This is a genomic window from Streptomyces sp. L500 (assembly GCF_054551825.1).
This window is the reverse complement of record NZ_JBTOLC010000042.1, coordinates 1-49,530: the sequence shown is the minus strand read 5'-3', so window position 1 is coordinate 49,530 and position 49,530 is coordinate 1. Positions and strand designations below refer to the sequence as shown.

Sequence of the window (49,530 nt, the reverse complement as noted above, 5' to 3'; positions counted from 1 at the left end):
CGACCCCGCCCAGGAGCTCGCCACGGCGACCCGGCTGCGCCGCGACCACCCCGCCGACCTGGTGTCGGCGGCCCTGGGGCAGGCCCGGCTGCGGCAGCGCGCGGTCGCCAAGTTCGGCGCCGAGGACGCGTACCGCATGTTCTTCACCCCGAACGGCGTCGAGCAGGCCACGCGTGCGACCGTCGCCGCCTACAGAGCCCAGCGTTTCTCCGCCCTCGGCGTGCGCCGACTCGCTGATCTGTGCTGTGGCATCGGCGGCGACGCGATCGCGCTGGCACGCGCCGGCATCGAGGTGCTGGCCGTCGACCGCGACCCCCTGACCTGCGAGGTCGCCCGCGCCAACGCGGCCGCCCTGGGCCTGGCCGAGCTGATCGAGGTGCGCTGCGCGGATGTCACCGAGATCGACACCTCGTCCTACGACGCCGTGTTCGTCGACCCGGCGCGGCGTGGCGGCCGGGGCCGGATCTTCGACCCGGAGGCGTACTCGCCCCCGCTGTCCTGGGCGGTCGAGGCGGCCCGCAGGGCCCCGCACGCCGCGCTGAAGATCGCCCCCGGGGTGCCGCACGAGGCGATCCCCGAGGACGCGGAGGCCGAGTGGATCTCGGACGGCGGCGATGTGAAGGAGGCCGTGCTGTGGTTCGGCACGGACCCCGCCGCGCGGCGGGCGACCCTGCTGCCGGGCGGCGCGTCCCTGGTGGGCCGCGGCCTGCCGGACCCGGCCGTGCGGCCCGTGGGCCGCTACCTCTACGAACCGGACGGCGCGGTCATCCGCGCCCACCTGGTGGCGGAGGCCGCGGCGGAGCTGGGCGACGGCGGGCTGATCGACGAGACGATCGCGTATGTGACGAGCGACGAGCTGCGGGATTCCGCCTACGCGGCGGCGTACGAGATCACGGACGTGCTGCCGTTCAACCTGAAGAAGCTCAAGGCGATCGTCCGGGAGCGCGGGATCGGCGTCGCCGTCATCAAGAAGCGGGGCTCGGCGGTGGAGCCGGAGGAGCTCCGCAAGAAGCTCAAGCTCGCGGGTGCGAACTCCTGCGTGATCGTGCTGACGCGCGTGGCGGGCGCGCCGGCCATGCTGCTGGGGCAGCCGGCCCGGGCGTGACCCGGACCGGCGGGGCCGCCCGTCAGTCGTAGAGGTTCTGCTTGCTCAGCTCGTGCACGTGGTCGTGGTCATGCGCGTGGCCGTGACCGTGCCCATGGCCGTGCTCGTGGTCATGGTCGTGGTCGCCCGGCACGTGCGTCTCCGTGACCGGCAGCGAGGAGTCCGCCGACAGGTCCCAGGAGGACGCCGCGCGGCCACGGGCCACCATCTCCGCGCCCAGCGCCGCCACCATCGCGCCGTTGTCGGTGCACAGCTTCGGGCGCGGCACGCGCAGGGTGATGCCCGCGTCCTCGCAGCGACGCTGGGCCATGGCGCGCAGGCGGGTGTTGGCGGCGACGCCGCCGCCGATCATCAGGTGGTCCACGCCGTGGTCCTTGCAGGCGCGAACGGCCTTGCGGGTCAGGACGTCGACGACCGCCTCCTGGAAGGAGGCGGCGACGTCCGCGACCGGGACGTTCTCGCCGGCCGCGCGCTTGGCCTCGATCCAGCGGGCCACGGCGGTCTTCAGGCCGGAGAAGGAGAAGTCGTATATCGGGTCGCGGGGGCCGGTCAGGCCGCGCGGGAAGCGGATGGCGTCGGGGTCGCCCTCGCGGGCGTAGCGGTCGATGACCGGGCCGCCGGGGAAGCCGAGGTTCAGCACCCGGGCGATCTTGTCGAAGGCCTCGCCGGCCGCGTCGTCGATCGTCGAGCCGAGCGGCCGGACGTCCGAGGTGATGTCGGGCGCCAGCAGCAGGGACGAGTGGCCGCCGCTCACCAGCAGGGCCATCGTGGGCTCGGGCAGGGCGCCGTGCTCCAGCTGGTCCACGCAGATGTGCGAGGCGAGGTGGTTGACGCCGTAGAGGGGCTTGCCCAGCGCGTAGGCGTACGCCTTCGCCGCGGAGACGCCGACGAGCAGGGCGCCCGCGAGGCCGGGGCCGGCGGTGACCGCGATGCCGTCGAGGTCCTTCGCGCTCACGCCCGCCTCCTTCAGGGCGCGCTGGATGGTCGGGACCATGGCCTCCAGGTGGGCCCGGCTGGCGACCTCCGGGACGACGCCGCCGAAGCGGGCGTGCTCGTCGACGCTGGACGCGACCGCGTCGGCGAGCAGCGTGTGGCCGCGGACGATACCGACGCCGGTCTCGTCGCACGAGGTCTCGATGCCGAGGACGAGGGGTTCGTCAGTCTTGCGAGCCATGGGACATTCCTTGCACTGCGGACAGGGGATCGGAGAGACGCATCACGAGCGCGTCGATGTTGCCGGGCTGGTAGTAGCCGCGGCGCACGCCCACGGGCTCGAAGCCGAAGCGTTCGTAGAGGCGCTGGGCGCGGGTGTTGTCGACGCGCACCTCGAGCAGCACCTCACGGCACTCGAAGGCGTTCGCGGTGGTGAGGAGCTCGGTCAGCAGCCGGGCGCCGAGGCCCGTGCTCCAGTACTCCTTGGCCACGGCGATGGTCTGCACGTCGCCGGTGCCGTCGACGGCGGCGAGGCCCGCGTAGCCGACGACCCTGGCCTGCTCGGCCTCGCCGACGACCTCCGCGACGACGTAGCGACGGTTGGCGTTCGCCCCGCGCGCGTGGGCGAGCTCCGACCAGAAGAGGCCCTTGGACCACGCGTCGTGGGGGAACAGGGCGCGCTCCAGCTCCAGCACGGGCGCGATGTCCCACCAGCGCATCTCACGGACGCGGATGGCGGAGGCCGCGGCGGCGGCCGCTTCGGCTGGCCCGGTCACTGCGGGGTGACCACCTTGTAGTTGGCCGGCACCTGGGCGTCGGGGCGGCGCAGGTACAGCGGCTGGTCCGGCAGGAACTCGCCGCCCGTGCGGAGCTTCTCGGCGGCCAGCGCCGCCAGCGCGGCCGCCGACTGGTGCTGCGGCAGCTCCTCACGGACGTCCGAGAAGGCGTCCCGGTAGAGCACCGCGCCCGCGCCGACGGCGGTCAGGCCCGCCAGGCGCTCGGTGAGCTCGGCGGGGCGGTCCACGGCGGGCTCGGTGATCCGGGTGCGGGCGTCCGCGTAGCGCGCCCAGTACACCTCCTTGCGGCGGGCGTCCGTCGCCACGACGAACTCGCCCGTCAGCCCGTGCTGCCCGGCCGCGTACGCGATGCCGTCGAGGGTGCACAGGCCGTGGACGGGGACGGACAGGGTGGCGGCGAAGGTGGCGGCGGTGACGATGCCGACGCGCAGGCCGGTGTACGGGCCGGGGCCCACGCCCACGACGATCCCGGTGACGGCGTCGAGCTTCGTACCCGCCTCGCGGAGCACCCGGTCGACGGCGGGCAGCAGCAGCTCCCCGTGCCGGCGGGCGTCCACCTGGGTCGACTCGGCGACGACGGACTCGCCGTCGTGGAGGGCGACGGTGACAGCGGGGGTGGCGGTATCCAGAGCGAGCAGCAGCACGTGACAAGCCTACGGCGCACCAAGGGGCGGGCGGCGCGCGCATGGGCCCCGAGCCGGGGGCGCGGCGGGGGCGCGAGCGGGTGCTACGGTCAGCCGCATGGCCGTACGCATGGCCGTACGAAGCCGCGACACGGCCGGTACGCACGGGCCGGGTACCCACGGGCCGGGACGGCGGCGCCGGGCCGGCGGCGGGACAGTGGCGACAGCACACAGCAACACAGCAGCACGCGGGACGAAAGGTGCGCAGCGTGGCACGTAGCAGCTCGGGGATCATCGTGGCCACGCTCACCGCGGCGGCCCTGGCCGGCGTCGGTTTCCTGGCCGTCCAGGCGGAGGCCGCGCCCGATCACCCCACCGCGCACGCCTCGGGCCGGGCCGCCGGCAAGGCGAAGGACGGGGAGCAGGGCAAGGACAAGGCCGCAGGCGGAGCCGGGCAGGAGCAGGGCAAGGCGCCGAACGCGGTCCCGGAGGAGTCCGGCACCGGCCTGCGCGTCGTCTACGCGCTCGCCCAGAAGCGGGTGTGGCTGGTCGGCTCGGACGGCAAGGCCACGCGGACGTTCGAGATCGCGCCCAGCACCGTGAACCCGCCGCCGGGCAGCTACGCGGTCACCTCGCGCACGCCCACGATCACCGGTTCGGACGGGACGCCCGTCGAGCACGTGGTGGTCTTCCACCGGGACGCCGCCGGGGTCGTCTTCGGCTTCAGCGCGGCCGTGGACGGCTCGTCGCCCAAGCCGGACCCGACGAAGAAGACGGGCGCGATCCGCGAGCAGCCGGCCGACGGGCGGGCGATGTGGGAGTTCGCGGTGAACAAGACGCCGGTCGTCGTCGTCCCGTAACTCGTTCAGGCGGCGTCGCGCGCGCCGTTCCCCTCGTCGTCCGCCTGCGCGGGCTCCGGCGCCTTCGGGGGCGTGGAGACGGCGTCGGCGGCGGCACAGGACGCCAGGAGGTCGCGCACCGACAGGGGGCGTTCCTCGACGGCGGGGGTGGGCTCGGGCTCGTGGGCCGACATGAATGCCTCCTGGGGCGGCTCGGGCCGGTCGGAGGCGCTACGGTCCATCTACTTAGGTAGACCTAACCGACCCTCCTGCCCTCCATGTGACCACGCCCGGTGTCGCGCGCGCAACATCTTGCCGACGGCTTGTCGGAACGAGCGCCGTTCAGCGCCCCAGCGGCGACAGGTCCACGCCCGCCCAGCGGGCGCCGACGCCGGTGACGGTCACGCTGCGTACGTCGTCGGCGTCGGCGTCGCCCTCGGCCGGGGCGTCCGCGCCCACCGCGCGCTCGATCACGACCCGCAGCCGGTCCTCGGACAGCTCCTCGACCTTGCCGTCGCCCCACTCCACGACGATCACGGACTCGGGCAGCGAGACGTCGAGGTCCAGGTCCTCCATCTCGTCCAGCCCGCCGGACAGCCGGTAGGCGTCGACGTGGACGAGGGCCGGGCCGTCGCCCAGCGGCGGGTGCACCCGGGCGATGACGAAGGTGGGGGACGTGACGGCACCGCGCACCCCGAGCCCCTCGCCCAGCCCCCGGGTCAGCGTCGTCTTGCCGGCGCCCAGCTCCCCGGAGAGCAGCACGAGATCACCGGGGCGCAGCAGCGCGGCGAGGCGGCGGCCCAACTCCCGCATGTCTTCGGCGGACTTGACGGTGAGCGGCGTCGCCTGCGGCGCGGAGATGTCTTGCGGGGTACTCATATCCGCCGATGGTAACCGCCCGCGTTGTGGGCAATCGTTCCGCAGGGCTGGGGGCACCTCCCAGCGGTAGCTGGGGGAGGGTGGGCACAACGCCGAACGACGGCGTCAGCCCCCCGCTGGACCCCGGTGCGGGTCGCTATTCGGGTGCGGCCCGGTGGGCGGTTGGTGCCCACCCGTTCCGCCCTGCGGAACGCCTGCCCACCAACCGCGCGAGGTGCCCGGACACCAGGTCCGGCACCTCCAGCATCACCAGGTGCCCCGCCCCCGGCACGATCACCAGCTCCGCGTCCGGCAGCGCCTCGCCGATGACGCGGCTGTGCTCACTCGGCGTGACCATGTCCTTCTCGCCCGCCAGGACGAGCACCGGCCGCCCCGCGAACTCCGCCAGCGCCTCCACCTTGTCGTGCTCGGCGAAGGCCGGGTAGAACTCGGCGACCACGTCCACCGGCGTCGCCTCGATCAGCCGCTCGGCGAACCGCGCCACCACGGGGTCGACGTCCCGCGACCCGAACGAGTAGCGCTTGATGATCCCGCCGATGAGCTCGGCGACGGCCCGCCGCCCCTTCTCCACCAGCTCCGTCCGGGTCAGCATCAGCCTGAACGCGCCCGGCAGGACCGTCCGCCGCAGCAGGCTCATCCCCACCGGCGGCAGCCCGTACGTCACCTCGCCCATCAGGCCGGAGGACGTGCCGATGAACGCGGCGCCGACCACCCGCTCGGCGATCAGCTCCGGGTAGTGGGCGGCCAGGGCCATCGTGGTCATGCCGCCCATCGAGTGCCCCACCAGGACCAGCGGCCCCTCGGGGGCGGCCGCGTCGACGACGGCCTTCAGATCGCGGCCGAGCAGGTCGATGCTGACCGGTTCGCCCGCCTCGCGCTGGCCCTTGCCGCGCGCGGAGCGGCCGTGGCTGCGCTGGTCCCAGAAGACGGCACGGACGCCGGCGGCGCGCAGCGCGGCGCGCTGGAAGTGCCAGGAGTCCTGGCTCAGGCAGTAGCCGTGGCTGAAGACGACCGTGAGCGGCGGCTCCGCGCGGCGCCCGAAGAAGCCCTTTCCCTTGCCGGGGGCCTCCGGTTCGTCCACCTCGTAGTGGAGCTCGGTGCCGTCCTCGGCGAGGGCCGTGCCCACGGTGCCGCGCAGCGTCCCGTAGGGGCCGGCCGAGTCGAGGGCGAGCCGCGCCTTGCGGCGCATGCCGCGTCCGACGGTGAGCCGTTCCATGGCGACCCCGACCGCGGCTCCGGCGGCGACGACCCCGACGGCCGCGCCCGCGAATCCCGCCCCTCGTCGCCAGGCGGCGCCGCCCAGGGCCTCCACGGCCCCCGCCGCCACCGTGCCCGTACTGTCGCCGCCGCCCTCGCTCATGTCAGGCCCCCGTGTCCTCGGATGTGTCATCGACGTCGTTGTCCCTGACGTCGTTGTCTCCGACATAGACGCGCGGCACACGCGCGGAGATGCGCGTGACGACCTCATAGGCGATGGTTCCGGTCGCCCGCGCCCAGTCCTCGGCGGTCGGCTCGCCCCGGTCGCCGGGGCCGAAAAGCACCGCTTCGTCGCCGGGGGCCGCGCTGTCGCCGCCCAGGTCGACCACGAACTGGTCCATCGCGACCCGTCCGGCCACCGTCCGCCACTTGCCGCCCACCAGCACCGGGCCGGTGCCGGAGCCGGAACGCGGGATGCCGTCCGCGTAGCCGACGGGGACGAGCGCGAGGGTCGTCTCACCGGGGGTCGTGTACAGGTGGCCGTACGAGACGCCGTGCCCGCCCGGCACCCGCTTCACCGAGGCGAGGGACGCGGAGAGCGTCATCACCGGCCGGATCCCCAGCTCCTCCGGGGTGCCCAGCTCGGGGCTCGGGGATATCCCGTACATCGCGACGCCGGTGCGCACGAGGTCGAAGTGGGTCTCGGGGAGGGTGAGGGTGGCCGGGGAATTGGCGATGTGCCGGACCTCGGGGGCCAGGCCCTGGCCCTCGGCGTAGGCGATGGCGTCCTTGAAGACGGTCAGCTGGGCCCGGATGGAGGGGTGGCCCGGCTCGTCGGCGCAGGCGAAGTGCGACCAGATGCCGGTGACCTTGATCAGCCCGGCCGTCTCGGCGTCGCGCGCGGCGGCGACGAGCTTCTCCCAGTCGCCAGGCTGGCAGCCGTTGCGGCCGAGACCCGTGTCGATCTTCAGCTGCACGCGGGCGACGCGGCCGGCCGCGCGGGCGGCGGCGGTGACCTCCTCCAGGGCCCACAGGCCGCTGACGGAGACGTCGATGTCGGCCTCCAGGGCCTCCCGCCACGGGTCGCCCGGCGTCCACAGCCAGCACATCAGCCGGCCCGTGTCACCGGCGGCGCGCAGGGCGAGCGCCTCGTGCGGGGTGGCCGTGCCGATCCACTCGGCTCCGGCCTGACGGGCGGCTCTGGCGCAGGGCACCGCGCCGTGACCGTAGGCGTTCGCCTTGACGACGGCCATCAGCTGCGCCCGGGGGGCGCGGGCGCGCAGAGCGCGTACGTTGGCCCGCAGGGCGGCCAGGTCGACCACGGCTCGGGCGCGCATCGGTGTCTCAGTCATCGCAGCCAGTCTCTCAGGCCGGGGCCGGAGGAGACCCCTGCCCCGCCCTTTCACCGTTTCCCGGGGGCTCCACCCCGGGCCCCGGGGGCTGGGGGGCGGAGCCCCCGGTTCCGGGAAGGGGCGGGATCGGGGAAAGAACTCCCGCCGCGGCGGCGACCGGCCACTGCCGACGTGACCGGCGGTGCCGAACCCGCCTCCGCCCGCTGTCGCACACGGCAGCACTGCGGCAGGCTGACCCTATGAGGACCGCCTACAACGTAGAGACCGTACGGGCCGCCGAGCGCGCCCTCATGACAACGCTCCCGGAAGGCGCGCTCATGCAGCGCGCGGCGGCGGGCCTCGCGGCCGCCTGCGCCGACCTCCTGGGCCGCCGCGTCTACGGCGCCCGCGTCGCCCTCCTCGTAGGCAGCGGCGACAACGGCGGCGACGCCCTCTACGCCGGCGCCCGCCTGGCCCGCCGCGGCGCGGGCGTGACGGCCGTACTGCTCACCCCGGACCGCGCCCACCCCGGCGGCCTGCGCGCGCTGCGGAACGCGGGCGGCCGCGCGGTCACGGCCCGCGAAGGCGTGGGGGCCGTCCGCCGCGCCGACCTCGTCGTCGACGGCATCGTCGGCATCGGCGGCAAGGGCGCCCTGCGCGAGCCCGCCCAGGAGCTCGTCGCGGCGGCCGAGGGCGCCCTGATCGTCGCCGTGGACCTCCCCAGCGGCGTCGACGCCGACACCGGCGAGGCCCCGGGCGCGGCGGTGCGCGCCGACGCCACCGTCACCTTCGGCACGTACAAGCCGGGCCTGCTCGTCGACCCCGCCCGCGAGCACGCGGGCGCGCTGCGCCTGGTCGACATCGGCCTCGGCCCGTGGCTGCCGTCCGAACCGGACGTCGAGGCCCTCCAGCACGCGGACGTGGCCGATCTGCTCCCCCACCCGCAAGCGGAGAGCGACAAATACCGACGCGGTGTAGTCGGCATCGTGGCCGGATCGGCTCGCTATCCGGGCGCGGCCGTCCTCGCCGTGGCGGGCGCGCTCAGCGGCGGCGCGGGCGCCGTGCGCTACGCGGGCCCGGCCACCGACGCCGTGATCGCCCGTTTCCCGGAGACGCTGGTGACAGCGGGGCCGCCCTCGAAGGCCGGCCGGGTGCAGGCATGGGTGATCGGCCCCGGCCTCGGGGACGGCTCCGAGGCGCGCCAGGCCCTGGTGGACGTCCTGTCCTCCGACGTCCCCGTACTCGTCGACGCCGACGGCCTGCGCCTGCTGGACCCCCAGGCCGTACGGGCGCGCCGGGCCGAGACCCTCCTGACCCCGCACGCGGGAGAGGCGGCCGCGCTGCTCGGCCTCTCCCGCGAGGAGGTCGAGGCGTCCCGGCTGTCGGCCGTCCGGGCGCTGGCGGACCGCTTCGGGGCGACGGCCCTGCTCAAGGGCTCGACCACGCTCGTCGCCGACGGCACCCGAGCGATCCGCGTCAACCCGACGGGCACCCCGTGGCTGGCCACCGCCGGCAGCGGCGACGTCCTGGCCGGCCTGACCGGCTCCCTGCTCGCCGCGGGCCTGGACGCCCGCGACGCGGCCTCGGCGGGGGCGTACCTCCACGGCCTCGCGGCGCGCGCGCTCGGAAGCGCGCCGATCACGTCGCTGGGCGTGGCGGAGGAGCTGCGGCGGGTGTGGCTGGACGTCACGGCCGGGTGACACGCCGGTGCGAGCGGGGCCGGACGCCGGCCTCGCCGCTCCGAAGTCAGTCGCCGGCACCACGATCGTCGGCCCCGGCGCCCCGCGGGCGTCCGAGAAACCGCTCCGCCACACTCCACCTGTCGCTCACCTCACCGCCGACCCGCACCCGTGGCCTGCCGCCCATCCGTCGGAGCGCGTGGACGTGGTCGTCCGACTTCACCACGAACTCGAGCTCCCCCTCCCCCGCGTCCTCGTACGTCAGCCGGCCGATCACCGCGTCCGCGTAGTGGTCCGTGTCGAACCGGTCCCACGCCCACGCCAGCTGGGCCCGCACCCGCAGCGACGGATGCGTCGCGTACCGCGCCAGCAGGGGGATGGCCCGGTCGTCGCCGAGCATCGTGGCCGTCACGACCACCGCGTGCGCCACCTCGTCCGGGAGGCCCTCGGGCCCGGGCAACAGGTCCAGCACGGCGCTGCCCGCCCCGGCGAGCGCCCGCGCGGCCTCCACGTCGCGCGGCGGGACGAGTTCCGCCGCCGCCCGCTCGACGCGCGTCCGCACGTCCGGGGCGACCTCCGGGGCCTGTTCCAGGCAGGCCGCGGCCAGCAGGTGGAGCCGGTGCCGGTGGGTGTCCTCCTTGTCGCCCCGCTCCAGCAGCATCCCCAGTAGCTCCGCGCGGGCGCGCGGCGGGGCGTGGCCGACGGCCATGCGCAGGACGTCCTCCCACTGGTCGTCGTGGGCGTGGTTGACGAGCAGGTCGAAGTCCCAGTCGTCGACGGCGGCCCGGGCGCCGAGGTAGTCCTGGAACGTACGGTGGATGAAGTCCAGCGTCCCGCTGGTGGGTTGCCGCAGCACACCGCTGCGGACGACCAGGTGGCGCAGGATCTCCTCCGCGCTGCCACGCGCCGCGACGGCGGGCATCGCGGGCAGGGCGCGTTCGAGGATCTCCACCGCCTTGTGCCACTCGATCTCCGAACGGCCGTTCCTCGTCAGCCAGTAGGCGATCTTCTGGAGGAGCGCGGTCTGCGCCTGCTCCAGCTCCGGGCCCTCCAGCCCGACGGCGATCTCGCGCTCGCGGTCCCGCCGGACCAGCAGCAGGTCCAGCGCCGCGCGGTAGAGCTCCATGCGGCCGTGCGGCAGATAGCCGCGCCGGGAGCGGTTGAGGGCGCAGATCATCGCGCACATCAGCGGATTGGTGGCCAGCCGGCCGAGGTCCCGCTTGGCGACCACGGCGGCGCTCAGCGAGTCGCCGAACGCCCGTAACCGCTCGTCCTCGCGCTGCCCGGCCGCGTCGTGCCACCGTTCGATGAAGGCCAGGACGTCGGCGCGGCTCATCGGGAGGAGTTCGAGCTCCGCGAAGCCCGCGTCCGCGAGCCAGCCCTCCCGGACCGCCGAGGGACGGGTGGTGATCACGTAGCGCGCCTCGGGGTAGGCGGCCAGCAGGTCCTTCACCCAGGCCAGGGTGCGGCGCCGGTCCGCCTCGGGGACCTCGTCCACGCCGTCGATCAGCAGCAGCGCCGTGCCCTCGTCCAGCCGCCCGGTCGCCCAGCCCCGCGCGGCGGGCAGCCCCGCGAGCGGCGCGGCCACGGCGTCCAGGAAGTCCTCAGGGCGGGGCAGTTCACCCTTGCGTATGAGGGTGCGCAGGGGCAGCGTCAGCGGTACGCAGCCGCTCAGGTGGCCCAGGCCGGGCGGCAGGTCGCCACGCGCGGTGACCGTGGCCAGCCACTGCAGCAGCGTCGTCTTCCCGGACCCGGCGGCGCCCCGCAGCAGCACCCGTTTGTGCCCGGCGAGCGCTTCCTCGGCCCGTCGCGGGGAGGGCAGGGGCCCGCCCCCGGCGTCCCCGGAGGCGCCCGTCAGCTCCAGGCTGAGGTACGTCGCGTCGAGCGGCCACGTCTCCGCCTCGCCGTCGCTCAGCGTCAGCCCGATGACGGTGAGCTCCCCGGACCTGCCGACGATGTACTCCCGCAGCCGGCGCTCGAACGCCTCGACCTCCAGTTGCCGGGGCGAGGCGAGCGAGCGCGACGTGGGCTTGTGCCCGGCGACCAGGCACTCCCGCAGGAAACGGAAGTCCTGCCAGAGCGTCTCGGACGGCGTCACCGTCAGCCGTCCGTGCCGCCAGCCGGCGGGGTCGGCGCAGACGATCCCGGCGAGCGCGCCGCCCACGAAGACGGCGGCCCCCGACATCCCGGCCCAGGGCGAGCCGCCGTCGCCCGGCGGCGCCGGCGCGCCGTGGTCGCTGTCGAGGACGTACCGCCCGCTGAGGAGATTGCTACCGGGCTTCAGCGTGCCCACGATCTGCTCGGTGTCGAGCGCGTCCGGCCCGTCCCGCTGGACCTGCGGATAGCCGATGGCCGTCGCGCCGGGCCAGGCCCGCAGGTCGTACGAACGCCCCCAGACCAGCGGCTCGAAGTCCGGGAGCGCCTGCTCCGTCACCACGTCGCGCTCGGCGGCCAGCAGCGCCACGTCGCAGCGCCGCCGGTCGTCGCGCGCCCACACCACCCGGCAGCGCACCTTGCCGACGCCGCCGGGCACGACGACCACGGGGGCGTCGCAGTCCGCGACCACGTGCGCGGCGGTCAGGATCAGGTCCGGTGTCAGGAGGTAACCGCTGCCCTGACTCCGCCCGAACACCGCCGCGATGCGCTCCCTCGCCGGGTGCACGACCGAACCGCCCCCTCCGCCTCCGCCCCTGGTCTGACGAGCACCTGACGATACGCCAGTGATCGGGGCGGAGTCGGGGGAACGGCGGGTTTACGCGGTGCGGGACGTCCTACTGTGCGTCGTACGCCCGCAGGGCGGCGATCAGCCACTTCACGGCGGGGCCCATGGCCGGCTCGGACCAGCCGTTGATCGCGGAGACGAGCTGCCAGTACCGCTCGTAGCCCGACTCGTCACCGATCTCCAGCCGCTCCAGCAGCCAGGCCCGGAACGCGGGCCCGTCCGCCCGGCCGGCCAGCTCGGCGTAGGCGCGCGTCAGCTCGTCGACGACCGGCCGCGCGGCGGGCGACTCCGGCTCGGTCCCGGCCTCCCGGGCCGTGGCCGTGCGCACCCGGACCAGCTCGGCGAGCTGCCACCCCGCGTGGGGGTCGAGCGCCCCGGCCTCGTTCCGGGCCCGGACCTGGTCGGCCGCCGCCCTGCGCAGGGCGGCGCGGAAACCGTCGTCCTGGACGAGCCCGGCCAGCTCGATCCAGGCGTCGGCCTGCTCGGGCGTGGGGTCGTCCGGCAGCATCGGCATCGCGTCGCGCAGCATGGCCAGGAAGTCCGGGCCGACATCGACGCCCTCGAAGGCGTTGTCGATGAAGTCGTCGATCAGGCGGCGGCGTTCGAGCTCCGACAGTTGTGCGAGTTTGTGCATGGTCTCCAGCTCCTCCGGTGTCGACCCGCGTACGGCCACGGCTCGCAGCACGGCCCGGTGCAGCCGCAGGGTGCGGATCTGCCGGTCCAGGGCGTCGGCGTGCACGGCGGCGATCTGCGCCACGGAGACCTCCCGCCCCAGCACGCGCCGGACGGCGGAGAGCCCGACGCCGAGTTCGCGCAGCGTGCGGACGAGGCCGAGCCGGGCCAGGGCGTCCGGTCCGTAGAGCCGGTAGCCCGCGGGTGTGCGGTCGGTCGGCGGCACGACCCCTGTGTCGGACCAGAACCGGATGGTCTTGACCGTCAGACCGGTCAGCCGGGCCAGTTCCCCGATGGAGTAGCGGGTGGTGTCGTCGTCCATGTCCGCCACCGTGGTGTCTCCCGTCGCTGGAGAGTCAACTCGGACATCCTGGAACCCGGGGCGGGGGTCCCGGCGTCCACGCCGAAAACAGTCGATCACGGACGTCGTCCACGGACGTCGTCGCTGAGGAGGCCTCATGGCCGCCATGGCCGCGCGCTACCTCTACCTCGTCCGGCACGGCGAGGCGGTGCCGGACGAGAGCGCCCTGACCGAGGCGGGCCGCCGCCAGGCGGAACACCTCGGCCGGCGCCTCGCCTCCGCCCCGCTCTCCGTGATCCACCACAGCCCGCTGCCCCGCGCCCGGCAGACGACCGAACTGATCGCCGGGCAACTCGACGGCGTCCCGACGCGGAGCACGGAGACGGCGGGCGACTACGTCCCGTACGTACCGCGACGGGACGAACTGCCGCCGCGGTTCGCCGACACCCTGCCGGCCCGCCTCGCCGGCTTCCCGGAGGAGGAGCTGCACCGGGGCCCGGCCCTGGCCCGCGCGGCCCTGGCGGAGTTCACGGGCCCGGTGGAGGGCACCGAGCCGCGCCACGAACTCGTGGTCACCCACAACTTCCTCGTGGCCTGGCTGGTGCGCGCCGCGCACGACGCCCCGGCCTGGCGCTGGATGGGCATGAACCAGGGCAACGCGTCCCTGACGGTCATCCGCTACGCCCCGGACCGCCCGGCGACGGTAATGATCCACAACGACATGAGCCACCTGCCGGAGGACCTGCGCTGGACGGGCTTCCCGCCGGAGCTACGGGTGTGACGGCCGACACCCTTGACCTCAAGCCGACTTGAGGTCCCAAGATCGCAGCACGAGCACGGGGGGCGAGCCCGGCCCGGACGCGCCACGGGGGTGCGAGTCCGGGCCGGGCTCACAAGGCAGCGCCGCCCTTAAGCCCGGAGCGCCGCCGGATGCGGATTTCCGCTGCCCGTGGCGGGTACACGTACGGGCTCACCCTCCCGCAGCCCGACCTGGCCCTTCTGACCCGAATCGAGGGGCCCGCCCCGGCCCGGAGCCCGGCCCGGCCCCGTCACTGCTCCGCGATCACCACCGCCGAGGCCACCCCCGCGTCGTGGCTCAGCGAGATGTGCCAGCTGCGCACCCCGAGCGCCTCCGCGCGGGCCGCGACCGTGCCTGTGACGACAAGAGACGGCCGGCCGCTCGACTCCGTGACGATCTCGGCGTCCGTCCAGAGGAGCCCCGGCGGCGCCCCCAGGGCCTTGGCCAGGGCTTCCTTCGCGGCGAAGCGGGCGGCCAGCGAGGCGATGCCGCGTCGTTCGCCGCTCGGCAGGTACAGCTCGCGTTCCACGAAGAGGCGGTCCGCCATTCCCGGCGTCCGCTGGAGCGCGGCGTCGAAGCGGTCGATCTCCGCGACGTCGATCCCGACTCCCACGATCATTCGACGGTCACCGACTTCGCGAGGTTGCGCGGCTGGTCGACCTCGTTGCCACGGGCCGTGGCGAGCTCGCAGGCGAAGACCTGGAGGGGGACGGTCGCGACGAGCGGCTGGAGCAGCACCGGCGTGGCCGGGATCTCGATGAGGTGGTCCGCGTAGGGGCGTACGGCCGTATCGCCGCGCTCGGCGATGACGATCGTGCGGGCGCCCCGGGCGCGGATCTCCTGGATATTGGAGACGATCTTGTCGTGGAGGACGGACCGGCCGCGCGGCGAGGGGACGACCACGACCACCGGCACGTCCCGCTCGATCAGCGCGATCGGGCCGTGCTTGAGCTCGCCCGCCGCGAAGCCCTCGGCGTGCATGTAGGCGAGCTCCTTGAGCTTCAGGGCGCCTTCCAGCGCGACGGGGTAGCCGACGTGCCGGCCCAGGAAGAGGACCGTGTTCTTGTCGGCGAGGGAGCGGGCCAGCTCGCGGACCGGCTCCATCGTCTCCAGGACCTCCTCCACCTCCCCCGCGATCTCCGACAGGTCGCGGATCACGGAGAGGATCTCGTCGCCCCACTTGGTGCCCCGCACCTGGCCGAGGTACAGCGCCACCAGGTAGCAGGCGACGAGCTGCGTCAGGAATGCCTTCGTCGACGCGACGGCCACCTCCGGGCCGGCGTGGGTGTACAGGACCGCGTCCGACTCCCTCGGGATCGTCGAGCCGTTGGTGTTGCAGATGGCGAGCACCTTCGCGCCCTGCTCGCGCGCGTGCCGCAGGGCCATCAGCGTGTCCATGGTCTCGCCGGACTGACTGATGGCGATCACCAGCGTGCGCGGGTCGAGGATCGGGTCGCGGTAGCGGAACTCGCTGGCCAGCTCCGTCTCGCAGGGGATGCGGGTCCAGTGCTCGATGGCGTACTTGGCGATGAGCCCCGCGTGGTACGCCGTGCCGCACGCGACGATGACGACCTTGTCGACCTCCCGCAGCACGGAGGCGGGGATGCGGACCTCGTCCAGCGTCAGCGAGCCCGACGCGTCGATGCGGCCCAGCAGCGTGTCGGCGACGGCCTTCGGCTGCTCGGCGATCTCCTTGAGCATGAAATAGTCGTAGCCGCCCTTCTCGGCGGCCGAGGCGTCCCAGTCGACGTGGTAGGCGCGGGTGTGCTCGTCGGCGGGGGCCCCGTCGAAGTCGGTGACGACGACGCCGTCGCGGCGCAGCTCGACGACCTGGTCCTGGCCGAGCTCGATGGCGTCCCGGGTGTGGGCGATGAAGGCGGAGACGTCGGAGGCGAGGAAGTTCTCGCCGTCGCCGACGCCCACCACGAGCGGGGAGTTGCGCCGGGCGCCCACGACCAGGTCCGGGTCGTCGGCGTGGACGGCGACGAGCGTGAAGGCGCCCTCCAGCCGGCGGCAGACCTGGCGCATGGACTCGGCCAGGTCACCGCAGGAGGAGAAGGACTCCGCCAGCAGATGGGCGACGACCTCGGTGTCCGTCTCGGAGGCGAGGTCGTGGCCGCGCTCGGCCAGCTCGGCCCGCAGCTCCGCGAAGTTCTCGATGATGCCGTTGTGGACGACGGCGACGCGGCCCGCGTTGTCCAGGTGCGGGTGGGCGTTGGCGTCGGTGGGGCCGCCGTGGGTGGCCCAGCGCGTGTGGCCGATCCCCGTCGAGCCGGAGGGGAGGGGGCGGTCGGCCAGCTCCTTCTCCAGGTTCGCGAGCTTGCCGGCCTTCTTCGCCGAGGCCAGCCCGCCGTCGGCCAGGACCGCCACCCCGGCCGAGTCATAGCCGCGGTACTCCAGCCGCCGCAGCCCCGCCAATACGACATCGAGGGCGCACTGCCCTCCCACATAGCCAACGATTCCGCACATGGACGGAAGCGTACGGCCCCGGTGTCAGCCCCCGTGGGTCAACGCCCGCGCTCGATCCGGTCGATGGCGTCCTGGACCAGCTCCAGGTACTCGACCTCCTCGCAGCGCGGTTTGCTGCCGAGAACGTACCGGTCGAGGCAGTCGTCGAGGTCCTGGCCGAGGTCCTCGTCCGGCAGCTGGGCGGTCAGGTCGCCGCGCACCCGGTCGGCGAAGGCGTCGCGCGGGGCCACGGCCCCGGCGGCGGGCGCGCCGACGGGCGCGTGGACGTCACGGCGGGGGCGTACGACACGTCGTACGCCCCTCCTGGCACGGCGGAGCACGAGCTGGAGAACGAACAACGGAACCCCCCGCGTGGGGAGAGGGACAGGAGGCTGGACGCTATTCCTGACTCGCGAGTAAGTACAGACCCCAACGCGAACTTCACCCACTGGCACCACACCGTCCCCGTCCGCCACGAGGGCCACACCGCCTGGAGTACATCCGGAGCACCGCCACGCTCCGCCGTGGAACCGCCACCCGGAGGTGATCACCGCGCCGACGGCGCGCACAATGGGCCCGTGCCCACCACGACCGACCAGCCGCGGCACCGACGCCGCGCGGACTCCTCCCCCTTCGTCGACCTCACCCGGACGGAGTGGAGCGCGCTGCGCGAGAACACGCCGCTGCCGCTGACCGCCGAGGAGGTCGAGCGGTTGCGCGGCCTGGGCGACGTCATCGACCTGGACGAGGTCCGGGACATCTACCTGCCGCTCTCCCGCCTGCTCAACCTCTACGTGGGCGCCACGGGCAGCCTGCGCGGCGCCCTCAACACCTTCCTGGGGGAGAAGGGGGCGCAGCGCGGCACACCGTTCGTCATAGGCGTGGCGGGCAGCGTGGCGGTCGGCAAGTCGACCACGGCCCGGCTGCTGCGGGAGCTGCTGGCCCGCTGGCCCGAGCACCCGCGCGTGGAGCTGGTCACGACGGACGGCTTCCTGCTGCCCAACGCCGAGCTCCAGCGGCTGGGCCTGATGTCGCGGAAAGGTTTCCCCGAGTCCTACGACCGCCGGGCGCTGACCCGCTTCGTCGCGGATGTGAAGGCCGGGAAGGACGAGGTGTCGGCGCCCGTCTACTCCCATCTGATCTACGACATCGTGCCGGACGAGCGGCTGACCGTGCACCGCCCGGACATCCTGATCATCGAGGGTCTCAACGTCCTCCAGCCGGCGCGCCCCGGCGAGGACGGCCGTACGAGGGTGAGCCTGGCCGACTTCTTCGACTTCAGCGTCTATGTGGACGCGCGCGCGGAGGACATCGAGCGCTGGTACTACGACCGCTTCAAGAAGCTGCGCGCCACGGCCTTCCACGACCCCGACTCCTACTTCCGCCGGTACACCCAGGTGTCGGAGGAGGAGGCGCTGGACTACGCGCGGCGCAACTGGCGGACGATCAACAAGCCGAATCTGCTGGAGAACGTGGCGCCGACGCGGGGGCGGGCGAACCTGATCCTGCGGAAGGGCGTGGACCACAAGGTGCAGCGGCTGTCGCTGCGGAAGCTCTAGCGAGAACGCCGGAGGGGGCCGACAGAAGTCGGCCCCCTCCGGCGCTCGCGAAGGCCCGGGCGGCTAGCCCAGCGTCGTCTTCACGACGTCGGCCAGGTGCTCGGCCACCTTCCGCGCCTGCTCGTGGTCCGCGGCCTCGACCATGACGCGCACCAGCGGCTCCGTGCCGGACGAGCGCAGCAGCACCCGGCCCGTCGTGCCCAGCTCGCGCTCGGCGGCGTTGACGGCGGCCGCCAGCTCCTGCGAGGTGCCCACGCGGGACTTGTCGACGTTCCGGACGTTGATGAGGACCTGCGGCAGGCGCTCCATGACGCCGGCGAGGTCGGCCAGCGAGCGGCCGGTGGCGGCGACGCGGGCGGCCAGCATCAGGCCGGTGAGGGTGCCGTCGCCCGTCGTGGCGTGGTCCAGGACGATGACGTGGCCGGACTGCTCGCCGCCGAGGGCGAAGCCGTTCGCCTTCATCTCCTCCAGGACGTAGCGGTCGCCGACGGCGGTCTGGACGAGCTGGACGCCCTCGCGCTCCATGGCGAGCTTGAAGCCCAGGTTGGACATGACGGTGGCGACGACGGTGTTCTTGCGCAGCGAGTCCGCCTCGCGCATCGCCAGGGCCAGGACGGCGAGGATCTGGTCGCCGTCGACCTCGTTGCCCTTGTGGTCCACGGCCAGGCAGCGGTCGGCGTCGCCGTCGTGGGCGACGCCCAGGGCGGCGCCGTGCTCGACGACGGCGGCGCGCAGCTTGTCCAGGTGGGTGGAGCCGCACTCGTGGTTGATGTTGAGGCCGTCGGGCTCGGTGCCGATGGTGACGACCTCGGCGCCGGCGCGCGAGAAGGCCTCGGGGGAGACCCGGGAGGCCGCGCCGTGGGCGCCGTCGATGACGACCTTGAGGCCGTCGAGGCGGTTGGGGAGGACGCCGATGAGGTGGGCGACGTAGTTGTCGAAGCCCTGGTCGTAGTCCTTGACGCGACCGACGCCGGCACCGGTGGGCCGGTCCCAGGGCTCGCCCGAGGCGTGGGCCCGGTAGGTCTGCTCGATGCGGTCCTCGAGCTCGTCGGCGAGCTTGTGGCCACCGCGGGCGAAGAACTTGATGCCGTTGTCGGGCATCGCGTTGTGGCTCGCGGAGAGCATCACGCCGAGGTCGGCGCCGAGGGCGCCGGTCAGGTAGGCGACGGCCGGCGTGGGCAGCACGCCCACCCGCAGCACGTCGACGCCCGCGCTGGCGAGACCGGCCACCACGGCGGCCTCCAGGAACTCCCCGGACGCCCGCGGATCACGGCCGACCACCGCCACCGGGCGATGCCCCTCGAACGTGCCCGCCTCGGCGAGCACATGCGCCGCCGCCACCGACAGACCGAGCGCGAGCTCGGCCGTCAGATCCGCGTTGGCGACGCCGCGCACACCGTCCGTACCGAAGAGTCGTCCCACTGGTGTCCTCCGAAAAACGCGGGAGTGCGGGGCCCGGTACGAGCCCCCTTGCTTGAGGTGTCGAGTCCTGGACCGGGGCGGCGCCTCCAGTCATCAGATATACGCCGCATCCGGCGCATTTACGCCTACGGCGCCCGCATGGCGCCAACGCCGTATTTCGCCCCGGCCCGACAATGGCCGAACGCCCCGGCGGCACGGAACCGTGTCGCCGGGGCGTTCGAGCAATGCAGCGAAGCCGCTGTTTAGCGCTTGCTGTACTGCGGAGCCTTGCGGGCCTTCTTGAGACCGGCCTTCTTGCGCTCGACCGCACGGTCGTCGCGCTTGAGGAAGCCGGCCTTCTTCAGCGGGCCGCGGTTGTTGTCAACGTCGGCCTCGTTCAGCGCGCGGGCCACGCCGAGGCGCAGGGCACCGGCCTGACCGGAGACGCCGCCACCCGCGATGCGGGCGATGACGTCGTAGCGACCGTCGAGCTCGAGCACCTTGAAGGGCTCGTTGACTTCCTGCTGGTGCACCTTGTTGGGGAAGTAGTCCTCAAGGGTGCGACCGTTGATCTTCCACTTGCCGGTGCCCGGAACGATCCGGACGCGGGCGATGGCGTTCTTGCGACGGCCCAGGCCGGCGGCCGGCTGCGGGTCGCCGAAGCGGGACGCGAGGGACTCGGAGGTGTACTCCGACTCAACGACCTCGGTCTCGGTGGTGTACTCCTCGACGCCCTCGACCGGCATCTCGGCGGTGGTCTCAGCCACTGGTTCTCCTCAGACTTTCTGGTTCGGCGGTGGCCGGGACTTAGCCCTGCTTGACCTGGGTGATCTCGAACGGAACCGGCTGCTGGGCAGCGTGGGGGTGCTCGGAGCCCGAGTACACCTTCAGCTTCGAGAGCATCTGACGGCCGAGGGAGTTCTTGGGCAGCATGCCCTTGATCGCCTTCTCGACGGCCTTCTCGGGGTTCTTGTCGAGCAGCTCGTCGTAACGGACGGAGCGCAGACCACCCGGGAAGCCAGAGTGGCGGTACGCCATCTTCTGGGTCTTCTTGTTGCCGGACAGGTGCACCTTGTCGGCGTTGATGATGACGACGAAGTCACCCATGTCCATGTGCGGGGCGTACACAGGCTTGTGCTTGCCACGCAGCAGGGAGGCAGCCTGAGAGGCCAGACGGCCCAGGACGACGTCCTGCGCGTCGATGATGTGCCACTGGCGCTGGACATCGCCGGGCTTGGGGCTGAACGTACGCACGGTCGTAGCCTTCGCTTCTTCAGTGAGTGGGTCCTGACACAGCCCACCAGAGAAGATCACACAGCGCAGGCCGCACAACGGGGACGCAACCCGTGTGCAGGCCGCTGGCGATCAGCCCGGCGGACCAGCGTAAGGGCCCTTCGCGTGAGAACGACCAAGCCAATACGCATAACGAACTCGTAGAGTACCGGGACCCCACCGTTGGGGTCAAAACACATGGTCCCACCGGCGCCCGGACCCGGCCATCGGGCTAGCGAACCCGGGCCACCCGCGCCTCGTCCCACACCGGCTCCGGCACCTCCCGCAGCCGCCCGTCCGCCCCGAAGACGACGAAGCGGTCGAACGCGCGAGCGAACCAGCGGTCGTGGGTGACGGCCAGGACCGTCCCCTCGTAGGCCTCCAGCCCCGCCTGGAGGGCCTCCGCGCTCTCCAGGTCCAGGTTGTCCGTCGGCTCGTCCAGGAGCAGCGCCGTGGTGCCGGAGAGCTCCAGGAGCAGGATCTGGAAGCGGGCCTGCTGGCCGCCGGAGAGCCTCTCGAAGGCCTGGTCGCCCTGCTTCTCCAGCTCGTACCGGCGCAGCACCGACATCGCGCCGCCCCGGTCCTTGGCGTGCTCCGTCCACAGGATGTCGACGAGCGTGCGGCCCATGAGCTCGGGGTGGGCGTGGGTCTGGGCGAAGTGCCCGGGCACGACGCGGGCGCCCAGCTTCCAGGTGCCCGTGTGCGCCACGTCCTCCCCGGCCAGGAGGCGGAGGAAGTGGGACTTGCCCGAGCCGTTGCTGCCCAGCACCGCGACCCGCTCGCCGTAGAAGACCTCCAGGTCGAACGGGTTCATCAGGCCGGTCAGCTCCAGCCCGGCGCAGGTCACGGCCCGGACGCCGGTGCGCCCGCCGCGCAGCCGCATCCGGATGTCCTGCTCGCGCGGCGGCTCCGGCGGCGGGCCCGCCTCCTCGAACTTCCGCAGCCGGGTCTGGGCGGCGGCGTAGCGGGAGGCCATCTCATGGCTGACCGCCGCCGCCTGCCGCAGCGTGATCACCAGCTTCTTCAGCTGGGCGTGCTTCTCGTCCCAGCGGCGGCGCAGCTCCTCGAAGCGGGCGAAGCGCTCCTTGCGGGCCGCGTGGTACGTGGCGAAGCCGCCGCCGTGCACCCAGACGTCGCTGCCGGCCGGGCCCGGCTCGACGCTGATGATCTTCTCGGCGGCGCGGGCCAGCAGCTCGCGGTCGTGGGAGACGAAGAGGACGGTCTTCTTGGTCTCGCGCAGCCGCTCCTCCAGCCAGCGCTTGCCGGGGACGTCCAGATAGTTGTCCGGCTCGTCCAGCAGCAGGACCTCGTCCGTGCCGCGCAGCAGGGCCTCCAGGACGAGCCGCTTCTGCTCACCGCCGGAGAGGGTGCGCACCTGGCGCCACTGCGCCTTCTCGTAGGGGACGCCGAGGGCGGCCATGGTGCACATGTCCCACGTGGTCTCGGCCTCGTAGCCCCGGGCCTCGGCCCAGTCGCTGAGCGCCTGGGCGTAGGCCATCTGCGCGGCCTCGTCGTCGCGCTCCATGATCGCGACCTCGGCCTCGTCGACCGCCCGCGCGGCCTGCCGGATGCCGGGCTGGGCGACGGAGACCAGCAGGTCACGGACCGTACGGTCGTCCCGGACGGAGCCCACGAACTGCGGCATCACGCCCAGGCCGCCGGAGACGGTGACCGAGCCGCCGTGCGGCTTGAGCTCGCCGGAGATCATCCGGAGCAGGGTGGTCTTGCCGGCGCCGTTGGCCCCCACGAGGGCCACGGCGGCCCCTTCCCCCACCCGGAAGGACACGTCGTCGAGCAACCGCCTCCCGTCGGGGAGGTCGTACTCAAGATGTGCCGCTTCCACATGTCCCATGAGGGCGATTCTCGCCGCTCCCGGGGCGGCGACCAACCGGTTTACGATGCACGCCATGAGCTTTGGGCAGGGTGGGCCGTACGGGGCCCAGGGGGATTCCGGGCCGCACACCACGCCGTGGGGGGCGCCGCCGCCCCAGCAGCCCGGGCAACCCCAGCCCGGGCAGTTCGGGCCGCCCCCCGGCCAACCGGCTCCGGCGCTGCCGCCGCAGCAGCCGGTGCAACCCCAGCCGCCGCAGCCGGGGCACCCCGCGCCAGCAGCCCCGCAGGCCGCCCCGCTGCCGCCCCAGCAGCCGTATGCGCCCGCCCAGCAGCCGACCCAAGCACAGCCGCAGGCGCCATCGCCCTGGGCTCAGCCGCAGGGCGGCGGCACGCCCGACTGGGCCGCGCTGGCCGACACCGCCGTCCGGGACCGCCGCCGCAAGTGGCTGCTGATCGGCGGCGGCGCGCTGGCCACCGCCGCCGTCGCCGCGATCGTCGCCACGGCCGTGGTGCTGTCCGACAAGGGCGACAAGAACCTCCCCGCCGCCGAGAAGCTGCCCAGCGCCTCGGCCGGCACCCCCGAGCCGACGTTCTCCAAGGCGGCGACCCCGCCGCCCAACCCGCGCGAGTTCATATCCAGCCAGGAGAAGGACACCGCCCCGCTCACCGTCAAGACGCTCTTCCCGCACTCCAAGCCGTCGCTGGACAAGCGCGTCTACAAGCGCGCGGCCCAGGACACCGCCACCGACTGCGCCTCCGTCGCCCAGGGCGGCCTGGGCCAGGTCCTCGCCGACAACGGCTGCCGCCAAGTGCTGCGCTCCACCTACGTACGGGACGGGGTCGCCGTCACCGTCGGCGTCGCCGTCTTCGACACCAAGGCCGCCGCCGACAAGGCCAAGGAGCAGTCCACCGGCAACATCGCCCCCCTCACCGGGGACGACGCGGCGTCCTTCTGCCAGGGCACCGCCTGCCGGCTGAGCGCCAACGCCGAGGGCCGCTACACCTACTTCACCATCGCCGGGTTCACCAACGGCTCCGCCGTCACACCCGACGACACCAAGGCCCTCCAGGCCGGGCGCGACGTGGCGGGCTACACCTTCCGCCGCATCATGGCCCGCGCCAACGCCCAGGCGGCCGCCGCGGCCTCGCCCCAGCCGTCCGGGAAGCCCTCGGCCAAGCCGTCGGACTCGCCCAAGAACAAGGTCTGAGCCACCCCGGAGTGGACGTCCGGGCCGCCACGCCTCACTCCTGGACCTCGCCGTCCCCCTCCTCGGCGCCCTCGCCGCCCTCCGCCGGGTCGCCGTCCGCGGGCGGCGCGGTGGGCGGGCGCTCCGCCCGCAGCAGCCGCTCGACCTTCGCGACCTGCGCCGCCACCAGCGCCGGCGGGATCTCCACCGCCCGGGGGTCGGAAAGGTGCGTGGCGAAGAACATCGACAGCGTGGATCCGCTGCGCACCACCGTCACCAGAGTCGGCGCCCCCTCCGCCGCGTTGACCATGCGGTACGCCAGCGCCTCCGCCCCCAGCCGGGGCGCGGGCAGCTCCTTCACCGCCTCGAACCGCTGGGGCTGCCCCTCCCCCGTGCGCATCGCGAAGCCCCCCGCGCAGTCGGACACGGCCCGGCGCAGCTCCCGGAGCGTGACGCGCGCCCCGTCGTCCGCGTAGGTGGACACCCGGACCGTCCCCAGCAGGCCCTGGAAGCCGTGCTCCCGCGAGGACTTGGAGAACGTCCGTACGAGCGAGGCCACGGGCGCGGGCTCCTGCCGGGGGCCCAGGGCCAGCACCAGCGGCCGGCAGGCGGGCCGGCCCGCGCCGGGCAACCCGTGCCCGGCGCTGCCCTCGGAGGCCCGTTCGAGGACGAAGCCGGGCACCTCACGGGCGTCCAGCGCCACGTGCCTGAGCTGATCGGCGCTGAACACCTGGACGACCGACGGCTCTTCGGCGCTCCGGGCCTCGTCCTTGCCCTCACCGGACCTGCCTCCGCCGACGCCGGCGCAGCCGGTCAGCAACAGGAGGGCCGTCAACACCCCTACGGGGGAAGCCGTCAGTCTCCGTTTACCCTTCACCCTCATCAGGTCCACCCTCATGACGTCCGCCCTGCCCTCCAGTTCGCGGCGCTCGCCGAGCGGCGCCCCTCATGGCTCCTTGCGACGTGACCCAGGCCACAATGTAGGCTGCGCAGCCAACGGAAGCCCCTCCCTACGGTCCCACCGGCGGTTCGAGCCGCCCGGAGCCCCGGCCGGTCGGGCCGAACACCCAAGGGCGCTATGAAGATCTCTTTCCTTTTGCAGAACGCCTATGGCATCGGCGGAACCATCCGCTCCACTTTCAATGTGGCGGGCGCCCTCGCCGCCCGCCACGACGTCGAGATCGTGTCCGTCATTCGCAGCGGCGAGAAGCCCCGGCTGACCCTCCACGCCGGGGTACGGCTGCGGAGCCTCATCGACCAGCGCCCCGACAAGGGCGCCGACCTCGACGACCCGCTCCTCGGTCAGGACAGCCAGTACATCCCGCCCGTCGAGGCCAAGGGCGCGCACTTCAGCGCGCTCACCGACCAGCGGGTCGCCGCGCACCTCGCCGCCACCGACGCGGACGTCGTCATCGCCACCCGCCCCGGACTCGTGATGTACCTCGCCGAGTTCGGTCTGGACCGCTATCTGCGGATCGGCCAGGAGCACCGGATCTACGGCACCCACGAGGCCGCCATCCGCGCCTACCAGGACGCGTCCATCCCCCATCTCGACGCCCACACCACCGTCTCCGAGGCGGACGCCGTCACCCACCGGGAGCAACTCCCGGGCATCAAAACGAAGATCGTATGCATCCCGAACGGCTGCCCGCCGTCCGAGGTCGAACCAGCCGATCCGGACAGCAAGTTGGTGGTCGCGGCCGGGCGGCTCATCCCCGTCAAGCGCTACGACCTGCTGATCAACGCCTGGGCCTCCGTCGCCGCCGTCCACCCCGACTGGAAGCTCCGCCTCTACGGCCGCGGCCCCGAACAGGCCAAACTCCGCGCCCAGATCGACAGGCTCGGCCTCAATGAGTCACTGACGCTCATGGGCGCCCACTCCCCCATCGAAACCGAGTGGGCCAAGGGCTCCATCGCCGCCGTGACCTCCCGCGAGGAGTCCTTCGGCATGACGATCGTCGAGGCCATGGGGTGCGGCGTCCCCGTCGTCGCCACCGACTGCCCCCACGGCCCCGGCGAGATCATCAGCGACGGCGAGGACGGCCTGCTCGTCCCCGTCGGCGACAGCGACGCCATCGCCAAGGGCCTGATCAAACTGATCGAGGACGACGAACTCCGCCGCGCCATGGGCGCCGCCGCGCTCGTCTCCGCCCGGCGCTACGCGCCCGAACGCATCGCCGACGCCTACCTGGAGCTCATCGACGACCTCGGCGGCCCCCGCCGCACCGGCGACGAACAGGCCACCGCCACCACGAAACCGGCCCGGCCCCCGCTCACCCGGCGCCTGCGCCGGACCGTCGGCAGGATCGTCCGGCCACTGCGGCGCCAGGCGGCGCCCCCGCGCGAGAAGAAGGTCCTCAAGGACATCGTCGTCCGCAAGCCGCTGCGCCCGGTCGCCTCCTGCCGCGTCAACTCCGAGGGGGACATCGTCGTTTCGGTGGACCCGAAGGGCGTCAGCGGGGAACGTCTCTCCCTGACCGTCACCCGCCGCAAGGAGAACAAGCCGGCCGCGGTCCCCCTGACGCCGCCGTCCGAAGCGGACGCCCCCTGGACCGCCGTCCTGAAGCGGACCGAACTCCGCCTGGGCGAAGGCCGCTGGGACCTCCACGTGGTCCGCGCCGACGACCGCGCCCGCCGCCGCGTCGTCGCCCATCTCCCCGAAGGCCGCCGCCTGTTGACCCTGGACCCGCTCCCGGGCTCACCCTTCACCTGGTGGATCCCCTACTCCACCGTCGACGGCTACCTCGCCCTGCGCACCTGGCACCGCGACGGCCACGCGGAGGCGCGCGCGCTGAGGACGACGGAGGAGGCGCTGACGGTCGAAGGCACGCTGTACGGCGCGGAGTTCACCGACGGGAAGCCCGCGCCCGCGCTGGTCGGTACCCCACGTGGCGAGGCACCCTCGGAGGTGACAGCGGAAATCGAGGTCCTGAACGGCGCGGCCTTCAGGGCGACGCTGCCGTACGGCCGCCTTCGCGCGGCCCGCACCGGGGAGGAGAGCGCGACGTGGGACCTCGCGCTACGGCTCGCCCCCGACGCGGCGCCGATCAGGATCGGCCGCCTTGTGGGGGACATCGTCGACCGCAACAAGACGGACCTCTATCCCGCGGTGTCGGGGGTCCGGCCGTACTTCACGGTGACGAGCGATCTGGCGGTGAATCTCCCCTGACGACCGTCGTCCTCAAACGCCGGACGGGCTGACTTTGTCAGCCCGTCCGGCGTTTGAGGACATCCCTAGCAGCAACCCGCCCCGGGCAGCGACCTCTTGTTCCGCGCCGCGAGATTCCGCGCTGCGAGCTCCGAGTCCGCCGGGTACCCGACCTCCTCCAGCGTCAGCCCGTGCGGCCGCACCACGTGCACCGCCGAATCCCGCACCCCGGCCGCGAGCACCTGGCCCGGCCAGTCCACGCCCCGGTGCCCGTCGCCGACGAACAGCAGCGCGCCCACCAGCGACCGCACCATGTTGTGGCAGAACGCGTCCGCCCGCACGGTCGCCGTCACCACACCCGACGCGTCCCGCACCCAGCTCAGCTCCTGGAGCGTACGGATGGTCGTCGCGCCCTCGCGCTTCTTGCAGTACGCGGCGAAGTCGTGCTCGCCCAGCAGCGCCTGCGACGCCGCGTTCATCTTCTCCACGTCCAACGGCCAGTCGTGCCACAGCACATGACCCCGCAGCAGCGGATCCACCCCGCCCGGGTGGTCGACGACCCGGTAGGCGTACCGGCGCCAGATCGCGGAGAACCGCGCGTTGAACCCGGCCGGGGCCTCCGCCGCGCGCCAGACCCGGACGTCGTGCGACAGCCGCCCGGCCAGCCGGCGCAACAGTTTGTCCTCGTGCTCGGCCCAAACCTCCGCCGGCAGATCGACATGCGCGACCTGGCCCCGGGCGTGGACGCCCGCGTCCGTACGGCCGGCGACCGTCAGCTCATACGTCTCCTTGGACCGGGTCACGGTCCGGATCGCGTCCTCGAGCTCACCCTGCACGGTGCGCTGGCCCTCGCGCTGCTTGGCCCAGCCGGAGAAGTCCTTGCCGTCGTACGACAGGTCCAGCCGCACCCGTACGAAACCGGGCTCAACCTCGTCACTCACCGAGTGTTTCCTCTCAGAATGCGGGACGGGCCCGCCCCCGGAAAGGGGCGGGCCCGTCACTGACACGTCAGACGCGTCAGGCGTCCTTCGACTCCTCGGCCGGAGCCTCGGCGGCGGCCTCGGTCTCCTTGACCGCACGCTTGGTGGCGGCCTCGGCCTCGGCGACGGTCGCCTTCTTGGCGATCTCACCCTCGACCAGCTCGATCACAGCCATCGGGGCGTTGTCGCCACGACGGTTGCCGATCTTGGTGATACGGGTGTAGCCACCCGGACGCTCGGCGAAGCGCGGAGCGATCTCGGTGAAGAGCACGTGCACGATGCCCTTGTCCGTGATCGTCTGCAGCACCTGGCGACGGTTGTGGATGTCGCCCTTCTTCGCCTTGGTGATCAGGCGCTCGGCGACCGGACGCAGGCGGCGGGCCTTGGCCTCGGTCGTCGTGATGCGGCCGTGCTCGAAGAGCGACTTGGCGAGGTTCGCCAGCATCAGCTTCTCGTGCGCGGCACCGCCGCCCAGACGGGCACCCTTGGTGGGACGCGGCATGGTATTTCTCCTAGAGGTCTGCCCCGGCCGTATCAGGTACCGGAGTCAGTATCCGAGCGGGCGGTCGCCCGTCGGAGACCCCGCGCCCGCAAGGGGCGCGGGGAACTGCGCGATCAGCCGAAGCGAACCCGCAGCAGAAGACCGTCAGTACTGCTCGGTCTCCACGAACCCGGCGTCCGCGTCGTCGTCGGCGCCAAAGGCGTCGGCGGCGGCGGTCGGGTCGAATCCGGGCGGGCTGTCCTTGAGGGCCAGGCCCATGCCGGCCAGCTTCGCCTTGACCTCGTCGATCGACTTCGCACCGAAGTTGCGGATGTCGAGCAGGTCGGCCTCGGAGCGGGCGACGAGCTCACCCACGGAGTGGATGCCCTCGCGCTTGAGGCAGTTGTAGGAGCGAACGGTGAGCTCGAGCTCCTCGATCGGCAGCGCCAGGTCGGCGGCCAGGGCGGCGTCCGTCGGGGACGGGCCCATGTCGATGCCCTCGGCGTCGATGTTGAGCTCGCGGGCCAGACCGAACAGCTCGACCAGGGTCTTACCGGCGGACGCCATGGCGTCGCGCGGGCGCATGGCCTGCTTGGTCTCGACGTCGACGATCAGCTTGTCGAAGTCGGTGCGCTGCTCGACACGGGTCGCCTCGACCTTGTAGGTGACCTTGAGAACCGGCGAGTAGATGGAGTCGACCGGGATACGGCCGATCTCCTGGCCCACCTGCTTGTTCTGGACGGCGGAGACGTAGCCGCGACCGCGCTCGACGGTCAGCTCCATCTCCAGCTTGCCCTTGGCGTTCAGGGTCGCCAGGACCAGGTCGGGGTTGTGCACCTCGACGCCGGCCGGCGGGGCGATGTCCGCGGCGGTGACCAGACCCGGGCCCTGCTTGCGCAGGTACATCACGACCGGCTCGTCGTGCTCCGAGGAGACGACCAGCTGCTTGATGTTGAGGATGAGGTCGGTGACGTCCTCCTTGACGCCCGGCACGGTGGTGAACTCGTGCAGGACACCGTCGATGCGGATGGACGTGACAGCCGCACCCGGGATCGAGGAGAGGAGCGTACGACGCAGGGAGTTGCCGAGGGTGTAGCCGAAGCCCGGCTCCAGCGGCTCGATCACGAACCGGGAACGGAACTCGTCCACGACCTCTTCGGTCAGCGAGGGACGCTGAGCGATCAGCATGTTGCGAATCCTTCAGTCATGGGCGCCCGCTATTTGACGCCCTCTGCCACCGGACGGTAGTCCGATGTTGTCACTGTGCAAGGGTACGGGCGGCACGGCCCCCGTGAAGGGGAGCCGTACCGCCCGGCACCTTACGAACAACCGTGCGAAACGGCGCAGCGTCAGACGCGGCGGCGCTTCGGGGGACGGCAGCCGTTGTGCGGGGTCGGGGTGACGTCCTGGATGGAGCCGACCTCGAGACCGGTCGCCTGGAGCGAACGGATGGCGGTCTCACGACCGGAGCCCGGGCCCTTGACGAAGACGTCAACCTTGCGCATGCCGTGCTCCTGCGCGCGACGGGCAGCCGACTCGGCGGCCATCTGCGCGGCGAACGGGGTGGACTTGCGCGAGCCCTTGAAGCCGACGTGACCGGCGGAGGCCCAGGAGATCACGTTGCCCGAAGGGTCGGTGATCGAAACGATGGTGTTGTTGAACGTGCTCTTGATGTGCGCGTGGCCGTGAGCGACGTTCTTCTTTTCCTTGCGGCGCACCTTCTTGGCAGCGCCCTGACGACCCTTGGGGGGCATGTCTTACTCCTGAATGGAGAGGGAGGTGGTCGGTCCTACAGCGAAGACCGCTGATGAGCGTCCGCTGTGGACTACTTCTTGCCCGGCTTCTTCTTGCCGGCGATGGCGCGACGCGGGCCCTTACGGGTACGAGCGTTCGTGCTGGTGCGCTGACCGTGGACCGGCAGACCGCGACGGTGACGCAGACCCTGGTAGCAGCCGATCTCAACCTTGCGGCGGATGTCGGCCTGAACCTCACGACGGAGGTCACCCTCGGTCTTGATGTTGGCGTCCACGTACTCGCGGATCTTGACCAGGTCCTCCTCGGACAGGTCACGAACGCGGGTGTTCGGGTTCACACCGGTGGAGGCGAGGGTCTCCTTCGCCAGGGTGCGGCCGATGCCGAAGACGTAGGTGAGTGCGACCTCCACGCGCTTTTCGCGCGGGATGTCAACACCGGAAACGCGTGCCATTGAATGGCTCCTGTTGGTGTTCGGGGGTCTTCCGCAATGCCATTCCGTGGCCGCCGTACCAGGTACGGACCAGGTCCCCGGCCCCCGCCGGAGGTGTCACCGACCCCGAGTCGGGGCTAGGTGGGCGCTGCGTATGTACATGTATTGCTCGCGTCGCGCGAAGAAACTGCGGAGTGCAGGTTCTGCGATCAGCCCTGGCGCTGCTTGTGGCGCAGGTTGTCGCAGATGACCATGACCCGGCCGTGACGGCGGATCACCTTGCACTTGTCGCAGATCTTCTTGACGCTCGGCTTGACCTTCATGGGATGTGAGGTTCTCCGGGTCAGTGCCGTCGCCCCGCCGGAAGCGGGACGTCGACAAGATCTACTTGTAGCGGTAGACGATCCGGCCACGCGTCAGGTCGTACGGAGACAGCTCCACGACGACCCGGTCATCCGGGAGGATGCGGATGTAGTGCATCCGCATCTTGCCGCTGATGTGCGCGAGGACCTTGTGACCGTTCTGGAGCTCTACCTTGAACATGGCGTTCGGCAGAGACTCGATCACGGTGCCCTCGATCTCGATGGCACCTTGCTTCTTGGCCACGCTTCGCCTTTCGAATCGGCTACCTTGATCGACTCTCCCGTATGCACGCGGGCATGCGGATACACGAGAGCCGACGCATCAGTCTACGTCAGGGCAAACGAAAAGCCTAATCCAGGGTGCTTGCCCGACCACGGAGATCCTTACGCCAGAGGAGCTGATCCCCTCGACGCCGCTCTCGCGGGCTCGGCGCCGGGGCGCCTCACAAGCTTCGAGCGGCTGCCCCGGACTCCGTCCGGACGGGAGGGGGCTTACGCCAGCGGGTCCGGTGCCGCCGTCACGCCGTACTCCGCGAGCTTCGCGCGGCCGCCGTCGACCGCCGTCAGGACCAGCGGGCCCTGCTCCGTCAGGGCGACGGAGTGCTCCCAGTGGGAGGACCAGCTCTTGTCGTCCGTGAGGACCGTCCAGTCGTCCGCCAGGACGTGGGTCTTCGCCGTGCCCAGGCTCACCATGGGCTCGATCGCGATGCAGAAGCCCGGGACCAGCTTGGGGCCCTTGCCGCGCTTGCGGGAGACGTAGTTCAGCAGGTGGGGGTCCATGTGCATCTCGGAGCCGATGCCGTGCCCGCCGTAGTCCTCGATGATCCCGTACTTCCCGGAGGCCGGGCGGGGCTGGCGACGGATGTAGCCCTCGATGGCCTTGGAGATGTCCACGAGCCGGTTGCCGGCCCGTACGGCCGCGATGCCGGCCCACATGGACTCCTCGGTCACCCGGGAGAGCTCGATCAGCTCCGGAGCGTGACCGGTGCCCACGAAGGCCGTGAAGGCCGCGTCGCCGTGCCAGCCGTCCACGATGGCGCCGGCGTCGATGGAGATGATGTCCCCGTCCTTGAGGACGGTCTTCTCGTCCGGGATGCCGTGGACGACGACCTCGTTCACCGAGGTGCAGATCGTGGCGGGGAAGCCGCCGTAGCCGAGGAAGTTCGACTTGGCGCCGTGCTCGGCGATCACCTTGCGGGCGACCTCGTCCAGGTCTTTGGTGGTGGCACCGGGCACCGCGGCCTCCCGGGTGGCCGCGTGGACGGCGGCGACGACCAGCCCCGCCTCACGCATCTTCGCGATCTGCTCCGGGGTCTTGATCTCGACCATGACGATGCCTTCCTGGCTGTTTCCATCGAATACTGCGTCGAAATACCGCATCGAAATATTGCTCGGACAAACACTACGGCCGCGACACCCCGAGGGGCATCGCGGCCGTGGCGAGAGGACTCACGCCTCCCGGGGCGGGAGGGCGTCCATCGCGCGCTGGGTGACCTCGGCGACCTTGCCGAGGGCCGAGATCGTGACCACCAGGCCCTGGGCCTTGTAGTAGTCGATGATCGGCTCGGTCTCGCTGTGGTAGACCTCGAGGCGCTTGCGGACCGTGTCCTCGGAGTCGTCCTCACGCTGGTACAGCTCGCCGCCGCAGACGTCGCAGACGCCCTCCGCGGCCGGCGGGTTGTAGATCACGTGGAAGATGTGGCTGCTGTCCTTGCGGCACATCCGGCGGCCGGCGATGCGCTTGACCACCTCGTCCTCCGGGACCTCCAGGTCCAGGACGGCGTCGAGCTTCAGCCCGTCCGCCTTGAGGATGGTGTCCAGCGCCTCCGCCTGGGCGAGGTTGCGCGGGAAGCCGTCGAGCAGGAAGCCCTCGGCGGCGTCCTCCTGCTCCATGCGGTCCTTGGCCATCCCGATGGTGACCTCGTCCGGCACGAGCTGGCCGGCGCGCATGTACTCCTGGGCCTTCTGGCCGAGCGGCGTGCCCTGGCTGATGTTCGCCCGGAAGAGGTCGCCCGTCGAGATGTGCGGGATCGCGAGATTCTTGGCGAGGTACGCGGCCTGCGTACCCTTGCCGGCGCCGGGCGGCCCGACGAGGACGATTCGCATCAGCGGAGGAACCCTTCGTAGTTGCGCTGCTGAAGCTGGCTCTCGATCTGCTTCACAGTCTCCAGACCGACACCCACGATGATCAGGATGCTGGTTCCGCCGAACGGGAAGTTCTGATTCGCGTTGAGTGTGACCAGTGCCACGGTCGGCACGAGCGCGATCAGACCCAGGTACAGCGACCCCGGCCACGTGATGCGGTTCAGCACATAGCTCAGGTACTCCGCGGTGGGACGACCAGCCCGGATCCCCGGGATGAAACCACCATACTTCTTCATATTGTCGGCAACTTCTTCGGGGTTGAAGGAGATGGCGACGTAGAAGAAGGCGAAGAACACGATCAGCAGGAAGTACGTGACCATGTAAACGGGGTGGTCACCCTTGACCAGGTTGGCCTGGACCCACTGCGCCCAGTCCGCCTTGGAGCCGGTGAACTGCACCAGCAGCGCCGGGATGTAGAGCAGCGACGAGGCGAAGATGACGGGAATCACACCCGCCTGGTTCACCTTCAGCGGGATGTAGGTGGACGTACCGCCGTAGGAACGGCGGCCGATCATGCGCTTCGCGTACTGGACCGGAATGCGGCGCTGAGCCTGCTCGACGAAGACCACGAGCGCGACCATCGCGAGACCGCACAGGATCACCAGGCTGAACTCCAGCCAGCCACCGAGCAGCTTGCCCTGCATCTTGATGGCCCACAGCGCGCCCGGGAAGCCGGCGGCGATGGACGTGAACATCAGGATGGACATGCCGTTGCCGATGCCGCGGTCGGTGATCAGCTCACCGAGCCACATGATCAGCGAGGTGCCGGCGGTCATGGTGATGACCATGACGACCGTGGTGAAGATGGACTGGTTGGGAACGATCTGGTTCCCCACGGTGCAGTTGCCGAAGAGCGCGCCGCTGCGGGCCGTGGCCACCAGGCCGGTGCCCTGGAGGATGGCGAGGGCGACGGTCAGATAACGCGTGTACTGCGTGATCTTGGTCTGGCCGGACTGGCCCTCCTTCTTGAGGGCTTCGAGTCGCGGAATGACCACGGTGAGCAGTTGGAGGATGATACTGGCCGTGATGTACGGCATGATCCCGAGCGCGAAGATCGTGATCTGCAGCAGCGCACCACCGCTGAACATGTTCACGAGGCCGAAAAGGCCCTGCCCACTCTTGGCCTGGTCCATACACGTCTGGACATTGCGGTAGTCGACCCCCGGGACGGGGATGTGGGCCCCCAGCCGGAAGAGGACCATGATGCCCAGCGTGAAGAGCAGCTTCTTGCGCAGGTCGGGCGTCTTGAACGCCCGGGCGAACGCGGTGAGCACGGTGCCTCCTGCGCCCCTCACGTGGCTGCGTGAGAGGTGACGGTCTTGAGGTTCGACGAATACGTAGAGTCAGCCAAAATCCGCGCGGGCAGAGTCCACGCGGAAGTTAACAGTGCACGCCACCTTACCGGCGACCATGCCCCCCTTGGAACGACCAACCGGGGATGCCCCTATTGGGACATCCCCGGTTGTCAGATCAACGAACTCAGATGAGCTCGGTGACGGTGCCGCCGGCGGCGGCGATCTTCTCCTGGGCGGAGCCGGAGACGGCGTCGACCGTCACCTGCAGCGCCACGGAGATCTCGCCCTGGCCAAGGACCTTGACGAGCTCGTTCTTGCGAACAGCGCCCTTGGCGACCAGGTCGGCCACCGTGACCTCGCCACCCTGCGGGTAGAGCGCGGCCAGCTTGTCCAGGTTCACGACCTGGAACTGCTTGTGGGCGGGGTTCTTGAAGCCCTTCAGCTTCGGGAGGCGCATGTGGAGGGGCATCTGCCCACCCTCGAAGCGCTCCGGAACCTGGTAACGGGCCTTCGTGCCCTTGGTACCGCGACCAGCCGTCTTACCCTTCGACGCCTCACCACGACCGACACGGGTCTTGGCGGTCTTGGCGCCCGGGGCGGGACGGAGGTTGTGGACCTTCAGCGGGTTCTGCTCCGCCATGTCAGTCGACCTCCTCGACCGTCACGAGGTGGCGGACGGTGTGCACCATGCCGCGGATCTCGGGGCGGTCCTCCTTGACAACCACGTCGTTCAGGCGCTTGAGCCCGAGCGAACGCAGGGTGTCGCGGTGGTTCTGCTTGCTGCCGATGTAGGACTTGACCTGCGTGACCTTGAGGCGAGCCATTACGCACCCGCCCCTGCACGCGCCCGCAGCAGAGCGGCGGGGGCGACGTCCTCGAGCGGCAGACCACGACGGGCGGCGATCTCCTCGGGACGGGACAGTCCCTTGAGGGCCTCCACCGTGGCGTGCACGATGTTGATCGGGTTCGAAGAACCGAGCGACTTCGACAGGATGTCGTGGATGCCGGCGCACTCGAGCACCGCACGCACCGGGCCACCGGCGATAACACCGGTACCGGGGGACGCGGGCTTGAGCATGACGACACCGGCCGCCTTCTCACCCTGGATCGGGTGCGGGACGGTGCCCTGGATACGGGGGACCTTGAAGAAGTTCTTCTTGGCCTCTTCCACGCCCTTGGCGATGGCAGCCGGAACTTCCTTGGCCTTGCCGTAACCGACACCGACCGTGCCGTCACCGTCGCCCACCACGACCAGCGCGGTGAAGCTGAAGCGGCGACCACCCTTGACAACCTTGGCGACGCGGTTGATCGCGACTACGCGCTCAACGTATGCGGTCTTCTCGGCGGCAGCGCCACCGTCACGGCCCTTCCGGTCCCGCCGCTCGCCGCCACCGGCACCGCTTCCGCGGCGCTGGGGTCCAGCCATTGGAATTACCTCTCTCTGTTACGTCCGCTAGCTCCGGAACCGGGGCTTAGAACTTCAGCCCGGCTTCGCGGGCGGCGTCCGCCAGAGCGGCAATGCGCCCGGCGTACTGGTTGCCACCGCGGTCGAACACGACGGCCTCGACACCGGCGGCCTTGGCACGCTCGGCCACCAGGGCGCCGACCTTCTTGGCCTGGGCGCTCTTGTCGCCCTCGCCACCGCGGATCGACGCGTCCAGGTGCGACGCCGACGCCAGGGTGTGACCCTTGATGTCGTCGATGACCTGGGCGGTGATGCCACGGTTGGAACGCGTCACGACCAGGCGCGGGCGCTCCGCCGTACCCGACAGGGTCTTGCGGATGCGGATGTGGCGGCGCAGCTTCGCAGCGCGCTTGTAGGCGTCGCCCTTGGCGATCTTCACACCGTATGCCATGGCTTACTTACCCGCCTTTCCGACCTTGCGGCGGATGACTTCGCCCTCGTACTTGACACCCTTGGCCTTGTACGGGTCGGGCTTCCGCAGCTTGCGGATCTTCGCGGCGACCTCGCCGACCTTCTGCTTGTCGATGCCCTCGACCGAGAACTTGGTCGGAGCCTCAACCTTGAAGGTGATGCCTTCGGGGGCCTCGATCAGGATCGGGTGGCTGTAGCCGAGGGAGAACTCCAGGTTGGAGCCCTTGGCGACAACGCGGTAACCGACACCGCTGATCTCGAGCTTCTTCACGTAGCCCTGGGTCACGCCGGTGATCATGTTCGCCACCAGCGTGCGGGACAGGCCGTGGAGAGCCTTGTTCTGACGCTCGTCGTTGGGACGGATCACCTGAAGGGTGCCGTCCTCGCCCTTGACGATCTCGATGGGGGCGGACAGCGAGATGTTCAGGGCGCCCTTGGGGCCCTTCACCTGCACGTCACGGCCATCGATGGTGACGTCCACACCAGCGGGAACCTGGATGGGCAGCTTGCCAATACGCGACATTAGCTATTCCTCCGTTCCCGATTACCAGACGTAGGCGAGGACTTCCCCACCCACGCCCTTCTTGCTGGCCTGCTGGCCGGTCAGGAGACCGTGGGACGTGGAGATGATCGCCACGCCCAGGCCGCCGAGGACCTTCGGCAGGTTGGTGGACTTTGCGTAGACCCGGAGGCCCGGCTTCGAGATCCGCTTGATGCCCGCGATGGAGCGCTCACGGTTCGGACCGAACTTCAGGTCGAGAACGAGGGACTTGCCAACCTCGGCGTCCTCGACCTTCCAGCCGGAGATGTAGCCCTCCTGCTGCAGGATCTCGGCGATGTGCGCCTTGATCTTGCTGTGGGGCATGGCCACGGTGTCGTGGTAAGCCGAGTTCGCGTTCCGCAGACGGGTCAGCATGTCTGCGATCGGATCGGTCATGGTCATGTTTGGCCTTCGGCCTCTCTCGCCGGGGTTTCCTATCTGCACCATCCCTCTCCCCGAACTGATGTCGGGACGGGTGCGGCGCGGGGACCTACGGCGTAGTAAGACGGTCATGGGCGGCGGGCGCCCAACCCTTCAACTCTACGGGAGTGAAGAGCTGGGCCCCACCGTCCTTGATGCTTACCGAGAGCCCTGGTCAACCCAAGTGGGTTGTTACCAGGAGCTCTTGGTCACGCCCGGCAGCTCGCCACGGTGAGCCATCTCACGAAGGCACACGCGGCAGAGGCCGAACTTGCGGTACACGGAGTGCGGGCGGCCGCAGCGGTTGCAGCGCGTGTACGCGCGAACCGCGAACTTGGGCTTGCGCGCGGCCTTCGCGATCAGAGACTTCTTCGCCATCTCGGTCACGCCTCCTTGAAGGGGAAGCCGAGGTGACGAAGGAGGGCGCGGCCCTCGTCGTCGTTGGTCGCCGTGGTCACCACGGTGATGTCCATACCCCGGACGCGGTCGATCTTGTCCTGGTCGATCTCGTGGAACATGACCTGCTCCGTGAGACCGAAGGTGTAGTTGCCCCGACCGTCGAACTGCTTCGGGGACAGACCACGGAAGTCGCGGATGCGCGGGAGCGCGAGCGACAGGGTGCGGTCCAGGAACTCCCACATGCGGTCGCCACGGAGGGTGACGTGGGCACCGATCGGCTGGCCCTCGCGCAGCTTGAACTGCGCGATGGACTTGCGAGCCTTGGTGACGGCCGGCTTCTGGCCGGTGATCGTGGTGAGGTCGCGGATGGCGCCCTCGATCAGCTTGGAGTCGCGGGCGGCGTCGCCCACACCCATGTTGACCACGATCTTGGTGAGGCCGGGAACCTGCATGACGTTCTCGTAGGAGAACTCCTCACGCAGCTTGCCCGAGATCTCCTCACGGTACTTCGTCTTGAGACGCGGAGTGGTAGCCATCAGATGTCCTCACCCGTCCGCTTGGCAACGCGGATCTTGTTGCCGTTCTCATCGAAGCGGTAGCCGACGCGCGTGACGACCTTCTTGCCGTCCTTCTCCACGACGAGCTGAACGTTGCTCACGTGGATCGGGGCCTCGGTGATCACGATGCCACCGGCCTGGTTCTGCGCGGCCTTGGTGTGCTTCTTGACCCGGTTGACACCCTCGACGAGGACGCGGTTCTCGCTGGGCATGGCCACGATGACCTTGCCCTGCTTGCCCTTGTCCTTACCGGTGATGACCTGGACCAGGTCGCCCTTCTTGATCTTCATCGGTTACAGCACCTCCGGCGCGAGCGAGACGATCTTCATGAACTTCTTCTCGCGCAGCTCTCGGCCCACGGGGCCGAAGATACGGGTGCCGCGGGGGTCACCGTCGTTCTTGAGAACGACAGCGGCGTTCTCGTCGAAACGGATGTACGAGCCATCCGGACGGCGGCGCTCCTTGACGGTGCGAACGATGACGGCCTTGACGACGTCACCCTTCTTCACGTTGCCACCGGGGATCGCGTCCTTGACGGTGGCGACGATGACGTCACCGATGCCCGCGTAGCGGCGACCCGAGCCACCGAGAACACGGATGCAAAGGATCTCCTTGGCACCAGTGTTGTCGGCGACCCGAAGTCGCGACTCCTGCTGGATCACGTCTATCTCCTGATCGTCTGCCGGTTCCCGGCGGGGGCCTCACGGTGTTCGTTCAAACAGCCGTGGGGCCCCACGCCGAGCCTGGCGGAACTTATCTGAGGGGAAACCCCCTCAGAAATTACTTGGCCTTCTCGAGGATCTCGACGACGCGCCAGCGCTTGGTCGCCGACAGCGGACGCGTCTCCATCAGGAGGACGCGGTCGCCGACGCCGGCAGCGTTCTGCTCGTCGTGCGCCTTGAGCTTGTTCGTACGGCGGATGACCTTGCCGTACAGCGCGTGCTTGACACGGTCCTCGACGGCGACGACGACGGTCTTGTCCATCTTGTCGCTGACGACGAGACCCTCACGGGTCTTGCGGAAACCGCGCTCGTTCGTCTCAGTCACATTCTTCTCGCTCATCAGGCGCTCTCCACCGTCTCGATGCCCAGCTCACGCTCGCGCATCAGGGTGTAGATCCGGGCGATGTCCTTACGGACGGACTTGAGCCGACCGTGGTTCTCGAGCTGCCCCGTCGCCGCCTGGAAGCGGAGGTTGAACAGCTCTTCCTTGGCCTCACGGAGCTTCGCGACGAGGTCCTCGTCGTTGAGCTCGCGCAGCTCGGTCGCCTTGATACCAGCGGCCATCACGACTCACCTGCCTCGCGCCGAACAATGCGGCACTTCATCGGAAGCTTGTGGGCGGCGCGGGTCAGCGCCTCACGAGCGACCTTTTCGTTCGGGAAGGACAGCTCGAACATCACCCGACCGGGCTTGACGTTCGCGATCCACCACTCCGGAGAACCCTTACCGGAACCCATGCGGGTCTCGGCCGGCTTCTTCGTCAGCGGACGGTCCGGGTAGATGTTGATCCAGACCTTGCCGCCACGCTTGATGTGACGGGTCATGGCGATACGAGCGGACTCGATCTGCCGGTTCGTCACGTAGGCCGGGGTCAGGGCCTGAATGCCGTACTCACCGAAGGCGAGCTCGGTGCCACCCTTGGCCATGCCGTTCCGCTTGGGGTGGTGCTGCTTGCGGTGCTTGACCCTGCGAGGGATCAGCATGTCGGTCAGGCCTCCGTTCCGGTGGACTCAGCCGGAGCAGCGGCGACCTCGGCCTTGGGGGCCTCGGTGCTCTGCTGCGGCTTGCGGCCGCGGCCGCCACGCTCGCCACCACGGCCACCACGGGCCGGGCGGTCGCCGGCGCCACCACGCGACGGGCGGTTGCCCGCACGAGCGGCAGCGTTCTCGGCGCGGACCTCGGCGATGTTCTTGACGTCGCCCTTGTAGATCCAGACCTTCACGCCGATGCGGCCGAAGGTGGTCTTGGCCTCGAAGAAGCCGTAGTCGACGTTCGCGCGGAGCGTGTGCAGGGGCACACGGCCCTCGCGGTAGAACTCCGAGCGGGACATCTCGGCGCCGCCGAGACGGCCACCGCACTGGATCTTGATGCCCTTGGCGCCGGCCTTCATCGTCGACTGCATGCTCTTGCGCATGGCGCGACGGAAGGAGACGCGGGAGGACAGCTGCTCGGCGACGGCCTGGGCCACCAGCTGAGCGTCCACCTCGGGGTTCTTGACCTCGAGGATGTTCAGCTGAACCTGCTTGCCGGTCAGCTTCTCCAGCTCGCCACGGATGCGGTCGGCCTCGGCGCCGCGGCGGCCGATGACGATGCCCGGGCGGGCGGTGTGGATGTCAACGCGGACGCGGTCGCGGGTGCGCTCGATCTCAACCTTCGAGATACCGGCGCGCTCCATGCCCTTCGTCATCATGCGACGAATGGCGACGTCTTCCTTGACGTAGTCCTTGTACAGCTTGTCGGCGTACCAACGGGACTTGAAGTCCGTGGTGATGCCGAGCCGGAACCCGTGCGGGTTAACCTTCTGGCCCATTACCGGGTTCCTTCCTTGCTGCTGACGACCACGGTGATGTGGCTGGTCCGCTTGCGGATCCGGTAGGCACGGCCCTGGGCACGCGGACGGAACCGCTTCAGGGTCGGGCCCTCGTCCACGAACGCCTCGCTGATGTACAGCGACGAAGCGTCCGTGTGGTCGTAGTTGTGCGCGGCGTTGGCAATGGCGCTGTCCAGCACCTTGCCCACCGGCACGCTCGCGGCCTGCGGGGCGAAACGCAGGACCGCCTGAGCCTCCGTGGCATCCATGCCACGGATGAGGTCCACCACGCGGCGGGCCTTCATGGGCGTGACGCGGATGTACCGCGCCTGGGCCCTGGCTTCCATGGTTGTCCCTTCGGTGTCAGTCATAGTCGTTCACACCCCGCCTTTAGCGGCGCTTCGACTTGCGGTCGTCCTTGACGTGGCCGCGGAAGGTGCGGGTCGGCGAGAACTCGCCGAGCTTGTGGCCGACCATCGACTCGGTGACGAACACCGGGACGTGCGTCTTGCCGTTGTGCACCGCGAGCGTGTGGCCGAGCATGGCCGGCACGATCATGGAGCGACGGGACCAGGTCTTGATGACGTTCTTGGTACCGGCTTCGTTCTGTACGTCCACCTTCTTCATGAGGTGGCCGTCGACGAAGGGTCCCTTCTTGAGACTACGCGGCATCTAAACCCGCTCCTAGCGCTTCTTGTTCGTCTTGCGGCGGCGGACGATGTACTTGTTGCTCGCCTTCTTGGGAGAACGAGTACGACCCTCCTTCTGACCCCACGGGGAGACCGGGTGGCGACCACCGGAGGTCTTACCCTCACCACCACCGTGCGGGTGGTCGACCGGGTTCATCGCGACACCGCGGACGGTCGGGCGAACGCCCTTCCAGCGCATGCGGCCGGCCTTGCCCCAGTTGATGTTCGACTGCTCGGCGTTGCCGACCTCGCCGACAGTGGCGCGGCAGCGGACGTCGACCAGGCGGATCTCACCGGACGGCATACGAAGGTGGGCCATGGTGCCCTCCTTCGCCAGCAGCTGCACGGAGGAACCGGCGGAGCGGGCGATCTTCGCACCGCCACCGGGACGCAGCTCGATGGCGTGGATGGTCGTACCGACCGGGATGTTGCGCAGCGGCAGGTTGTTGCCCGGCTTGATGTCGGCCCCGGGGCCGTTCTCGATCCGGTCACCCTGGCCGAGGCCGCGGGGAGCGATGATGTAGCGCTTCTCGCCGTCCACGTAGTGGAGCAGCGCGATGCGCGCGGTGCGGTTCGGGTCGTACTCGATGTGAGCGACCTTGGCCGGCACGCCGTCCTTGTCGTGACGACGGAAGTCGATCACACGGTAGGCGCGCTTGTGGCCACCGCCCTGGTGGCGAACGGTCACACGACCGGCGTTGTTACGGCCGCCCTTGCTGTGCAGCGGGCGGACCAGCGACTTCTCCGGCGTGGACCGCGTGATCTCGACAAAGTCGGCGACGCTGGAGCCACGACGGCCCGGGGTCGTCGGCTTGTACTTGCGGATACCCATTTCTCAGTCCTCGTCCGATTCCGGACGACTCGGACTCCGTTAGGAGACCGGGCCGCCGAAGATGTCGATACGGTCGCCCTCGGCGAGGGTCACGATGGCGCGCTTGGTGTTGGCGCGCTTGCCGAAACCGGTCTTGGTGCGCTTGCGCTTACCCTGACGGTTGATCGTGTTGACCCCGGTGACCTTGACCGAGAAGACCGCCTCGACGGCCTGCTTGATCTGGGTCTTGTTGGCGCGCGGGTCGACGATGAACGTGTACTTGTTCTCGTCCAGCAGCGCGTAGCTCTTCTCGGAGACAACCGGCTTGACCAGGAGGTCGCGCGGGTCCGAGAACGTCTTGCTGGTGACGACGGCCTCAGTCATCAGGCCTCGCTCCCTTCGGTCTCAACGGCCTTGGGGCCAGACACGAAGGACTCGAAGGCGGCCTGGGTGAAGACCACGTCGTCGGAGACGAGCACGTCGTACGTGTTCAGCTGGCCCGGCTCCAGGATGTGAACCTGGGGCAGGTTGCGGGCGGACAGCCACGCGGCCTCGTCGGAGCGCTCGGCGACCAGGAGCAGGTTCTTGCGCTCCGAGACCTTGCCGAACAGGACCTTGGCGGCCTTGGTGGAGGCAGTGCCCTCGACCACGCCGGAGACGACGTGGATGCGGGAGTGGCGCGCCCGGTCGGAGAGGGCGCCACGCAGGGCGGCGGCCTTCATCTTCTTGGGGGTGCGCTGCGAGTAGTCGCGCGGCACGGGACCGTGCACGACGCCACCACCGGCGAACTGCGGCGCGCGGGTCGAACCCTGACGGGCGCGACCGGTGCCCTTCTGGCGGTAAGGCTTCTTGCCACCACCACGGACCTCGCCGCGAGTCTTGGTCTTGTGCGTGCCCTGACGGGCAGCGGCCAGCTGCGCGACGACGACCTGGTGGATCAGCGGGACGCTGACCTTGGCGTCGAAGATCTCCGCGGGGAGCTCGACGGTCCCGGCCTTGTCGCCCGCCGGCGAAAGGATGTCAATGGTGCTCATCGGTTACCTCAGGCCCCCTTGGCCGCGGTACGGACCAGGACGAGGCCGCCGTTCGGACCAGGAACCGCGCCCTTGATGAGGAGCAGGCCCTTCTCCGCGTCAACGGCGTGGACGGTCAGGTTCTGGGTGGTGACCCGCTCGTTGCCCATGCGGCCCGCCATACGGAGGCCCTTGAACACGCGGCCCGGGGTGGCGCAGCCACCGATCGAACCGGGGGAGCGGTGCTTGCGCTGGGTGCCGTGACCGGCGCCGAGGCCCTTGAAGTTGTGACGCTTCATGACACCGGCGAAGCCCTTGCCCTTGCTCTTGCCGGTGACGTCAACCTTGACGCCCGACTCGAACACGGCAGCGGTGATCTCCTGGCCGAGCGTGTACTCGCTGGCGTCAGCGGTACGCAGCTCCACCAGGTGGCGGCGCGGGGTGACGTCGGCCTTGGCGAAGTGACCCTTGAGGGGCTTGTTCACCTTGCGCGGGTCGATCTCGCCGAAGGCGATCTGGACCGACTCGTAGCCGTCGATGTCGTTGGTGCGGACCTGGGTAACGACGCAGGGCCCGGCCTTGACGACGGTCACCGGGACGACACGGTTGTTCTCGTCCCAGACCTGGGTCATGCCGAGCTTCTCGCCCAGGACGCCCTTAATGTTCTTAGCCATCTCGCGCGTCACCTCAGAGCTTGATCTCGATGTCGACGCCCGCCGGCAGGTCGAGACGCATCAGCGAGTCAACCGTCTTCGGCGTGGGGTCGAGAATGTCGATGAGGCGCTTGTGCGTGCGCATCTCGAAGTGCTCGCGCGAGTCCTTGTACTTGTGCGGCGACTTGATGACGCAGTACACGTTCTTCTCAGTGGGCAGCGGCACCGGGCCCGCGACCGACGCACCAGTGCGGGTCACCGTCTCGACGATCTTCTTCGCCGAGGAGTCGATGACCTCGTGGTCGTAGGCCTTGAGCCGGATGCGGATCTTCTGTCCCGCCATGGCTACTCAGTAGTCCTGTCTCTCGTAACGCTCTGGGACTCGGTCGGCTGCCTCCGGAGGCCTTCCGGACGCTGCCCTTCCTCACTCCACCTCCGACCCACGCGGTCGGGCGTGTCGCGCCCCTTCCAGCAAAATCCCCAAAGGGGATTCCCTGCTCAAGGGGTTTGTGGGGGAAGAACACCCACCGAGCGCCTGGTCGGTACCCCGCTGACACTTCCCGGAAGATTCCCGTACTTCCGCCCCTCATAAGGGACGACGAGTACTGCGGGACTCGCTTCCAGTCCTCCCGGCGGGAGGCGCGCAGCATCGGCACTCAACCGAGCAACCTGAACAGTGTGCCATACGGTCGCGAAGAGGCGCCAATCGAAGCTGAAGACCGTACCCCGAGCGGCGCACTTGTCAAACCACCCCGCCGACATACGGGACACTATGGTCGCGAAACGCCCGGGCCGTCGCCGAGCGGGCCCGGTGTCGCCCGGCGGGATGCTTTGTCGGGCCCCGGGCAACCTCCCGGGAGTCCCGGTCGTCCCCTATCACGTATCACGCCGGGGTACGGCCGGGACGGCGCGCTGGACGACGGGACGGAGTCATCTAGTTGAACAGCTCACAGCGCAAGGGGCTCACACGGCGGTCCGTACTCACCGGTATCGCCGTGGCCACGGCGGCCGCCGCCACCGGTTGCAGCACCGGCGGCGCCGGATCCAGCCGGGTCGCCCCCTCCCTCGACGCCCTCCAGTCCACGGGCTCCGGCGGCGCCGGATCGTTCAGCGGCGGCGGGGACGCGCTGCTCCTCCAGGTCATGGCCCACCCCGACGACGACCTGTACTTCATGAACCCCGACGCCCGGCACATGGTCGAGGCGGGCGCCCCCGTGGTCTCCGTCTACGTGACCGCCGGCGAGTCCGTGGGGCAGAACTGGATCGAGGGCATGCCCAAGCGCGGGCCCGACAAGGCGGCCTACTCCTCGGCCCGCCACCAGGGCCTGCGCCAGGCCTACGCCGAGCTCCTGGGCCGGGACAAATTCACTCCTTGGAAGAAGTCCGTCATGGACCTTCCGGGTGGTTGCCGAGCCGAGGTCAACGAGCTCGGCGAGGGCCGCCGCACGGTCCGGCTGATCTTCCTCAACATCGCCATGTTCTCCGCCGGCGAGACCCGGCTCCCCCTGCTGTGGGACCGGCCGTACGCGGTGATGCAGACCCTGGTGGCCACCGGCTCCCCCTGCGGCTCCGTCTCCACCTACCACCACCAGACCCTGGTGGACGCGCTGGTGGCGATCATGGAGAAGTACCGGCCCACCGTCGTCCACACCATGGACCCCGACCCCGACTACCAGGTCCACGACGCCACCCACCCCAAGGACAACGACTACGGGGCGTGCTCGGACCACCGCGACCACACCCCCACCGCGCTCTTCACCTGGAAGGCGCTGGGCCAGTGGGTCTCCCGGCACACCCGGCGCGAGGGCCACCCGCCGCGCTTCACCACCCTCGCCTTCCGCGGCTACTACAACCAGCGCTGGCCCTACAATCTCCCGTCCGAGATCGTGGACGAGAAGTACCGCCTCGTCGCCGCCTACGGCGGCGACCCCGGCTGGGCCTGCCGGAACCAGGGCGGCTGCGGCGACTACGGCCAGGGCGGCGAGCGCCCCCTGCAGAACCGCAAGGGCTGGATCCGCTCCACCCACTACCGCTACCCGGGCCCCACCGCCGTCGCCGACAGCGACCGCTCGGGCCGCCTGGAGGCGTACGGCGTCCTCGGCCTCCAGGCCGTGCGCTGGCAGGAGACCTCCCCCGGCAGCGGCCGCTGGGGCGCCCCCGTCGGCCTCGGCGGCGGCCCGCTGGCGCCCGCCGTCGCCTCGGTCAAGGACGCTAAGGGACACCGGCTGCTGTTCGCCCTGCGCTTCTCCTCCCTGGAGGGCCAGGGCCGGGGCAACAGCCGCGAGATCACCGTCCTGGAGCAGCACAGCCCCGGCGGCGCCTTCAAAGCCTGGAAGAGCCTCGGCAACCCCGAGCACAAGGCCGAGCGCGGCCGCCGCGTCGGCGTGCCCGCCGCCGTCGCCACCCCGGACGGCCGGGTCCACCTCTTCGTCCGCAACGCCGGCAAGGGCCTCTCCAGCCGGGTGCGCGAGCCCGACGGCAGCTGGGGCACGTGGCGGAGCCTCCACGGCCAGGAGATCCAGGAGGGCCTCTCCGCCGCCCTCGACGGGCAGGGCCGCGTCCACGTCTTCGGCATCGGCCGGGACACCGTCCACCACTGGAGCCAGGACGCCCCCGGCAAGCCCGTCCGCGTGATGCCGCTGCACGGCCTGCCCGGCCCCGGCGGCAACCAGATGGGCGCCGCCATCGGCGCGGACGGCGGGCTGACCGTCGTCTACCGCACCCCCACCGCCGCCGAGCCCGTCGGCTACAGCCTGGGCCGGGACGGCAACGGCGCCGACCGCACCGGCGGCTCCGGGCTGCGCTCCTTCACCGGCTACGGCCCGCTCGCCGCCTGCACCCTCCCCCGCCGGGGCGGCCGGGACTCCCTGATGGTGCTGGGCCGCGCCCTGAGCGGCGAGATACAGCTCGCGGACGCCGAGGCCGGCGACGGACCCGTCCGCGCGCCCCGGGGCATCACCGCCGTGGGCGCCTCCGGGCTCGTCACCGACTCCGGCCACCGGGTGTGCGCCGTGGGCCTCGGCCCCGACGCCACCCCCTGGGTCTGGCGCCCGGCCCCCGGCTCGGGCGTCTGACCCCTCCCGTACGCGTGGCCGAGGAGACCGCCCTCACGGGTCTCCCGGGCCCCGCTCACGTTCAACCGGCGCGAGAAGGGGCAGAGGCAAGGGGTGCGCATTCACTTCACCGGGGTCGACCTTGGCCGCGTACGCCTGGACGCCGAGCCCGACCTGCTGTGGGAGACGCTGCTGGCCGCCCACATGCTCCAGACGGGCCAGGGCCCCCTGATCTTCGACGGCTGGCGCGAGCAGGTCCGGGGCAGGCTCAGCGATCCGATGCGGCGCGTCCTCGCCCTGGCCCCGCCCCGCGGCTACTCCCCCGACTTCCTCACCCCGCCCGAGGCCACCGAGGGCCTCGCCACCGGCCTCGACGCCATGCTCTCCCTGCCCCGCACGACACTCCGCCGCGATCTGGAGCTGCTCGCCCCCGACCGCCGCGACCTCCCCTTCGTCCGCCACCTCGCCGAGGGCCGGACCGAGGCCCTCAAGGCCCTGGGCCAGGGCCTCACGGCCTTCCACGACACGGCCGTGCGACCGTATCTGACCAAGGTGCGGGAGCACATCGCCGCCGACCGGGCCACCCGCTCCCAGTCCCTCCTGCGCAGCGGAGTCGAACAACTGCTCTCCACCATCCATCCGCAGGTGCGCTGGAGCCCACCGGTACTGGAGGTACTCGTACCGGGCACGGGCGAGGACGTCCATCTCGAAGGGCGCGGGCTTCGGCTCGTGCCCTCCTTCTTTTGCTGGCGCGCCCCCACCGTGCTCCGCGATCCGGAGCTGCCGCCCGTGCTCGTCTACCCGATCGTCCACGACCCCGCCTGGCTCGCCGACCTCCGGGGCGGGCGGCGCGAGGGCGCCGAGCCACCGCTGGCCGCCCTGCTGGGCCACACCCGGGCCGAGGTGCTGGAGGCCACCGCGCGCGGCTGCACCACCAGCGAGCTGGCCCGCCGGGTGGGGATCGCCATGGCCACCGCCAGCCACCACGCCACCGTGCTGCGCGAATCCGGGCTGATCACCACCCACCGCACGGGCGGCAGGGCCTACCACACCCTCAGCGTCCTGGGCCGGGACCTGCTCAACGGCAACCGCCTCGTCCTCCCCGGTGCCGGGAGGTAGCCGCCTACCGTAGATCCATGCAGCAGCCAATAACGCCCCACGCGGGTCGCCGGCTCCTCGCCGTCAGCGACCTGCACACCGGCATGGCCGACAACGTGGCCATCGCCGAGTCACTGCGCCCCACCACCGACGAGGACTGGCTGATCGTGGCCGGTGACGTCGCCGAACGCTTCGACGACGTCGAACGCACCCTCAAGCTCCTGGCCCGCAACTTCCCCAAGGTCATCTGGTCCCCCGGCAACCACGAGCTGTGGACGCCGACGGGCGACCCGGTCGAGCTGCGCGGTGAGGCCCGTTACGCGCGCCTGGTCGAGCTCTGCCGGAGCCTGGGCATCACCACGCCCGAGGACCCCTGGGCCGTCTGGGAGGGCGAGGGCGGCCCGGTGGCGGTGGCTCCGTTGTTCACGCTCTACGACTACACCTTCCGCACGCCCACGGCCGCCACCAAGGAGGAGTCCCTGGCCCAGGCCCATGAGGCGGGCATCGTGTGCACGGACGAGTACCTGCTGCACCCCGAGCCCCACCGGGGCATCGACGACTGGTGCCGGGCCCGGGTCGCGGCCACCGAGGCCCGGCTGGCCGCCCACGACCCGGAGCTGCCGCTGGTGCTGGTCAACCACTGGCCGCTGGACCGCCGGCCCACGGACGTCCTCACCTATCCCGAGTTCGCCCAGTGGTGCGGCACGGAGCTCACGGCCGGCTGGCACACCCGCTTCAACGTCGCCGCGGTGGTCTACGGCCACCTCCACATCCCCCGGACCACCTGGTACGAGGGGGTGCGCTTCGAGGAGGTCTCCATCGGCTACCCCCGCGAATGGCGGCGCCGGGGCCACCCCAAGGGCCTGCTGCGGCAGATCCTGCCGTACCCGGCCGCCTGAGAACGACCCTTGAGCATGCAAGAGGGCCCGCACACCTCGCGGTGTGCGGGCCCTCTCGTCGACCGTCAGGTCAGACCGTCAAGCAAGCGGACTTACTTGTTGATCTTGGTGACCTGGCCGGCGCCGACGGTGCGGCCGCCCTCACGGATGGTGAAGCGCAGGCCCTCCTCCATGGCGACGGGCTGGATCAGGGACACGGTCATCTCGGCGTTGTCGCCGGGCATGACCATCTCCGTGCCCTCCTTGAGGGTCACAACACCGGTCACGTCAGTCGTACGGAAGTAGAACTGCGGACGGTAGTTGTTGAAGAACGGGGTGTGACGGCCACCCTCGTCCTTCGACAGGATGTAGGCCGTGGCCTCGAACTCGGTGTGCGGGGTGACCGAACCCGGCTTGATGATGCACTGGCCGCGCTCGACGTCCTCGCGCTTGATGCCACGGAGGAGCAGACCGACGTTCTCACCGGCCTGGCCCTCGTCGAGCAGCTTGCGGAACATCTCGATGCCGGTGACCGTGGTGGTGGTCTTCTCGGTCTTGATGCCGATGATGTCGACGGTCTCGTTGACCTTGAGGACACCACGCTCGATACGACCGGTGACGACGGTGCCACGACCGGTGATCGTGAAGACGTCCTCGATCGGCATCAGGAACGGCTTGTCGACGTCACGCTCGGGCTGCGGGATGTTCTCGTCGACGGCGGCCATCAGGCCGAGGAGCTTCTCGCCCCACTCCTTGTCGCCCTCCAGCGCCTTCAGCGCGGAGACGCGGACGACCGGAGCGTCGTCGCCGTTGAACTCGTACTCGTTGAGGAGCTCA

General features: G+C 70.8%; 59 protein-coding genes. 10 read left to right on the top strand and 49 right to left on the bottom strand.

The features are described 5' to 3' along the window. Window positions 1-1,105, top strand: a 1,105-nt coding sequence (locus ACX9I7_RS27140; RefSeq protein WP_459388806.1) for a class I SAM-dependent methyltransferase, incomplete at its 5' end; no start/stop codon positions are given. A 22-nt stretch (window positions 1,106-1,127) separates the two neighbouring features. Here ACX9I7_RS27140 and tsaD read toward each other — a convergent pair. From tsaD to tsaB, 3 genes are read right to left on the bottom strand one after another with little or no spacing between them, the layout of a single operon-like run. Further along, a complete protein-coding gene (tsaD, locus tag ACX9I7_RS27135) occupies window positions 1,128-2,279 on the bottom strand; it encodes a tRNA (adenosine(37)-N6)-threonylcarbamoyltransferase complex transferase subunit TsaD (protein ID WP_459388805.1) in 1,152 nt (383 codons plus the stop codon). After that, complete coding sequence (rimI, locus tag ACX9I7_RS27130) at window positions 2,263-2,757, bottom strand: ribosomal protein S18-alanine N-acetyltransferase (RefSeq protein ID WP_387569388.1); 495 nt, start codon at window positions 2,755-2,757, stop codon at window positions 2,263-2,265. Before rimI ends, tsaD begins: the two co-directional genes overlap by 17 nt. A 53-nt stretch (window positions 2,758-2,810) precedes the next feature. Beyond that, a complete protein-coding gene (gene tsaB, locus ACX9I7_RS27125) occupies window positions 2,811-3,479 on the bottom strand; it encodes a tRNA (adenosine(37)-N6)-threonylcarbamoyltransferase complex dimerization subunit type 1 TsaB (RefSeq protein ID WP_387569024.1) in 669 nt (222 codons plus the stop codon). A gap of 248 nt (window positions 3,480-3,727) precedes the next feature. Between tsaB and ACX9I7_RS27120 the strand changes: the two genes are divergently transcribed. Next, the gene (locus ACX9I7_RS27120) at window positions 3,728-4,318 is read left to right on the top strand and encodes a hypothetical protein (RefSeq protein WP_459388804.1); all 591 of its coding nucleotides are present in this window, start codon (window positions 3,728-3,730) and stop codon (window positions 4,316-4,318) included. A 5-nt stretch (window positions 4,319-4,323) separates the two neighbouring features. Here ACX9I7_RS27120 and ACX9I7_RS27115 read toward each other — a convergent pair whose 3' ends face one another. The 4 genes from ACX9I7_RS27115 to alr form a co-directional block, all read right to left on the bottom strand. After that, on the bottom strand, window positions 4,324-4,491 hold the full coding sequence (locus ACX9I7_RS27115) for a hypothetical protein (RefSeq protein WP_459388803.1): 168 nt from the start codon (window positions 4,489-4,491) through the stop codon (window positions 4,324-4,326). A 148-nt stretch (window positions 4,492-4,639) separates the two neighbouring features. Further along, window positions 4,640-5,176: a tRNA (adenosine(37)-N6)-threonylcarbamoyltransferase complex ATPase subunit type 1 TsaE gene (tsaE, locus tag ACX9I7_RS27110; RefSeq protein WP_459388802.1), complete on the bottom strand. Its 537-nt coding sequence runs from the start codon at window positions 5,174-5,176 to the stop codon at window positions 4,640-4,642. A 136-nt stretch (window positions 5,177-5,312) separates the two neighbouring features. Continuing rightward, window positions 5,313-6,536, bottom strand: a complete 1,224-nt coding sequence (locus ACX9I7_RS27105) for an alpha/beta fold hydrolase (RefSeq protein WP_459388801.1) — start codon at window positions 6,534-6,536, stop codon at window positions 5,313-5,315. 1 nt (window position 6,537) lies between these two features. Then, window positions 6,538-7,725: an alanine racemase gene (gene alr / locus ACX9I7_RS27100; RefSeq protein ID WP_387569036.1), complete on the bottom strand. Its 1,188-nt coding sequence runs from the start codon at window positions 7,723-7,725 to the stop codon at window positions 6,538-6,540. Between the two features lie 239 nt (window positions 7,726-7,964). Between alr and ACX9I7_RS27095 the strand changes: the two genes are divergently transcribed. Further along, a complete protein-coding gene (locus ACX9I7_RS27095) occupies window positions 7,965-9,404 on the top strand; it encodes an NAD(P)H-hydrate dehydratase (protein ID WP_459388800.1) in 1,440 nt (479 codons plus the stop codon). A 46-nt stretch (window positions 9,405-9,450) separates the two neighbouring features. On the opposite strand, the gene ACX9I7_RS27090 is transcribed toward ACX9I7_RS27095, so the two are convergent. Next, a complete protein-coding gene (locus ACX9I7_RS27090) occupies window positions 9,451-12,045 on the bottom strand; it encodes an NACHT domain-containing protein (RefSeq protein WP_459388799.1) in 2,595 nt (864 codons plus the stop codon). A 109-nt stretch (window positions 12,046-12,154) separates the two neighbouring features. Continuing rightward, window positions 12,155-13,099: a helix-turn-helix domain-containing protein gene (locus tag ACX9I7_RS27085; RefSeq protein WP_459388798.1), complete on the bottom strand. Its 945-nt coding sequence runs from the start codon at window positions 13,097-13,099 to the stop codon at window positions 12,155-12,157. Between the two features lie 136 nt (window positions 13,100-13,235). On the opposite strand from ACX9I7_RS27085, the gene ACX9I7_RS27080 reads away from it, so the two are divergent. Beyond that, on the top strand, window positions 13,236-13,859 hold the full coding sequence (locus tag ACX9I7_RS27080; RefSeq protein ID WP_459388797.1) for a histidine phosphatase family protein: 624 nt from the start codon (window positions 13,236-13,238) through the stop codon (window positions 13,857-13,859). 268 nt (window positions 13,860-14,127) lie between these two features. On the opposite strand, the gene ACX9I7_RS27075 is transcribed toward ACX9I7_RS27080, so the two are convergent. From ACX9I7_RS27075 to ACX9I7_RS27065, 3 genes are read right to left on the bottom strand one after another with little or no spacing between them, the layout of a single operon-like run. Then, window positions 14,128-14,496, bottom strand: a complete 369-nt coding sequence (locus ACX9I7_RS27075) for a holo-ACP synthase (RefSeq protein WP_358625958.1) — start codon at window positions 14,494-14,496, stop codon at window positions 14,128-14,130. Continuing rightward, window positions 14,493-16,346, bottom strand: coding sequence for a glutamine--fructose-6-phosphate transaminase (isomerizing) (gene glmS, locus ACX9I7_RS27070; RefSeq protein ID WP_387569050.1), 1,854 nt, complete (start codon window positions 16,344-16,346; stop codon window positions 14,493-14,495). The genes ACX9I7_RS27075 and glmS overlap by 4 nt, the downstream gene beginning before the upstream one ends. 38 nt (window positions 16,347-16,384) lie before the next feature. Then, window positions 16,385-16,684: a hypothetical protein gene (locus ACX9I7_RS27065; RefSeq protein ID WP_387569053.1), complete on the bottom strand. Its 300-nt coding sequence runs from the start codon at window positions 16,682-16,684 to the stop codon at window positions 16,385-16,387. A gap of 219 nt (window positions 16,685-16,903) precedes the next feature. Between ACX9I7_RS27065 and coaA the strand changes: the two genes are divergently transcribed. After that, entirely contained in the window at window positions 16,904-17,884 is a 981-nt protein-coding gene (gene coaA / locus ACX9I7_RS27060; RefSeq protein WP_126914667.1) for a type I pantothenate kinase, read from the top strand. 63 nt (window positions 17,885-17,947) lie between these two features. On the opposite strand, the gene glmM is transcribed toward coaA, so the two are convergent. The 4 genes from glmM to ACX9I7_RS27040 form a co-directional block, all read right to left on the bottom strand. Beyond that, window positions 17,948-19,306 (bottom strand): phosphoglucosamine mutase, encoded by a 1,359-nt coding sequence (gene glmM / locus ACX9I7_RS27055; RefSeq protein WP_189454737.1) that lies wholly within the window; start codon window positions 19,304-19,306, stop codon window positions 17,948-17,950. Window positions 19,307-19,548: 242 nt separating this feature from the next. Then, window positions 19,549-20,052, bottom strand: coding sequence for a 30S ribosomal protein S9 (rpsI, locus tag ACX9I7_RS27050; RefSeq protein WP_126914669.1), 504 nt, complete (start codon window positions 20,050-20,052; stop codon window positions 19,549-19,551). 40 nt (window positions 20,053-20,092) lie between these two features. After that, entirely contained in the window at window positions 20,093-20,539 is a 447-nt protein-coding gene (rplM, locus tag ACX9I7_RS27045) for a 50S ribosomal protein L13 (RefSeq protein ID WP_189454739.1), read from the bottom strand. Window positions 20,540-20,789: 250 nt separating this feature from the next. Next, window positions 20,790-22,409 (bottom strand): ABC-F family ATP-binding cassette domain-containing protein, encoded by a 1,620-nt coding sequence (locus tag ACX9I7_RS27040; protein WP_459388796.1) that lies wholly within the window; start codon window positions 22,407-22,409, stop codon window positions 20,790-20,792. Between the two features lie 55 nt (window positions 22,410-22,464). Here ACX9I7_RS27040 and ACX9I7_RS27035 point away from each other — a divergent pair, with 55 nt between their 5' ends. Next, window positions 22,465-23,598 (top strand): hypothetical protein, encoded by a 1,134-nt coding sequence (locus ACX9I7_RS27035; protein WP_459388795.1) that lies wholly within the window; start codon window positions 22,465-22,467, stop codon window positions 23,596-23,598. 34 nt (window positions 23,599-23,632) lie between these two features. Here ACX9I7_RS27035 and ACX9I7_RS27030 read toward each other — a convergent pair whose 3' ends face one another. Continuing rightward, the gene (locus ACX9I7_RS27030) at window positions 23,633-24,415 is read right to left on the bottom strand and encodes a hypothetical protein (protein WP_387569062.1); all 783 of its coding nucleotides are present in this window, start codon (window positions 24,413-24,415) and stop codon (window positions 23,633-23,635) included. 240 nt (window positions 24,416-24,655) lie between these two features. On the opposite strand from ACX9I7_RS27030, the gene ACX9I7_RS27025 reads away from it, so the two are divergent. Then, the gene (locus ACX9I7_RS27025; protein ID WP_459388794.1) at window positions 24,656-26,746 is read left to right on the top strand and encodes a glycosyltransferase family 4 protein; all 2,091 of its coding nucleotides are present in this window, start codon (window positions 24,656-24,658) and stop codon (window positions 26,744-26,746) included. Window positions 26,747-26,811: 65 nt separating this feature from the next. On the opposite strand, the gene truA is transcribed toward ACX9I7_RS27025, so the two are convergent. The 31 genes from truA to rpsJ all read right to left on the bottom strand — a co-directional run bounded on the left by truA (window position 26,812) and on the right by rpsJ (window position 44,007). After that, window positions 26,812-27,666, bottom strand: a complete 855-nt coding sequence (gene truA, locus ACX9I7_RS27020; RefSeq protein ID WP_189454746.1) for a tRNA pseudouridine(38-40) synthase TruA — start codon at window positions 27,664-27,666, stop codon at window positions 26,812-26,814. 76 nt (window positions 27,667-27,742) lie between these two features. Then, window positions 27,743-28,207, bottom strand: coding sequence for a 50S ribosomal protein L17 (rplQ, locus tag ACX9I7_RS27015; RefSeq protein ID WP_126914675.1), 465 nt, complete (start codon window positions 28,205-28,207; stop codon window positions 27,743-27,745). A gap of 144 nt (window positions 28,208-28,351) precedes the next feature. Then, window positions 28,352-29,374: a DNA-directed RNA polymerase subunit alpha gene (locus ACX9I7_RS27010; RefSeq protein WP_004946635.1), complete on the bottom strand. Its 1,023-nt coding sequence runs from the start codon at window positions 29,372-29,374 to the stop codon at window positions 28,352-28,354. Between the two features lie 161 nt (window positions 29,375-29,535). Beyond that, entirely contained in the window at window positions 29,536-29,940 is a 405-nt protein-coding gene (gene rpsK / locus ACX9I7_RS27005; RefSeq protein ID WP_003956432.1) for a 30S ribosomal protein S11, read from the bottom strand. Window positions 29,941-30,011: 71 nt separating this feature from the next. Further along, window positions 30,012-30,392, bottom strand: a complete 381-nt coding sequence (gene rpsM / locus ACX9I7_RS27000; protein ID WP_126914676.1) for a 30S ribosomal protein S13 — start codon at window positions 30,390-30,392, stop codon at window positions 30,012-30,014. Window positions 30,393-30,580: 188 nt separating this feature from the next. Then, on the bottom strand, window positions 30,581-30,694 hold the full coding sequence (gene rpmJ, locus ACX9I7_RS26995) for a 50S ribosomal protein L36 (RefSeq protein ID WP_003956441.1): 114 nt from the start codon (window positions 30,692-30,694) through the stop codon (window positions 30,581-30,583). 61 nt (window positions 30,695-30,755) lie between these two features. Next, window positions 30,756-30,977, bottom strand: a complete 222-nt coding sequence (gene infA / locus ACX9I7_RS26990; RefSeq protein WP_003956442.1) for a translation initiation factor IF-1 — start codon at window positions 30,975-30,977, stop codon at window positions 30,756-30,758. Window positions 30,978-31,225: 248 nt separating this feature from the next. Next, window positions 31,226-32,062 (bottom strand): type I methionyl aminopeptidase, encoded by an 837-nt coding sequence (map, locus tag ACX9I7_RS26985; protein ID WP_358625977.1) that lies wholly within the window; start codon window positions 32,060-32,062, stop codon window positions 31,226-31,228. Between the two features lie 120 nt (window positions 32,063-32,182). Next, window positions 32,183-32,839 carry an adenylate kinase gene (locus ACX9I7_RS26980; RefSeq protein ID WP_189454750.1) on the bottom strand — a complete coding sequence of 219 codons (657 nt, stop codon included), beginning with the start codon at window positions 32,837-32,839 and terminating at the stop codon, window positions 32,183-32,185. Further along, window positions 32,839-34,152, bottom strand: a complete 1,314-nt coding sequence (gene secY, locus ACX9I7_RS26975) for a preprotein translocase subunit SecY (RefSeq protein ID WP_126914679.1) — start codon at window positions 34,150-34,152, stop codon at window positions 32,839-32,841. Before secY ends, ACX9I7_RS26980 begins: the two co-directional genes overlap by 1 nt. 205 nt (window positions 34,153-34,357) lie before the next feature. Continuing rightward, window positions 34,358-34,813 (bottom strand): 50S ribosomal protein L15, encoded by a 456-nt coding sequence (rplO, locus tag ACX9I7_RS26970; protein WP_126914680.1) that lies wholly within the window; start codon window positions 34,811-34,813, stop codon window positions 34,358-34,360. A gap of 1 nt (window position 34,814) precedes the next feature. Next, window positions 34,815-34,997 carry a 50S ribosomal protein L30 gene (rpmD, locus tag ACX9I7_RS26965; RefSeq protein ID WP_018558884.1) on the bottom strand — a complete coding sequence of 61 codons (183 nt, stop codon included), beginning with the start codon at window positions 34,995-34,997 and terminating at the stop codon, window positions 34,815-34,817. Next, on the bottom strand, window positions 34,997-35,599 hold the full coding sequence (gene rpsE / locus ACX9I7_RS26960; RefSeq protein WP_126914681.1) for a 30S ribosomal protein S5: 603 nt from the start codon (window positions 35,597-35,599) through the stop codon (window positions 34,997-34,999). Before rpsE ends, rpmD begins: the two co-directional genes overlap by 1 nt. 46 nt (window positions 35,600-35,645) lie before the next feature. Continuing rightward, a complete protein-coding gene (gene rplR / locus ACX9I7_RS26955) occupies window positions 35,646-36,029 on the bottom strand; it encodes a 50S ribosomal protein L18 (RefSeq protein ID WP_126914682.1) in 384 nt (127 codons plus the stop codon). Window positions 36,030-36,032: 3 nt separating this feature from the next. After that, window positions 36,033-36,572 (bottom strand): 50S ribosomal protein L6, encoded by a 540-nt coding sequence (gene rplF / locus ACX9I7_RS26950; RefSeq protein WP_126914683.1) that lies wholly within the window; start codon window positions 36,570-36,572, stop codon window positions 36,033-36,035. A 21-nt stretch (window positions 36,573-36,593) separates the two neighbouring features. Next, on the bottom strand, window positions 36,594-36,992 hold the full coding sequence (gene rpsH / locus ACX9I7_RS26945) for a 30S ribosomal protein S8 (protein WP_126914684.1): 399 nt from the start codon (window positions 36,990-36,992) through the stop codon (window positions 36,594-36,596). 210 nt (window positions 36,993-37,202) lie between these two features. Continuing rightward, window positions 37,203-37,388 carry a type Z 30S ribosomal protein S14 gene (locus ACX9I7_RS26940; RefSeq protein ID WP_071964550.1) on the bottom strand — a complete coding sequence of 62 codons (186 nt, stop codon included), beginning with the start codon at window positions 37,386-37,388 and terminating at the stop codon, window positions 37,203-37,205. A 5-nt stretch (window positions 37,389-37,393) separates the two neighbouring features. Further along, entirely contained in the window at window positions 37,394-37,945 is a 552-nt protein-coding gene (gene rplE / locus ACX9I7_RS26935; protein ID WP_126914685.1) for a 50S ribosomal protein L5, read from the bottom strand. Next, window positions 37,945-38,256: a 50S ribosomal protein L24 gene (rplX, locus tag ACX9I7_RS26930; protein WP_358625980.1), complete on the bottom strand. Its 312-nt coding sequence runs from the start codon at window positions 38,254-38,256 to the stop codon at window positions 37,945-37,947. The genes rplE and rplX overlap by 1 nt, the downstream gene beginning before the upstream one ends. A gap of 3 nt (window positions 38,257-38,259) precedes the next feature. Then, complete coding sequence (gene rplN / locus ACX9I7_RS26925) at window positions 38,260-38,628, bottom strand: 50S ribosomal protein L14 (protein WP_099199421.1); 369 nt, start codon at window positions 38,626-38,628, stop codon at window positions 38,260-38,262. A gap of 118 nt (window positions 38,629-38,746) precedes the next feature. Further along, window positions 38,747-39,028, bottom strand: a complete 282-nt coding sequence (gene rpsQ / locus ACX9I7_RS26920; protein ID WP_019888756.1) for a 30S ribosomal protein S17 — start codon at window positions 39,026-39,028, stop codon at window positions 38,747-38,749. Further along, window positions 39,028-39,252, bottom strand: a complete 225-nt coding sequence (gene rpmC / locus ACX9I7_RS26915) for a 50S ribosomal protein L29 (RefSeq protein ID WP_030368408.1) — start codon at window positions 39,250-39,252, stop codon at window positions 39,028-39,030. Before rpmC ends, rpsQ begins: the two co-directional genes overlap by 1 nt. Then, a complete protein-coding gene (gene rplP, locus ACX9I7_RS26910) occupies window positions 39,252-39,671 on the bottom strand; it encodes a 50S ribosomal protein L16 (protein ID WP_106677952.1) in 420 nt (139 codons plus the stop codon). The genes rpmC and rplP overlap by 1 nt, the downstream gene beginning before the upstream one ends. Window positions 39,672-39,676: 5 nt before the next feature. Beyond that, window positions 39,677-40,498 (bottom strand): 30S ribosomal protein S3, encoded by an 822-nt coding sequence (gene rpsC / locus ACX9I7_RS26905; RefSeq protein ID WP_358625982.1) that lies wholly within the window; start codon window positions 40,496-40,498, stop codon window positions 39,677-39,679. Then, on the bottom strand, window positions 40,498-40,845 hold the full coding sequence (rplV, locus tag ACX9I7_RS26900) for a 50S ribosomal protein L22 (protein WP_031012097.1): 348 nt from the start codon (window positions 40,843-40,845) through the stop codon (window positions 40,498-40,500). The genes rpsC and rplV overlap by 1 nt, the downstream gene beginning before the upstream one ends. Window positions 40,846-40,888: 43 nt before the next feature. Further along, entirely contained in the window at window positions 40,889-41,170 is a 282-nt protein-coding gene (gene rpsS / locus ACX9I7_RS26895; protein WP_126914687.1) for a 30S ribosomal protein S19, read from the bottom strand. 12 nt (window positions 41,171-41,182) lie between these two features. Then, window positions 41,183-42,019: a 50S ribosomal protein L2 gene (rplB, locus tag ACX9I7_RS26890; protein ID WP_004950440.1), complete on the bottom strand. Its 837-nt coding sequence runs from the start codon at window positions 42,017-42,019 to the stop codon at window positions 41,183-41,185. A gap of 39 nt (window positions 42,020-42,058) precedes the next feature. Beyond that, window positions 42,059-42,382 carry a 50S ribosomal protein L23 gene (gene rplW / locus ACX9I7_RS26885; RefSeq protein ID WP_058046827.1) on the bottom strand — a complete coding sequence of 108 codons (324 nt, stop codon included), beginning with the start codon at window positions 42,380-42,382 and terminating at the stop codon, window positions 42,059-42,061. Then, window positions 42,382-43,032: a 50S ribosomal protein L4 gene (gene rplD, locus ACX9I7_RS26880; protein WP_126914688.1), complete on the bottom strand. Its 651-nt coding sequence runs from the start codon at window positions 43,030-43,032 to the stop codon at window positions 42,382-42,384. The genes rplW and rplD overlap by 1 nt, the downstream gene beginning before the upstream one ends. An 8-nt stretch (window positions 43,033-43,040) precedes the next feature. Then, window positions 43,041-43,685 carry a 50S ribosomal protein L3 gene (gene rplC / locus ACX9I7_RS26875; protein ID WP_058942728.1) on the bottom strand — a complete coding sequence of 215 codons (645 nt, stop codon included), beginning with the start codon at window positions 43,683-43,685 and terminating at the stop codon, window positions 43,041-43,043. 13 nt (window positions 43,686-43,698) lie between these two features. Beyond that, on the bottom strand, window positions 43,699-44,007 hold the full coding sequence (rpsJ, locus tag ACX9I7_RS26870) for a 30S ribosomal protein S10 (RefSeq protein ID WP_003948644.1): 309 nt from the start codon (window positions 44,005-44,007) through the stop codon (window positions 43,699-43,701). A 595-nt stretch (window positions 44,008-44,602) separates the two neighbouring features. Between rpsJ and ACX9I7_RS26865 the strand changes: the two genes are divergently transcribed. From ACX9I7_RS26865 to ACX9I7_RS26855, 3 genes are all read left to right on the top strand, one after another. Further along, complete coding sequence (locus ACX9I7_RS26865; RefSeq protein WP_459388793.1) at window positions 44,603-46,738, top strand: PIG-L family deacetylase; 2,136 nt, start codon at window positions 44,603-44,605, stop codon at window positions 46,736-46,738. Between the two features lie 93 nt (window positions 46,739-46,831). Further along, complete coding sequence (locus ACX9I7_RS26860) at window positions 46,832-47,836, top strand: ArsR/SmtB family transcription factor (RefSeq protein WP_459388792.1); 1,005 nt, start codon at window positions 46,832-46,834, stop codon at window positions 47,834-47,836. 17 nt (window positions 47,837-47,853) lie between these two features. After that, the gene (locus ACX9I7_RS26855; RefSeq protein WP_387569088.1) at window positions 47,854-48,714 is read left to right on the top strand and encodes a metallophosphoesterase family protein; all 861 of its coding nucleotides are present in this window, start codon (window positions 47,854-47,856) and stop codon (window positions 48,712-48,714) included. A gap of 92 nt (window positions 48,715-48,806) precedes the next feature. Here the strand turns inward: ACX9I7_RS26855 and ACX9I7_RS26850 are convergent. Beyond that, window positions 48,807-49,530 (bottom strand): EF-Tu C-terminal domain-related protein (locus tag ACX9I7_RS26850; RefSeq protein ID WP_459388791.1); only part of this gene is annotated, 724 nt, incomplete at its 5' end.

What these genes read in the sequence shown, in the direction of transcription:
- ACX9I7_RS27115 (WP_459388803.1), bottom strand. Translation starts at nt 4,491, where the DNA reads ATGTCGGCCCACGAGCCCGAGCCCACCCCCGCCGTCGAGGAACGCCCC.
- map (WP_358625977.1), bottom strand. Translation starts at nt 32,062, where the DNA reads ATGGTCGAGATCAAGACCCCGGAGCAGATCGCGAAGATGCGTGAGGCG.
- glmS (WP_387569050.1), bottom strand. Translation starts at nt 16,346, where the DNA reads ATGTGCGGAATCGTTGGCTATGTGGGAGGGCAGTGCGCCCTCGATGTC.
- ACX9I7_RS27095 (WP_459388800.1), top strand. Translation starts at nt 7,965, where the DNA reads ATGAGGACCGCCTACAACGTAGAGACCGTACGGGCCGCCGAGCGCGCC.
- rplC (WP_058942728.1), bottom strand. Translation starts at nt 43,685, where the DNA reads ATGGCTAAGAACATTAAGGGCGTCCTGGGCGAGAAGCTCGGCATGACC.
- rimI (WP_387569388.1), bottom strand. Translation starts at nt 2,757, where the DNA reads ATGCGCTGGTGGGACATCGCGCCCGTGCTGGAGCTGGAGCGCGCCCTG.
- tsaD (WP_459388805.1), bottom strand. Translation starts at nt 2,279, where the DNA reads ATGGCTCGCAAGACTGACGAACCCCTCGTCCTCGGCATCGAGACCTCG.
- rplB (WP_004950440.1), bottom strand. Translation starts at nt 42,019, where the DNA reads ATGGGTATCCGCAAGTACAAGCCGACGACCCCGGGCCGTCGTGGCTCC.
- rplE (WP_126914685.1), bottom strand. Translation starts at nt 37,945, where the DNA reads ATGGCTACCACTCCGCGTCTCAAGACGAAGTACCGTGAGGAGATCTCG.
- ACX9I7_RS27105 (WP_459388801.1), bottom strand. Translation starts at nt 6,536, where the DNA reads ATGAGCGAGGGCGGCGGCGACAGTACGGGCACGGTGGCGGCGGGGGCC.
- ACX9I7_RS26940 (WP_071964550.1), bottom strand. Translation starts at nt 37,388, where the DNA reads ATGGCGAAGAAGTCTCTGATCGCGAAGGCCGCGCGCAAGCCCAAGTTC.
- rplP (WP_106677952.1), bottom strand. Translation starts at nt 39,671, where the DNA reads ATGCTGATCCCTCGCAGGGTCAAGCACCGCAAGCAGCACCACCCCAAG.
- ACX9I7_RS27025 (WP_459388794.1), top strand. Translation starts at nt 24,656, where the DNA reads ATGAAGATCTCTTTCCTTTTGCAGAACGCCTATGGCATCGGCGGAACC.
- rplD (WP_126914688.1), bottom strand. Translation starts at nt 43,032, where the DNA reads ATGAGCACCATTGACATCCTTTCGCCGGCGGGCGACAAGGCCGGGACC.
- rplW (WP_058046827.1), bottom strand. Translation starts at nt 42,382, where the DNA reads ATGACTGAGGCCGTCGTCACCAGCAAGACGTTCTCGGACCCGCGCGAC.
- ACX9I7_RS26980 (WP_189454750.1), bottom strand. Translation starts at nt 32,839, where the DNA reads ATGCGAATCGTCCTCGTCGGGCCGCCCGGCGCCGGCAAGGGTACGCAG.
- rpsK (WP_003956432.1), bottom strand. Translation starts at nt 29,940, where the DNA reads ATGCCCCCCAAGGGTCGTCAGGGCGCTGCCAAGAAGGTGCGCCGCAAG.
- ACX9I7_RS27010 (WP_004946635.1), bottom strand. Translation starts at nt 29,374, where the DNA reads ATGCTGATCGCTCAGCGTCCCTCGCTGACCGAAGAGGTCGTGGACGAG.
- ACX9I7_RS27080 (WP_459388797.1), top strand. Translation starts at nt 13,236, where the DNA reads ATGGCCGCCATGGCCGCGCGCTACCTCTACCTCGTCCGGCACGGCGAG.
- rpsH (WP_126914684.1), bottom strand. Translation starts at nt 36,992, where the DNA reads ATGACCATGACCGATCCGATCGCAGACATGCTGACCCGTCTGCGGAAC.
- rplV (WP_031012097.1), bottom strand. Translation starts at nt 40,845, where the DNA reads ATGGAAGCCAGGGCCCAGGCGCGGTACATCCGCGTCACGCCCATGAAG.
- ACX9I7_RS27040 (WP_459388796.1), bottom strand. Translation starts at nt 22,409, where the DNA reads ATGGGACATGTGGAAGCGGCACATCTTGAGTACGACCTCCCCGACGGG.
- rpsQ (WP_019888756.1), bottom strand. Translation starts at nt 39,028, where the DNA reads ATGAGCGAGAAGAATGTGACTGAGACGAACGAGCGCGGTTTCCGCAAG.
- ACX9I7_RS27085 (WP_459388798.1), bottom strand. Translation starts at nt 13,099, where the DNA reads ATGGACGACGACACCACCCGCTACTCCATCGGGGAACTGGCCCGGCTG.
- alr (WP_387569036.1), bottom strand. Translation starts at nt 7,725, where the DNA reads ATGACTGAGACACCGATGCGCGCCCGAGCCGTGGTCGACCTGGCCGCC.
- ACX9I7_RS26855 (WP_387569088.1), top strand. Translation starts at nt 47,854, where the DNA reads ATGCAGCAGCCAATAACGCCCCACGCGGGTCGCCGGCTCCTCGCCGTC.
- rpmD (WP_018558884.1), bottom strand. Translation starts at nt 34,997, where the DNA reads ATGGCTCGCCTCAAGGTCACGCAGGTCAAGTCCTACATCGGCAGCAAG.
- rpsC (WP_358625982.1), bottom strand. Translation starts at nt 40,498, where the DNA reads ATGGGCCAGAAGGTTAACCCGCACGGGTTCCGGCTCGGCATCACCACG.
- rpsJ (WP_003948644.1), bottom strand. Translation starts at nt 44,007, where the DNA reads ATGGCGGGACAGAAGATCCGCATCCGGCTCAAGGCCTACGACCACGAG.
- rpsM (WP_126914676.1), bottom strand. Translation starts at nt 30,392, where the DNA reads ATGGCACGCGTTTCCGGTGTTGACATCCCGCGCGAAAAGCGCGTGGAG.
- rplF (WP_126914683.1), bottom strand. Translation starts at nt 36,572, where the DNA reads ATGTCGCGTATTGGCAAGCTGCCCATCCAGGTTCCCGCTGGTGTGGAC.
- rpmJ (WP_003956441.1), bottom strand. Translation starts at nt 30,694, where the DNA reads ATGAAGGTCAAGCCGAGCGTCAAGAAGATCTGCGACAAGTGCAAGGTG.
- rplO (WP_126914680.1), bottom strand. Translation starts at nt 34,813, where the DNA reads ATGGCGGAGCAGAACCCGCTGAAGGTCCACAACCTCCGTCCCGCCCCG.
- rpmC (WP_030368408.1), bottom strand. Translation starts at nt 39,252, where the DNA reads ATGGCCGCTGGTATCAAGGCGACCGAGCTGCGCGAGCTCAACGACGAG.
- rplQ (WP_126914675.1), bottom strand. Translation starts at nt 28,207, where the DNA reads ATGCCGCGTCCCACCAAGGGTGCCCGTCTGGGCGGCGGTGCCGCGCAC.
- ACX9I7_RS27035 (WP_459388795.1), top strand. Translation starts at nt 22,465, where the DNA reads ATGAGCTTTGGGCAGGGTGGGCCGTACGGGGCCCAGGGGGATTCCGGG.
- ACX9I7_RS27075 (WP_358625958.1), bottom strand. Translation starts at nt 14,496, where the DNA reads ATGATCGTGGGAGTCGGGATCGACGTCGCGGAGATCGACCGCTTCGAC.
- rpsE (WP_126914681.1), bottom strand. Translation starts at nt 35,599, where the DNA reads ATGGCTGGACCCCAGCGCCGCGGAAGCGGTGCCGGTGGCGGCGAGCGG.
- rplX (WP_358625980.1), bottom strand. Translation starts at nt 38,256, where the DNA reads ATGAAGATCAAGAAGGGCGACCTGGTCCAGGTCATCACCGGTAAGGAC.
- rpsS (WP_126914687.1), bottom strand. Translation starts at nt 41,170, where the DNA reads ATGCCGCGTAGTCTCAAGAAGGGACCCTTCGTCGACGGCCACCTCATG.
- tsaE (WP_459388802.1), bottom strand. Translation starts at nt 5,176, where the DNA reads ATGAGTACCCCGCAAGACATCTCCGCGCCGCAGGCGACGCCGCTCACC.
- rplR (WP_126914682.1), bottom strand. Translation starts at nt 36,029, where the DNA reads ATGGCATACGGTGTGAAGATCGCCAAGGGCGACGCCTACAAGCGCGCT.